Here is a 57,671-nt window from a genome sequence, read left to right on the forward strand (position 1 = left end):
TGAGCCATGATCAAACTCTTCAGTTAAAATCATTTTGAAGTTTTAATCTAAACTTCCAAATCTGGCTCATCAATTTTCTGACTTAAATTTCGCTCAAATAAACTTCGAGTAATTTAAACCAATCAATCAATGAAATATCTTCGATTAATCAATCAGTAAAAATCCACACAAGTTGTTCTTCATAATCTCTTAATGATCTTCTCGATGCTTCGTCAGCATCAAGCTAGGTCGACTATATTACGCTTTATTTCTAAAGTGTCAACTGGTAATTTAAATTATTTTAAACTTTCTTTCTAAAACCCAACTCAATCATTCTTAACCAAGTCATTGTTTTATCAGAATTTTTAATCTTCATCACCGCCGATGGATGTGCATTATAGGGCAAATATTTCGCCATGCAACCCCTCTTTTTAAGTTTTATCAGTTTTTTAATCCAAACGGTTAATTATTCAGCAAAATACTTCACTTTTCCACAAAATACTGTTTATTTCTTTTTCTTGATCATAAAAGGTTCAGGATTCATAACTACATCTGGCATTTTTTCTGGCTGATCATGTTCCTGCCATTTCAGTGCGCGGCAGTCGATATATTCACAATAGCCTCCTTCTCCTTGTTGTTGATCTCCATTTATAGCCAACTGATATTGAAAACTTCCGACATAACCTGCTGCAGCCCCAAATTTAAAATCACCACGACTCTGCGCCTGTAAATGAATTGAGGTGCCATCTTCATCTTGATAACGCCATTCAAACTCACGTGGCAAATACATACACTGACCTGTTGGCGTTTTTACTTTTGGATAAACCCGTTGAATATTAAATTGTACTTGCCCATCAAATACCCGAGTTTGCTCCGTGTTCGCATTTCGCAGATAGATTCGAGATTGCAAAATTCGATTCAACACATCACGACTTTGTAGCAATATCATTTGTTGCTGATGATTCAGATTAATCACTTGATAGCAAAAAAATGCCACAGCGAAATAAGGAAACTGGATTGAGCGGGCAAACTCAAAACTACCCAATTGCTCAATCTGAAAATGCTGATCTTTATAGCGTACACTTCCCTGACACTGACACAGCAAAGACCAATGTTCTGCCAAATTCATTCGCAATTTAGTGAAATATGAAATTGTAGAGCTTGTGGTGATCTTTAAATCAAAGCTAAGTTCGCTATCTTCACGTTGAATATGAAATTGCGGAAAGTGTCCAGTAATGCGCTCTTTATTGGCAAACTGAAAATACTCTGCAGTAAATACGCAATCATGTTGTATTGAATAATGATTGGACTGCCCCACCATGTGTGGGCTGCTACTACAAAGAATACTGGCTGTGTCTAAAGCTGAGGTTGTAATCACATTTTCAGGGCGCAGCATTGCGGTATTTAGGCTGCCCAATAAACCAATAAAGTTGAGATAATGTAAGGGTGCAGGCAAATTAGGAAGAATTAAGCCCTGATAGATAAATTTATAATGATGTTTTGGGGCGTGATAAGGCAGTTTGGCGGTTGCCGCAGGAGTTTGATTGAGTTGTTTGGAACGATCGAGAAAATCTTGAAACAGCTGCATATCAAACTCCTTGTGAGTTGATGCTTTTATGAAAGCTTAATTAACTCACTGCATTTTTTCTTGCCATAAAAGTGGTCACAAAACCTGAAAGTGCATAAATGATTGAAATGACCAAAATACCTACTGGAATGTTATAAGTCATGGCGGCCAAAATAAAGACGGCTATAGGCAAAACAAAAAATGGAACACGTTTACGGTCAAAGGTTTTAAATGAATAATATTTGATGTTAGAAATCATCAATAAGCCTACTGCAATAATAATCACAGCATTCAAGATTTGTAGCCCAAACTCACGAATATCATACAGTTCAGGGAAATCACGCCCCACCCAAACCAGCGACACGATAATCAGCGCAGCCAAAGGACTTGCAACACCAATAAAGTAGCGTTTATCGACCACACCAATTTGCACATTAAAACGCGCCAAACGGAATGCGGCACAAGCCGTATAAACAAAGCAAGCCGCCAAGCCGATACGACCTAAATCATGCAAACTCCAGCTATACATCAAAATCGCAGGTGCAACACCAAAGGCGAGCATATCGGATAATGAATCAAACTGTTCGCCAAATGGACTTTGCGCACCAATCGCACGTGCCACACGACCATCTAAACCATCAAACAATGCTGCTAGAAAAATGGCATAAATCGCTTGGCTAAATTCGCCATTCATACTGGCAATAATGGAGTAAAAACCCGACAGCAAGGCTGCCGTGGTAATCAGGTTTGGCCACAGATAGATACCACGACGTTTCACCTTTTGCCCTTCACGGGTATGTTCTTCTTCCACCACTTCAAATGTAATTCCGTCATGCTCAAGATCACGGGAACTATATTCTCCTTCGGGTTTGGATGTGTTTGTCATTATTTTGTGTCCTAACTGTAACCTGAACGTCTATTTAAATTTTTTATTCGCCAACTAACCAACGCACTGCAGCATGTCCACCATGTTCTTGCATACGCAAGTGCGGGAACAACCATTGCAGGGCTTCATCTGCATCTTCAGAGAATTTCCATGGTGGATTAATCACCAATAAACCACAACCGTTTAAGCCCACAGGAGTATCGTCAGGCCACACACAAATTTCACAAATGAGTTGACGGCGAATCCCTGTTTTAAACATTTTCTTTTCAAAACGTTCAATCATGGCGCGGTCTTTAATTGGATACCACACCGCAAATACGCCTGTTGGCCATTTTTTATGTGCAGCTGCCAATAATTCAACCAACTGAGGGAAATCTTTACGTTCCAATTCATACGGTGGATCAATCATCACCAAACCGCGTTTTTCTTTTGGTGGAATGACGCCCAATAAACCTTCGTAAGCATCACGCTCATGTAAACCTGCGCGTTTGTCACGAATGTTATGACGCAATTGCTGGAATACATCGCGCTGCATTTCAAAAATAGTTGCTTTGTCGATGTCACGCATACCTTGTAAAGCAAACCATGGCGAACCGGGATATGCACCTTGCCCATCCGTTTCACGCATTGCTTCAACCAGTTTTAAATACTGCTGTACGCCTTCTGGTGCCTGACGTTTGATTGAATCATCTAGTTTCACTAAACGATGAATACCATTTAAAAATTCGCCCGATTTTTGTGCAGGTGCTAAAGATAAGTCATATTTACCCGCACCGCCATGTGTATCGACATAGCGATAAGGTTTATCTTTGGCATTTAAACGTGTCAGAATTTGCAGCAATAAAACATGCTTCATGACATCGGCAAAGTTGCCCGCATGGAAATGGTGACGATAATTCATGTTTGGTTCATTCCTAAAATCAACCGACATTTTAGCATGAAAAAAAGTTTCATTCAGGAGCTTGTATTCCTCTAAAATAATCAGCTTGTCTTGCATTTTGTCTGAGTATCTATTTTATGGACGCCACACTGCTTCCAAAATCTTGGAATATTGATCAAATTCTTGAAGATTTAGATTTGCATGGTTTTGCCATGTTGGATGATGCCTATTCACCTGAATATCAACAACAAGTTCTCGCAGAGTGTAGTCAAAATTTAGATCAATTTCGTGAAGCAGCCATTCAAAATGGTGTGGTCAGCAAAATTCGCAGTGATCATATTTTATGGATTCACGAAAATTTAAGCATTGCACAACAACATACCCAAACCCTTTTGACTTTGGCCGAACAATTCAATCAGGCATTTTATTTAGGGATTCGTGAGGTCGAAGCGCATTTTGCCAGCTACCAAGCAGGTTCTTTTTATGCCTTGCACCGCGATAACCCTCAACAGAAAAATGATCGGGTGATTTCTGCCGTTTATTATTTGCACAGTGAATGGCAGCCTGACTGGGGTGGTCAGCTCCGCCTGCAAGATAAACACGACCAATGGCATATTATTGAACCATCACCGAACCGTTTAGCCATTTTTCAAAGTGATTTATTGCATGAGGTTTTGCCTGCCAAGCAACAACGCTTGTCTATCACAGCGTGGTTACGCAGTGGCAATGCGCTTTGGTAAATTTGCTAGAAATGCTTGCAGTTTTTCCAGTGCTTTGGCTTTAAAAGCTCAAATCTGCCCCGATGTATAGCCCATATTGCAACAAGGAATTCACCAATGCGCCATTCGACTCAACAACTTATTCAACGTATTGGTGAAACCGACCAACTTTTTTTACAAGGCAATACGCCTGAATTGGCATTAGAACGTGCCGATTTACGCTTACAATTGGTGAGTTTGAGCGAGTTACGCCAAGAACAGATTTACTTTTTGCAAGAAGCCATTGTGCTGTTGGAACAAGGTCGGATTGAATTTGAAGAAATGCCAGTGACGTTATATATCAATTTGTCTTTGCATTTGGCCAAAGCCTATATGATGTATTTTGAGCTGACCCGCGATGCAAAATACGCCTTAATTACCCAACAAATTTTAAAAGCCATGACTCATTATGCACATGGAGATATTTTCTTTTTCTTGGCTTATGCCAGCGCCAGTAAAAATGAAAGTGCACTGTGTCGCCACTGGTTAGGCAAGTACAGTAAAACTGCCGAATTTGATTTGGAACTCTTACAAATTCACCCTGCCTTTAACGCCTATCAAACCGAAGTCTGGTTTAAACAAATTCTCAAAAGCAGAATGCATTAAAAAAACGCCTCGTTCTGAGGCGTTTTTAATGAAAACATATTAAATATGACGATGACTTAAACCTAAACAGCTTGTAAACGATAAGCATCTAAATGCAATTGTTGATTGAGTTCATCAATCCAAATGGCCCAATCATCGTCTTGTACCAAATGACTGATTAAAAATTCACGTTGTGATTTATTCCAAAACGGCGCTTCATGTAAATTAATATGTGCAGGTAATTGATGCGTACGTACATACAGTTCAATGGCTGCAGGGCTGCTGGCTAAACCGAGTTGGCTGAATAACATGGCTAATGATGGAGTATTTTGCATGAGCACCTTGCCCCCTTTTATTAGTTTCGTTGTAATTCCTTATTCAACCAACTTATAACACTTTGTATAAAAAACCCAGTCTTCCGACTGGGTTTGTTGTATCTTTTTGTGAGCACGCAGTTTACTGGCGCTTTTTAGATGAAAAGTATTTGATTTAACTTAAAAACTTTTAACTTAAATACCGATTAAACACTCGGATGTTGATCACTATGTAATTGCTCATTTAAGGTTTCAATCACAATGGCCCAATCATCATCTTTTTTCCAATGGCTTTGCAAAAATTGGCGCTGCCCTTCCGTCCAAAACTCGGCACAGTGTAATTTGGTTTCTGCAGGTAATTGATGCTCACGAATAAATTGATCAATTGCTGCATCGTCAGCATCTAGACCCAATTGTTGAAATAACAGTTCTAAAGTCGGTTGTTGGTCAAACATGGCATCCTCCTTTGATTCGTCTTGTACTTTTAATGACCTTAACCTGCTTCGAGCCGCAATTCAGCAGCAGCCGAGTTGCAGCATGTTATTTTTTGTACGATGCGATATACCTAAAGCATCCCACTCAATATTCTTAATACGATGACAGGCAACAAAAAAGCCAGTCAATGTAAACCGACTGGCTTTCATCTACTTAAATTAAAAGTTAGCAACCTGTTAGTTTTTCAGGCTGTGGCTTTTCATTTGGAAAGAAGATTGGGCGCAATTTCACACCAATGGCATTCCCCATAAATGCAAATACTAGCCATAACCAACCATGCACACTGCCCGAAGCAATTCCGCTAAAGTATGCGCCAATGTTACAACCGTAGGCCAAACGTGCACCATAACCAAGTAATAAGCCACCTATAACAGCCGCAACCAGTGAACGGCGTGGAATATTAAAGTTCGGGGCAAATTTTCCAGCCAAACTTGCAGCAAGCAATGCACCCAACATAATGCCAAAATTCATCATAGAGGTGATGTCATGCCACAATGAATTTGCCAATGCTTTAGCATTGCCTGACTGCTGCCAATAATCCCAAGAGCTTACATCTACACCCGCAAAAACAGCAACTTTTGCAGCCCAAACTGCAAGCGCAGAAGTCACGCCCCACGGACGACCAGCCAATACCAAGGTAGCAAAATTCAGCAGCGTTAAAATAAGCCCACCCCAAATTAACGGCCAAGGACCTTTGAGGAAACGCTTCCAACCATGGTACTGACTTTGCGGCTCGACTTCTAAACTGCCATGACGTTTCTTTTCAAAAAACACGGTTGCGGCAGCAATCACAGCAAAAATAACAAAGCTTAGAATAAGTGCAGGAATCACCCCAAAACTTTCGACAATCGAGATTGGCGCCAAATGCGGCAGATTAAACCACCAATCTAAATGCGAAGTGGCAATCAGTGAACCTAAGCAGAAGAAAAATAGCGTAACCAACATACGCGCACTGCCACCGCCTACCGTGTATAGCGTACCCGATGCACAGCCACCCCCCAACTGCATGCCAATACCAAAAATAAAAGCACCAATCATGACCGACATCGACACAGGATTGACATTGCCCTTGACGGGATTGCCAAACAACTCACCTGCACCTAAAGCAGGAAAGAACAACAACACCGCCAAGCCCAGCATAATCATTTGAGCCCGCAAACCACGACCACGACGTTCTTTAATAAACACACGCCAGCTAGAAGTAAAACCAAAAGAGGCGTGATACAACGTCATCCCCAAAGCACCACCAATTAAAAATAACAGTGCTTGATTTAGACCCACGATTTGATAGGCGCCGATAGTACCGACAACAAGTAAGATAAAAGCCACCCAAACCGAAACATTCGATCTATGGGCACTTGCAACAATAACTGACATGACAAAGAGAAGATTTGAAAAAGGAAACCCGCGTATTCTAAGCAATTTCCCCTACCGTGCAGGTCAATCGACCTATTTTATAGTCGCTTATCCATTCTGATATTTGATAAGCAATATGAGCTTAGCTGATGATAGGCTTTTAATTGCAAAGATAAAATCAAGCGCAAAAAAATGCCAGTCAACTTTTAGGTTGACTGGCATCACTCCCGAAGGAGTTTTAACTTAATCTAGCAGATTAAATTATTTAATCATGTCAGCAATTGCTGCGCGTTCTTCTTCAAGTTCGTTTAACGTGAAGTTGATACGCTCACGGCTGAACTCGTCGATTTCAAGACCTTGAACGATTTTGTATTCGCCATTTTCGCAAGTTACAGGGAAACCGAACATTACGCCTTCAGGAATACCGTAAGAACCGTCAGAAGGAATACCCATAGTTACCCATTCGCCGTTTGTGCCAAGCGCCCAATCACGCATGTGGTCAATTGCAGCGTTTGCAGCAGATGCAGCAGAAGATAAACCACGTGCTTCGATGATCGCAGCGCCACGCTTACCAACTGTAGGAAGGAATACGTCTTTGTTCCATTCAGCATCGTTGATTTTGTCTTTTAAGCTTTCTCCATTTGCAGTTGCAAAACGGTAATCAGCATACATTGTTGGAGAGTGGTTACCCCAAACTGTCATTGTTTTGATGTCAGAAACAGCAACGCCAGCTTTTTGAGCAAGTTGAGTTAACGCGCGGTTGTGGTCAAGACGTAACATTGCTGTGAAGTTTTTCGCTGGAAGATCTGGAGCAGATTTCATTGCGATGTAAGCATTCGTGTTCGCTGGGTTACCAACAACTAGAACTTTAACATCACGGCTAGCAACTTCGTTAAGTGCTTGACCTTGACCAATAAAGATTTCACCGTTTACTTTAAGAAGGTCAGCACGCTCCATACCAGGACCACGTGGACGAGAACCAACCAATAACGCGTAGTCAGCATCTTTAAATGCCACTTTAGGATCATCAGTACCGATCATGCCAGCCAATAATGGGAAAGCACAGTCGTCAAGTTCCATCATTACGCCTTTAAGCGCAGCTTGAGCTTTCTCAAAAGGAACTTCTAATAATTGAAGGATAACTGGTTGGTCTTTACCCAACATTTCACCGCTAGCGATACGGAATAATAGGCTGTAACCAATTTGACCAGCAGCGCCAGTAACGGCAACGCGAACAGGTTGCTTCATGTAATTATCTCCAATTGAGAGGATAGTCAATGCGATTAAATAGCTGTTCTATCTAATCTTAATAATCATAAACGCGAAAGATTGTACTCCAATCATTCAGCGGATGCATGCAAAAGCGCATCAAATTCCACAAAAGTCTGATAGAAAATATGAATAAAATTTCTCAAAAAGCTTAAAATTCAGAAATTACAGTCACCTAGCAAACTAGTAAGAACCTTTAATGACAAACTGATTCGGGCAATTTGATTCAATCGCTGCACCGCACTGCTTATAGCGTCCTGCGGTGTTATAACAAATTTTGATTTCAGTTAAATAACTTTTACCTTGATGGTTAGAGCACTGAAAATGCACGCTTTTTGATGACATACCTGAATTGGACTTGAGAAACAAACTCCGTAGTTGTGACAATTGCACCGTCTGCGTGTCTTGGCCTGTCAATACCGAAGGCACGTTCATCCGATCTGCATTATTAATAATCATGCGAAAATACTGACTGGCATTCATGGGCACACAGCCGCCAATACCTTGCCACAATTGTATCCGTGCAGCTTCATCAGGCATGACTCGCGCCACTACCTTCGCTTGTAGCGGCGGTAACTTTGCCGATGACTGAGTGCTGCACTCACGCGCAGCAACTTCAGGATATAAGCCTTCAATATTCAGTGAGTAGCCTTCTAAACATTTACGCTTTTTGCTTTTGCTCGAATCGATTAAACACACGGCGGGCGTCATTTGCACGGACATCACATAGCCTTGCACGGGGGCAGAAAATGTATTTTGCGTACACAAAACCAAAGCTGTACCACTCAAACCGAGCAATGTAACTTGAATTGGCTGTAAAACTGTACTCATCCACATTTTCAATGCTTCAGCCCCCTAAATTCTTATACACCCAATGACTCACGCATCTATATATCAACACGCATGATCATCTAACTGTATCACTTGTAACATTTTCCTAAGGTGTATTCCGAGATGGAATATGTTGCATACGGCTACTCATTGATTGTCCACCCTGCCCCAACAGCACACCATAGTGCGTGGCATTGGTCATGACATGCTTGACATAGTCACGTGTTTCCAACAAAGGAATGCTTTCAGTATATTGGTCTGCCGCAATTTGCTGAAACTCGGGCTGCCAACGGCGTGCACGGTTCGGGCCTGCGTTATAACCCGCTGTAGCGAGTACTGGACTATTGCTTAATTGTCTGTGAATGGTCGACAAATAAAATGTGCCATAACGAATATTGGTATTCATATCACTTAACGCGGCAGGATTATAAGTTTCACCCATTTGTCGTGCAACCAGACGCGCTGTATCGGGCATGATTTGCATGAGCCCACCTGCGCCGACATGCGAACGCGCAGTGGTATTAAAACGGCTTTCCTGACGCATCAGTCCATAAGCCCAAGCAGGATCGATACCTGCATTTTGACTGTGGCTCACCACATAATTACGATGTGGCATAGCATAACGGTAACTATAGTTGTGCTTATTCACAGTACGATCTGCTGCATAAATGGCACGATCATACCAACCCATATCGGTCGCACGCTTAGCCGCTGCTAAAATCAAACCATCATCCTGTCTTAAATACGCCTGACGTACCGCCCAGTTCCATTCACGGTTGATATAATTGGCAGGTGCATTAATTTCACGCAAGGCAAAGGCACGGTTAAAGTGAATATCCTGATTTAAACGCTGTAAATCATTGGTTGTCGGCTGGCTATTTACTGGAATGGCATTGTAACGCTGCCCAAGACGATCTTTTGCTAATAAGTTGTGATAATCATCGCCCTGTGCCAACTGTTTATAAATATTTTGCGCGCTGCGTTTCGATGCTGCATCACCACGTTGTTCTGAGGCACGAGCCAACCAGTATTGCCAACGGTCTTCTTGTTTCTGAGTCACACTCATGCTGTCTACTGCACGAATCACACTTTCCCATGCACCAAAGCGGATGGCCTGTCGGGCATAGATTTCTGCTTCTTCGGGGCTAAATGGCAAGCCATAACTGGCATCTAAGGCGCTTAACACTTCACGGTTGAAATTATTTTTCATCACCGTGGTGCCACCAATATAGCCTACTGCACGGTGCAACGATTTTTGTACGGCATCGGGTGTACCCTCTGCGCTCCGTTTTAGTGAAGACAAGGCCGAATCCAGATCACTGTCAGCCAAACGACCTATGGCATAAATTAAATAAGCGTGATCTTCATTGCTGGCTTTTGGGGCCGACCATAAATAATTCAGTGGATTGGCCTGAATACTGTTCAGTTGTGCCAAACTCAGATTCATACCTAAACTTTGCGCAGTCGCCAAAGCTTGCCCGGACTGCCCTGCACGCAGTTGTCCCCACAAACGCTGCTGCTTGTCTTGCTGAGTCATAATTGGACTAGAGAGCATCATTCGACCTAGACCTGTACAAGATTCAGGTTGTGAGTTCGTGGTCAACCAAACATCTTTAAATTCCGCGACCACCAAAGGATCACCCGAACGGGTACGAACTTGTGCCATGGCACAGCTTTCGGCCTGATCAGCATTACTCACATAGGCAAGCACAGGTTGTGCACTGCTAAAATCGGCCTGTTTCACTTTTTCTTCGATGTAATCGGCTGCGAGTTTTTCTGCCATCGCTGATTGTGGATGGCGCTGTGCAAACTGAACAATTGCACTGGCAGGTTGCATGCCCAAATTGGTGTTCAATGCCCAGTATTCAGGATAGTAGCCCAAAACATCATTTTGCATGGCATATTGATACTGCTGCAATAAATCGACATCACCTGAATTGGCGGCACGTAACGCATCATTGAACTGTTCATTTGCCGCATGCGTATTTGCCATGACTGCAAACGAAACAAGGCTCAAAGCAAGCTTTTTAGCTAAATTATTATTTTGTTTCATCATTTGCAGCATTCGCTTGCTTTCGGTCATTTACTTCCGCCTCGAGGTCCGCATCTCATCTTTAGGTTTAGTTTAATTAGTCTAGAACCGCAGTTGTGTTCTGTTATGTAACCTTCTGATTAGACACTATTAATCTTAGAACTCATGTTCAAACAAATTTCTTCATATTTCAATCAGCTGTTGTGCTGATTTAAGGCTGTCAGTTTAGCGTGAATTCCTGCTAAAATATGCGCCTTTCTTTTGTCTAATGACGTTTATTTTTTTAAACGATTTAGTGAACTATCTCTTAGGAGCCTACATGACGGTTCAAACCTTCATCCCCAATGGTGCCCAAGCTGCCTCAGAAAACACTGTTACCCAGCCACAGCACACCCCAGCCGACGGTTCAGTTAAAAAACTGTATATCGAAACGCAAGGGTGTCAGATGAATGAGTATGACAGTCACCGTATGGCAGACCTTTTGGGCGACTCGCACGGCTATGTGCTGACCAGCAACCCTGCCGATGCCGATATTTTGCTCATGAACACCTGTTCAATTCGTGAAAAAGCCCAAGAAAAAGTATTTTCTGAATTAGGACGTTGGCGCAAGCTTAAAGAAAAAAATCCTGATTTGGTCATTGGTGTAGGCGGTTGCGTGGCTTCTCAAGAAGGCGACAACATTCAAAAACGCGCACCGTATGTGGATATGATTTTTGGCCCACAAACCTTGCACCGTTTGCCACAAATGCTTGATCAGCACCACGATCAAGTTGAAAAACCAAAGAAAGAAAAAATCAAACTGGTGGATATTTCTTTCCCAGACATCGAAAAATTCGACTTTTTACCTGAACCGCGTGTTGAAGGGTTTAAAGCTTTTGTGTCGATTATGGAAGGCTGTTCAAAATACTGTTCTTTCTGCGTAGTGCCTTACACGCGCGGTGAAGAAGTTTCACGTCCTTTAGATGATGTCTTAGCTGAAATTGCGACTTTGGCCGAAAAAGGCGTGCGTGAAATTAGCTTGCTCGGTCAAAACGTAAATGGCTATCGCGGTGAAACTTTTGACGGTAAAATTTGTACTTTTTCCGATTTACTGCGTTTGGTTGCCGAAGTACCTGGCATTGGACGAATTCGCTACACCACATCACACCCGCTTGAATTTAATGATGATTTGATTCAATGCTACCGTGATTTACCGCAAATGGTGTCGCATTTACACTTGCCTGTGCAAAGTGGTTCGAATGATGTGTTACAAGCCATGAAACGTAACCACACCATTGATGTGTATATCGACAAGATTGCCAAGTTACGTAAAGTACGCCCAGACATGCACTTATCTAGCGACTTTATTATTGGCTTCCCGGGTGAAACCGATCAAAACTTTGAAGAAACTTATCAGTTTATTCAAGATATGGATTTTGACCATTCTTATAGTTTTATCTACTCAAAACGTCCGGGAACACCTGCATCGGAACTCGAAGACACCACCCCTGAAGATGTTAAAAAAGAGCGTTTGGCCAAAGTTCAGCAATGGATCAAACAATCTAGTATTGATAAGACCGATGCCATGCTTGGGACGGTACAACGTGTCCTAATTGAAAATGTTTCCGACAAAGACCCGAACATTTTAGTGGGTACGGCCGACAATACACGTTTAGTAACATTTATTGGTGACCCTGCTTGGGTCGGACGCTTTGCGGAGATTGAGATTACCGAGATTAAAACTTTGAATTTAGTTTACGGTGAACTCTTGAATCTTGAGCCTGACGTGGCGTAATGTAGGAGCTAAAGTCCAATAACAGATTAAGGAATTCTCTTGACTGCAGCGATTCGACGTACAGTAACTTTTCCTGGCATTTCAATGGAACGTCTAAAAAGCATGCTCGGTGCTTATAACGGACATTTGAAACAAATCGAACAACGTCTAGACGTCCAAATTTCTCATCGTGGTGACGCCTTTTTTATAGATGGGGAAATTGATGCAGTTGAACGAGCCGAAACGCTCTTGCAACGCCTGCATGAAGAAGCGGAAAGCTCTGCACAAATTAGTGCAGACACGCTCCACATGATGATTCAGGGCAGTCAGACTGACCGTGAATTACAATCGGATGATGGGCAAGAGCATACTGGATTGGATGCTGTTTGGTTGCAAACCCGCAAAGGGCGCATTAATCCACGCGGTGCCAACCAAAAGCGTTATGTGCAACGTATTTTGCAAAGTGATATTTCATTTGGTATTGGCCCTGCAGGTACGGGTAAAACCTATTTGGCTGTTGCCGCTGCCGTAGATATGTTGGAACGCAATGAAATCCAGCGGATTCTATTGGTGCGCCCTGCGGTTGAAGCGGGTGAAAAACTGGGCTTCTTACCGGGTGATTTAACCCAGAAAATTGACCCGTATTTGCGTCCCCTTTATGATGCCCTGTATGAAATGCTCGGCTTTGAAAAAGTTGCTAAGCTGATTGAACGTCAAGTGATTGAAGTTGCACCACTGGCGTATATGCGTGGTCGTACCCTCAACCACTCTTTTGTGATTTTGGATGAAGCCCAGAACACCACGCCTGAACAGATGAAGATGTTCCTGACCCGTTTAGGGTTTGGTTCACGTGCAGTGATTACCGGTGATGTGACTCAGGTGGATTTACCACGTGGTCAGCAGTCTGGTCTGGCACATGCCTTACGTGTGATTGATAAAATCCCTGAAATTCATATTACTCGTTTCCATTCTCGTGATGTCGTGCGTCACCAGCTGGTTCAGAAAATTGTTGAAGCCTATGAAGGCTGGGACAGTGAGCAACAGCGTTTAAGTGCCGAAGCGCGTGCAGAACGTAAAGCGCGCCAGGAAGCATTAATTGCGGAAAATGATGCCGCAGCAGATGCACAGCACTAATCGCTGTGCGCTCTGCAACCTACTGAAGTATTAAGGATTCATTTTGAAATTAAGTCTCAGCCTGCAACAGGACATTCAAGCGCCTGAGCTGGTGTTAAAACGTGCCTATCTGAAAAAAGTAGTCGAAACCACTTTAAGACATATAGACACCCAAAGTGATTGTGAAATTGGAATTGCCTGTGTCGATCATGCCGAAAGTCACAAGCTCAATCTGGAATATCGCAAAAAAGACAAATCTACCAACGTCTTGTCTTTCCCAAGCGATTTACCCGATGAAATGGCACAAGTTTTGCCGAGCTTCCCTATTGGGGATTTGGTAATTTGTATTCCTGTGGTTTTACAGGAAGCTGCAGAACAAGCCAAAACACCATTAGCGCATTTCACTCACATGCTAGTACATGGCACGCTGCACCTTATGGGCTATGATCATGAAACCTCAGATGAGGATGCCGAAGAAATGGAAGCTTTAGAAGTTGAGATTCTTGCCAAGTTGGGTTTGGATAATCCATACATGGAAAGAGATTGAATTTTAAGTTTTAGAAAATCATAAAAATAGCGGGCTAAGGCTCGCTTTTTTGTTTAAAACTACTCCCTCCCAATGGGAGGGAGAACATTCATTAGAGTCCCATGATTGCTAAATACCAGAAGAACATTGCTGCGTAAAGCAGAGAGTAGATTCTTGTTACTTGTCCACAAAGTCCTCTCTCCCTTTGGGAGAGAGCCAGAGAGAGGGAAAAACTAGCGCACCTCAAACTCAGCTTCAGCAGGGTCAAAACGCCACGTCCGTACAATCCGCAATTCAGAAATATCTTTCATTTTGGCATCAAATGCACCAAAAGGTGCGGCTTTACGCACCGAAGCTTTGGCTGCTTCATCTAGCATGGCATGTCCTGAACTTTCAATTAAACGAATGGCACGAATCCCACCATTGTTGTTCAAAATCACCATTAAACGTACTTCGCCTGCCAAATTCTGTGCTTTGGCTTGTTCTGGATAATAACGGTTACCATAAAATTCGACTTTTTGACGGAATTTTTCCATATAACCAGCGGTGTTGTCTTGCTTGGCCTGAATCCCATCGATGGTTTTAATTTTTTGCTGACGGCTAAAATTTTGTTGGCGTTGTAAATATTGCGCTTCAATACTGGCGACCATGGCAGCCTTAGCTTGGAATTGGCTATTCAACTCCTGCATGGCTTTTTTGCGCTGATTTTCTGCAGCCTGTTTTTGCCAACTGAGCGTGGTCATCAATACTTTTTCTTCAAAGTTTAATTCACGCTGTTGCTGCATACGCTCTAAACTTTCCAATTGCTGCTCCCCTGCACTTTGTTCAGTCATGGGTGCAGGCATATCACTCGACATGCGATGTTCTTCACGGAACGTACCTGAACCTTGCTGATCGGCTTGGGCTAAGAAATCTGCATCTTCAACTTTTGCATCGCTCATGCGTACCGATACCGCAATCTCTTTGACCGCAGCATCGCTTTGTTGCGGTGCAGCAAACTGCACGGCCAAAATTAATGCGTGCAATACAGCAGCCACCAGCAACGCTGCAGCAAAAATAGGATCTTTCCACCAATCTTGCGTAGAAGGCATCAATTGAATTTTTTTTAGCATCACATTAATCCGACAAAACGTCTGATTCCCCAAGCCGCCAAATGCGGTATAAACTAAAGAGCATATTACTTTGCTCAGTTTTTGCTTTTCTGCAAAACTGCGAAGTTCATCAAAAAGCTGACTACTGAGCCTTAAAATCTTAAAAATGGTGCAACTTATTTTGCTAAACTGCAAGCTTCTATGCCTGTATTTTTAATACAATTCGACAAAATATTTGTATCTGTAAAGAATGAATGAACGACTTGGACGGCCGTATGCAAACCCTGATCACCAATATCTCTCAACGTATCCGTCAAGTGTACCAAAAAGCGGAAGGATTTATTGAGGATGAACGTGAATTTCCATTATCTCAGGTCTTCTTAAATGCGACTTTTCAGCGCTTTGTGACCGATAATGTGAAAATGTTGCAAGATCTGCACGCAGACTTACACGACGACTGGTTACGTCTTTATGCAACCCTAGATTACAACGGCTTGAACATCACTCTGTCTGTCGATTTAAAATTAGTACAGATGGAATTGAATAAAGATACTCAGCTGATTGTGTTTGAACAAATTAGTGACACACAGGTGATTGAAGCAAGTTATCCAAGTTTTTTGCATAAAATCGCTGTGAAGTGCGCTTTATTTTACTATCAAAAAATACGCAATGATGACCCTTTAGGCATGATTTTAGAAAAACTCAAAGTCATTAAAGTCAAAGATGATTTGCTGCATTTAGATTTAAATCGCTGGTTGGGCAAAAGCCGCTCTATCATTGACACACTCAGCAAAGTTCATGTGAATCATGCGGTATTACGTGAAGCGGAATTGGTGCTCACTGGCAACGTCAATTTAACGGCGTTGTTCCGCAAAATGTCTGAAGAAAGACTAGAAGATGTGGAAGAATCTCTTGCAGATACGCAAGTCACACCGCTGAAACAAAAATAAAGCTAAGCTGAAACTTTAGAAGAGAATACATACAGGAAAACTACACAAGCCGCATAATTCCTAATTTTCTCTTCATATTCAACGCGTATAATGGCAACAAGCAAGCAAATTGCATCTCCCTACATACAGAGGAAATATCTCAGCAATGGCAAATCATGTATTGAAAAAAATGGGTATGGCAGCCGGTGTGTCTACAGCACTGTTTTTGGCTGGTTTCTCTAGCCAAACATTTGCCATGAGTCCTTTCCAAGCCAGTTATCAATTTAACTACAATGGTAAAAACTTAGGTTCTGCAACACGTACTTTAAGCCAAACAGGTAACCAATGGAGTTATGTGTTTGCTGCCAAAGCAGGCGTGATTGCCTCTGCTACAGAAACTAGCCGTTTTAGTTTTAATAATGGCAAAATTGGCTCATCTAGCTTTAGCCGCAGCAGTAAGATTTTGGTGCATAACAACACCATGAGTATTAACTTCAATCCTTCGGCGAAAACCATTAACACCAAAAAGGACAGCGACACCCGTTCTTTTGCGTGGAAAGCGGGTGTGTTGGATGAGTTGAATGCGGAACTGCAAATCCGTGAAGACTTAAAAAGTGGCGGTTTAAAATCGAGCTACTATATTGCCGATAATAAAGAGGTGGAATCACGTCGCTTTATTAAGCAAGGTTCAGAAAAAATCAAAACCAGTTATGGTACTTTTGATACCATTAAAGTGGTGCTGAAACACAACAAACCAAACCGTGATACGATTTTCTGGTTGGCACCAAAACTTGACTACTTGCCTGTCAAAGTTACCCACCAAGACAAAGACAAGTCTTATGGATTATTACTCACAGGCTATAAAGGCCCGACCAACTAATTTAGAATATAACTACTGAGCAAAGCTTGGCAGTTATTCACCATTTGGTAAATTGTTCTTGCATTTTTTCAGGTGCTTTTTAAAATACGCTTTTGCTTTGAAAAGCACCTGCTCTTGAGGATTCTCCCGTGCATGCACTAGAACAGAAAATTTTAGCCGAAGGTATCGTTCTATCTGAAGCGGTTCTAAAAGTCGACTCTTTCTTAAACCATCAAATTGACCCTGTGATGATGCAGCAAATTGGTCAAGAATTTGCGCGTTTGTTTAAAGATGCAGGCATCACCAAAATTATTACCATCGAAGCTTCTGGCATTGCACCAGCTGTGATGGCAGGTTTAGAGCTTGGCGTACCTGTAATTTTTGCACGTAAATATCAATCTTTAACCTTAAAAGATGATTTATACCGCTCTAAAGTATTTTCATTTACCAAGCAAACTGAAAGCACGATTGCCATTTCAAACAAACATATCAGCGCGAGCGACAAAGTCTTGGTGATTGATGACTTTTTGGCAAATGGTCAAGCTGCACTTGGTTTGGCAGATTTAATCCATCAAGCGAATGCAGAAGTCGTGGGTATTGGGATTGTGATTGAAAAATCATTCCAACCGGGTCGTGAATTATTGCTTGAAAAAGGCTATCGTGTTGAATCATTGGCACGGGTAAAGTCTTTGGCAAACGGTACAGTTGAATTTGTACGCGATTAAGGTCGATGAAAACTGATGTTGTTTCATCATTTTGTCCTGTGATCAAAGAGTGCTGAGGCGCTCTTTTTTATGCTTTTTTTAAACTTAAACAACTCATTTACATATATTTTATTTACAAAATAGCCGCGCTACGCCATTCTGCACTTGAAATAACAGTGATTCAGCAGTCTAGTTTTTCTGATTGCAGCTCTAGACAGCACTTTTTTAGATCGTCTGCGTGCATTGATGCATGCGGCATGAGCATAAGGCAATTTACAGTCATGACACAAGACAATCCGTTGATGGACCACAGTATAGTCTGTCCGAAATGTGGTTCAACTCAAGTTGAAAAACGCAACCATGAACAAAACTTACAAAAAATTGGTGGCGTGTTATTAGGCTCTGCAGGAACGGCAGCAGGTACAGTAGGCGGCGCAGCTTCAGGAGCTTCTATTGGTGCGGCAATCGGTACTGCCGCAGGACCATTGGGCGTAATTATGGGCGGAACGATTGGCACGTTTGTCGGAGCAATTAGTGTGGGAATCACAGGCGGTTTTCTTGGGCATCGCTTTGGTAAAAAAGCAGGTGTAATTGTCGATCAGAATATTTTTCTAGATTTTCAATGCCTCAAGTGCAAACACCGCTTTAAAGAAAAAGTTGAAACAGCCAAGCAGCTCTAAATAGCCCTAAATCAATTTCAAAAAAAGTGCTGCACATGGCAGCACTTTTTTGATTACATCTTTTTTTATTTTGCAGTACTGCTTGCAGAAGTCATCACAGGCTTTTGTGCCGCTAAATACTGTGCTTCCGCAGGTTGTTTTTCAATATGTTGTTCTTCTGGAAAGCTCAGACTATGCACAATTTCAGTCGCTGCAACACTCGACAATGAATATCCTAAACTCAATAGACTTAACCCAATCAGCATCCACTTATTCATTTTCACTTTTCCTCAATCTCTCATTTTTACAGCAGTCCATTGTGCTCAATACATTAGGGTCTGTTGACAATTCGTCTATGTTTGCGGCATGAGAGATATATCTCGCAAGGTTTTTTAGCTGATATAAGGCATGGGACAGGAAATTTAGTCATTCTAAATGACTGGCACATAACGCAATAGCAGCAAAAAATATGCTCGCCCCGAAAGGCTGTGGCTAAAACTTTCTCAGATTGCGTTATGAAACTTAGCAATAATCTCGCTATTCCTTGCGTTTCATGCCTGATCTGCTCAGTTTTAGCCTACAGCGCAAGCCATTTATGAAATGTCAACAGACCCTAGCCTGCAAAAAAAATGCTGCGTGAACCGTGACAGAAAACTCTGCTTTTAAAGCGGTTATTAGACGTGAAAAGAGAAAAACTGAATATCACTGCAAATGGTGATTTTAGGTGAAAAGTGAACTTATTTTTTAGCACGCTCAATGCTACATAAGCCAATCGAATTCAAGTACAAAAGATAAAAGCGTAAAACGATATCCACATTTTACGCTTCATCTTAATTAAAGAAAGAATCTCACATGCCCTGTAATTTTTTTACCATTTCACCTAGGCGTTGTCCTTGCGCTTCACAAAGGATTTTTTCATCCTGACTCAAAGCCTGATCGTGGCGCGGGCCGCTCACATGCGTTGCACCATACGGCGTACCGCCCGTTTTGGTATTTGATAAAGCAGGATGCGCATTATGCAATCCCATAATCATCATTCCGTGGTGAAACAATGGCGGCAACATGGTCAATAAGGTACTTTCCTGTCCACCATGCATCGAACCCGATGAGGTAAAAACGCAGGCAGGTTTATTGTGCAATGCGCCATTCAGCCACAGACTAGTGGTTTGATCCCAGAAATATTTCATTTCAGATGCCATATTGCCAAAACGTGTAGGTGAACCTAAAGCCAAACCTGCACAATTGGCCAAGTCATCCAAAGTACAATAAATATCACCTTCGGCAGGAATACTTGGCTCGGCTTGTTGCACCACGGTCGAGATATTTGGCACAGTTCTAATTTTAACGGGCATGCCACTAGCCTCTACCCCGTTGGCAATTAAATGTGCCATTTCTTTGGTAGAACCATATTTACTAAAGTACAAAACCAGAATATATGCTTGCATCATGCTAAGAAATCAGACTAAAAATGAAAACTATACGGTATTTTGCTGCTTTTTTGGTTAAGCTTAACCATGAAAACAGATAAAGATGATTAAAAAAGTTGAGACAGCCACTGTATGATCGTTGAGTATTTAAAGAAACTGCCTTTTTATGACAAACAATGGTTTCAATTTGTCTTATTTGTGCTGCGTCGCTTTGAAGCAGATCGCTGCCGTGAACAAGCAGGCTCTTTAACCTACACTACCCTGTTTGCCGTTGTACCTATGCTCACCGTATTTTTGGTGATCATCTCATCCATTAAGGCACTCGAACCTGCACGGCAACAATTACAACAACTGATTTACAGCAACTTTTTACCTAAAACCACCATCGCCTTTGATAAAGCCTTAAATGCCTTTACCGACAAATCTAGCAACTTAACCGTCATCGGGATTTTGTTTTTATTCGTGACCACGGTGATGATGCTGACCAGTATTGAAACTGTGTTTAACCGAATTTGGCGGGTTAAGGAAACCCGTGGCGGCATTATGGGTTTTATGCGTTACTGGACCATTATCTCATTAGGCCCTATTTTACTGGGCAGTGCTTTTGTCATTTCCTCAACTTTGGCATCTATGAATGTGCTGAGTAATAACTTTGCAGGTTATGAACTCAATGGCGCATTTATTTTATGGCTGATTTCATTTGCCCTAACCATTTTAGGTTTTTTTATTCTGAATTGGACCATTCCCAACCGCAGTGTACCTATTAAAGCCGCATTAATTGCGGGGGTTTTCAGTGCTGTTGTATTTGAATTTTTGAAAAACCTGTTTGGTTTTATTATGTCCAACTTCACCAGTTATGAAATTATTTATGGTGCTTTTGCTGCCGTACCTATTTTCTTACTGTGGATTTTCCTGTCTTGGAATATTGTGCTGTTAGGTGTTGAAATTAGTTATGCCTTGACCGCTTTTGAAGCCAGTCGCGAAAAAAAATGCCATCCGCTGCTCATGCTATTGGACTTACTGGAATTGTTTTACAAAAAACAAATGCGCGGAGAAAGTGTCACTGAAGCTGAAGCCTTAGATGTATTGGGACGTAATGAAATTGGGCGCTGGCCGTCTTATGTGCTGATGCTAGAACAACAAAATTTAATTAAACGTACTGAAAATGATGAATTTGTTTTGGTGCGCAATTTATCTCAGGTAGATTTTTGGAGTTTTTATTCACAGCTACCGTATTCATTGCCACGTCGTCAGGACTTGGCCAATGTCTATCCTGATGATGAATGGATGCAAAAACTTGGCCCCGTACTCAGTGAAACCGATGACTATTTGGCTGCCAAATTGTCGATTCCGCTCTCTAAGATTTTTGAAGAAAAATAATCTTGTACGCGCTCGCTAGATTTTAAATATCACCCATCTTCAAATTTAAACCCGTATTGAGCTACTAGGTTATTTGAAGGTGATTTTTACATGACAACATTGCTGATGTTGAGTCTTGCTCAAGTTCATGGAAAAGCTGCAAATACTTATTTTCTTTTTAGTACTTGGGTTTTATGTTTAAACCAACATTGAGCATTCACCATCAACACCCCCAGCATGACCAAAACAGCCCCAATCATAAAACTTTGGCTCAAGCTTTCATTCAACAACCATACACCAAACAATACGCCAAATAATGGCGTTAAAAATGAAAACACGCCTAAACTGGATGCTAAATATTGTTTCAGCAACCAAAACCAAGCGAGATAGCTAATAAACGAAATCAATACCGCATGAAAAATCAAACTGCCTATGGCTAAGGCTGTCCAATGAATTTCAGCCTGTCCCATCCACCATGCCATCGGCAGTAAAATCAAAAAACCACCCATCAATTGGTAAAACAAAGTTTGTGTTGCAGGGGCTTCCGATAAACGACTTAGACGTACCGCAACAGTTGTGGCTGCCCAAAGTATGCCTGCACTCAGCGCAAGTAAATCGCCAAAAAGCATCTGGCTGAAGTTTTGGTGGCTCTCTTGTTGCACAGTATCACGCCATAAAAAAGTCACCGCTATGCCAGCAAAAGACAACAGAATCCCGCCCCATTGCAAGCGAGATAAACGCTCTGCAGGTAGTTTCCAATGCAACGCTAAAGCCACAAAAATAGGAGCGGTATATAGTAAAACCACCACATGCGACGCAGAAGTATATTGAATCGCCTGCCCTAACATAAAAAATTCTGCGGCAAATAAAATACCCACCAATATGCCTGCAGGCAGATATTCAGTCGAAGCCCATTGTGTATTTCTTGCAAGCAATAACAAAGGCAACACCATCACAGCAGACAAGCCTGAACGCAGTGCCAATTGCATCAAGGGTGAAATATCTGCCGCAGCAACTTTTAGCACCACTTGTTGCAAACCCCAAAAAACACACAAAATTAGCATCATACTGCTGGCTTTTGCATCAAGTGCTTGGCGTGAACTCATGGCTGAACCTGATCTGAGATAAAAAATAGACTTTAAAGTAAGCAGCGGACTCAACCTAAATCTTTTGGATATTCAACATCATTGAGTACTTGAGGAGTTTTGGCATTATGCGCGACTTTGCATAAAAAAAGCGACCTAAATAGATCGCTAATTTTTAAGGATTAACTTAATCATCTGTTGCGAAAGCAATATCACTGAGTCCGGCTTCACTCGCACGTGACATCACTTGCGCCACAGTATCATAACGCGCATCTTTATCTGCTCTTAACACCACGGTTGGCTGTTGAGCTTGCTGACTAGCATCATTAAAGCGGGTTTGCAACTCATCTAAACTAATGATTTGATCATCCCACGCCACTTCACCATTGGCATTGATACTGACCTGAATTTGCTCAGGCGGTAAATCAACAATTTCTGCGCTGGTTTGCGGTAAGGTTAATGGTATAGATGGGTTGGCAACGGTCGCTGTCACCAAAAAGATGATCATCAATACCAACATAATGTCGATTAGGGGAATAAGGTTCATCTCATTCATGCCTGAATCGTTGTCTTCACCCAATTGAAAAGCCATTAAACCTGACCTCCCACTAAACTTTGTTGTGTTGCATTCACTTCAGTTCTTTGAACAGAAGAATCTTGTTGCAACATGGTGTCAATCAACAAACTATGTGCATGATCTTGCAAATTTGTAGATAAGGTACGGTTCACACGCGAACAAATGTTGTAAGCAATCACGGCAGGAATCGCCACCGCCAAACCGAAGCCCGTCATAATCAACGCTTCACCAACAGGCGTTGCCACTTGAGCCAATCCCGCCTGACCGCTTTTTCCAACCGCAACGAGTGCATGGAAAATACCCCAAACTGTACCAAACAAACCCACAAACGGTGCTAATGACGCAATTGTACCCAGTACCGATACGCCTTTTTCTGCCGATGCTTTTTCTACCGAAATTTGACGCAATAAGGCTTGCTCAGCAACCGCTTTACGCTGCTCAAAATTTAAGGGCACCAGTTTTGCTTTAAGCTGATTTAAAGCCTGTGACAGTTGAGCATAAGCTTGTTGCTTCAATTGGCGCGTGCCTATCAAACGTAATGCGAAGATGGTCCATGTCGCAATCGACATCGCCAATAACACGAAATACAGCGTTTTGCTGACTGCATCTGCGTGTTGCCAATAGACGGAAAAGTTCATACTCGAACTCCTGTTGAAGGTTAGCCGTTAGGGTTCAATGTCAATTCAAAAGGCTGCTCAGCACGAATTGGATAAGCCACGCCATTTTCTTTGTACGGTTTGAATTTTGCACTACGCACTGCGCGTAAAATCTTTTGATCTAAAGCAGGTACACCACTAGAACGCGTAATTTGAGCATCGGTGATCACGCCTTTTTCATTGGCTTCAATCCGAACCACCACGTTACGGGTTTCTCCCTGTAAATCACGATTGGTATAAGAAGGTTTTGGAGAACGACTCCATTGCACGCCTGAGCCGCCAATCGACACTGTTTTTGGAGCAGAAGGTGCGACAGGAGCAGGTGCTGGCGCAACAGGTGCAACTGTCGGTTTCGGTGCAGGCTGTACCACTTTAGTTTCAGTCACCGTTGCTACAGGTGCAGGTTGCACCACACGTTCGACTGGTTTTTCTACGGGCTTCGCCACGGGTTTAGGGGCTTCTGCTTTTTTAACTTGCTGTACTTTTTCTACTTTTTTCGGTGGCGGTGGCAACGGTTTTTCTACCACAGGCACTTCTTTTACAGGCTGAGGCTTGGGTTTTTCAGGCTGTGGTTCAGCCTTAGGTTGCGGTGGCAACGGTTTAGGCTGTTCTTGAATTTTTACAAAGCGTACTTTTAAAGGTTCTTTTTCTATGGGCTTTAAGGTCGGAGTTTGCATTTGCCCCAATGCCCACAACACACCGACATGACCTAATGCAACCACAGCTAAAGCCGTCACAACTTTCTTTTTCATGGCATTGGGCATTTGTAGCATAGCGTTGGGAGATTGGTTCATTAAAGTCAGCGACCTTCAAAAGCAATTGCCAAACCATCACAATTCCGAACGATCAAACTGATCGGTTAGCACAATTAAAGTAACGCAATAATAAATGAGAAGTGTTTTCATTTGCAACTATTTTTTAATAACAAACGTGAATCATCCAATAAATTTGCTATTTTAAAAACAGTTTAAATAAATGTTATAACATTACAATTTTAGCATAAAAAAACATGCCATGTCGGCATGTTTTAATTCGATTTTTAGATAGCTTTTGCCCTATTGAAATACAACAGTTTTGTTGCCATCTACAATAATACGGTCTTCCAAATGCCATTTAACTGCACGTGCCAGTACATTACGTTCCACATCCTGACCCAATTCACGCAGTTGATCTACCGTAAAGTCGTGGTTTACACGCTCTACATCTTGCTCAATGATCGGACCTTGATCTAGGTCTGCTGTTACATAGTGTGCAGTTGCACCAATCAGTTTTACGCCTTTTTCATAAGCTTGTTTATATGGATTTGCGCCCACGAAAGCAGGCAGGAATGAATGGTGAATATTGATCACTTTCATTTCCCACTTAGAGACAAACTCTTCATCCAAAATTTGCATATAACGCGCCAATACCAACAAATCATTGCCTTGCATCAATTCATCAATTTTAGCGTAAGCTTCACGTTTATTTTCTTTATTAACAGGCACTACTTCAAACGGAATACCAAAGTTTTCTACCGCTTCACGCAAGGTGTCATGGTTCGACACCACTTTGGTAATTTCACATGGTAAACCACCACGTGAATGACGCCATAATAGTTCGAGCAAAGCATGATCAACTTTAGACACCAAAATGCCGACTTTTTTCACATCGCTGACCAAAGCCAAACGCCATTGCATTTCATAACGCTCTGCCACGTTAGAAGCAAAGGTTTGCAATAAGCTTTCTTTACGGCTTTGCAAGTGATCCAGTTCAAACTCAACCCGCATGAAATAACGCCCGCCCTGAGCTTCTGTTGCGTATTGATCAAGCGCGGTAATGTTGGCTCCTTGATGATACAAAAAGCTCGATACAGCCTGCACAATACCTGGCTTATCTTCACAGGTAATCAGTAAACGTGCAGTATTCGCAGTCGTCATATTCATGTTGTTTTTAGTCACTACTTGGTTAAATTGAAAAACAAGCCGAGTATTCTAGCGCGTTTCTCAGACATTCTAAATAGCCATTCTCAGTCTCTTAGTCGGCTTGAGTATTTTTACTGGATGATAAACTCTCAAACAGTTCAGATGTGCCTAGTGTTTCTAGTAAACGCTCATAGGTTGCACGACTTTCACCCCGTAAATATGCCCCTTCAAGGAACAGCATTTGACGTAAAGCCTGCCAAATCCATTTTTCTTCCAAATGGTTTGAATCGGTAATGTGACCCGACATATATAAGAAGTTCGTCCAGTTGGTCAGCACAATCCAAATATTGATAATCAAGGCTTCAATTTCTGACTCAGTCATTTGCATCAGACCCGCATCCACAAAGGCCTGATAAATTTTTTGTCCCTGCTGCATGACCTGTCCTGCAAAACGTGGATACATTTTGCGGAAATCTTCATTGGTTTCGACCAAATGATAGACATCACGATGCAAAAAACGATAAGCCCACAGCTGACTACTGAGAACCTGAAAATAACGAATTTTGTCATTGGCATCTAAGCCACGATTTTCAGGCAAAGCCAGCATTTCTAAAGTTTCTTGCTGATATTGTTCCATCAGCTCTTTAATAATTTCGTTCTTATTGCGGAAGTGGTAATACAAGTTTCCTGGGCTCATGCCCAGTTCTGCCGCAATATGATTGGTTGTTACCGAACGCTCACCACGCTCGTTAAACAATTGCAAACTCAATTGCAAAATACGTTCTTTGGTTTTCAACGTTTTGGTTTGAGACATCCTAAAAACAACCATTCTTTAAAATTTGGGGGGCATGAAAACATAAAGTCACTTGACTGATTAGAGTAAATACTCTAAAAATTAACTTATATTGCTTTTATTGAATGGTAACATGCCATGAACAGTCAAACAAAAACAACTTCAATGACCCCACATTCACCCGATTTACAACGTCTGGATGATATTTTGGCATTGCAGAAATATGCCTATCAGCGTCATCCTGTCCCAAGTGCCAAAGAACGCATTGAACGCTTAGCCCGCTTAAAACGTGTGATTGTGAAATATCAGGATCAATTTGCCGAAGCCATTAACCGTGACTATGGCAACCGCGCCATTGCAGAAACCAAAATTGGTGAATTACTTACCTGCTTGGAACATATCAAATATTACAGCAAAAACCTGACCGACTGGATGAAGCCATCTAAACGTCAGGTTGGTATTATCCACCAACCTGCAAAAGCATGGGTACAGTATCAACCTTTAGGGGTAATTGGCATTATTGCACCTTGGAACTATCCGCTGCTGTTGTCTTTAGGCCCACTGATCTGTGCTTTGGCTGCAGGCAACCATGCCATGATCAAAATTTCCAGTGCTTCTGCGCATTTTGGTAAAGTACTGGAAAATGCCATGAGCGAAGCATTTCCGCAGGAATTAGTTGCGGTAATTAATGGCGGCGGTATTATTTCCGATGCATTCTGTCATTTGCCTTTTGACAAAATTATTTTCACAGGCTCTACCGAAGTCGGCAAAACTGTAATGGCTGCCGCGTCACAAAACCTTGTGCCTGTCATTTTAGAACTAGGTGGCAAATCCCCTGTTTTGGTGCATCCATCTAGTGATATGGTCGATGTAGCACAGCGTATTGCGGTAGGTAAACTCTGGAATGCTGGACAAACCTGTGTTGCACCCGACTATATGTTCTTGCCTAAAGGCAAAACTGCCGAATTTATGGAGCATTTCGAGCAATTTGTGACCGAAATGTATCCGCATATTCGTGATAACCAAGACTACACTTCTATTATTAATGACAAACAATATCGTCGCTTACAGGGCTATTTAGAAGATGCACGTGAGCGAGGTGCAAATATTATTGAAATTAATCCGCAAAGTGAAAATGTGGCTGCAACCCGTAAAATGGCACCAACGGTACTGACCAATGTCAGTCCAGACATGCAAATTATGCAAAATGAGATCTTTGGTCCAGTCCTGCCAATCTTAGAATATGAACAAATTGATGATGTAATCGAGTTTATTAATAGCCGACCGCGTCCTCTTGCTTTATACTATTTCGACTTTGATCAGGCGCGTGCCGACTATGTCGCACAGCGAACCCATTCAGGGCATTTCGGACTCAATACTGTATTGACCCACGTTGCACAAGATGACTTACCATTTGGTGGTGTTGGTGCATCGGGCATGGGGAAATATCACGGTCCAGAAGGTTTTTTCAGCTTGTCACATGAACGGTCGGTAATGTCTAATCCGAAGCTTTACAGCTTGAAGTTCATTCTCCCCCCATTTGATAAGCCGATTCATCGATTGATTTCGAAGACGCTTCTTCGTTAACTGATCAAGGCATGAGCTATCAAACACGCTCATGCTGTTTTTGAAGAAAATCGCTTGTCTTTTAAGCGTATTTTTGATATAAAACGCCCCTTGAATGAATTCATCCGTTTATTTTTGACTGGCCATACAGATTTGCTGTTGGCTAAATCAATGGAGTTACACCATGTCTAAGGTTTGCCAAGTTACCGGCAAGCGTCCAGTCGTTGGTAACAACGTCTCACACGCCAACAACAAAACTAAGCGCCGGTTCGAGCCGAACCTGCACAACCACCGTTTCTGGTTAGAAAGCGAAAAACGTTTCGTACGTCTTCGTTTAACCACTAAAGGTATGCGTATTATCGACAAATTGGGCATTGAAAAGGTTGTTGCTGACCTTCGTGCTCAAGGTCAAAAGATCTAAGTAAGGAGTCAGGACAATGCGTGATAAGATTCGCTTAGTTTCTACAGCTGGTACAGGTTATTTCTATACCACTACTAAAAACAAACGTACTATGCCGGAAAAAATGGAAATCAAAAAATTTGATCCAAAAATCCGTCAACACGTAGTTTTCAAAGAAGCTAAAATCAAATAATTTTAGCTTTTTTAAAAAACGACCTTATTCAGGTCGTTTTTTTTTGCACTTTTTTTGCCTCACTTGTTAAAATTTCCTCGTTTTCTTTTTTGGCACTATTTGTGCTTGTCTTATTTCAGTCTTTTGACCGCACCCTCACCATGGCTTAGGAGTTTCTCGTGCCTCATGATGTAGAACTCATCATCTTACTTGCCGTTGGTTTTAGCTTGGCACTGGTATTTGGCTATATCGCTGCGCGCTTACGCCTTCCACCGCTTATGGGCTATCTGATTGCAGGTGTCATCATTAGTCCCAACACACCGGGCATTGTGGCAGATATTCATCTTGCCAACCAATTGGCAGAACTTGGGGTCATGTTCCTCATGTTCGGTGTTGGCATGCATTTCTCGCTAAATGATTTAATGCAGGTACGACGCATTGCTTTGCCTGGTGCAGTATTGCAGATCGCCGTGGCGACCCTGCTCGGTGTAGGCGTGTCGATGATGTGGGGTTGGAGTTTTGGTTCTGCCTTAATTTTTGGCTTAAGTCTGTCTTGTGCCAGTACCGTTGTGCTCTTAAAAGCATTGGGTGATCGTGGCCTGCTCGACTCCGTGAACGGTAAAATTGCCGTAGGCTGGTTGTTAGTTGAAGACTTAGTGATGGTCTTAGCATTGGTGCTTTTGCCTGCCACAGCTGTATTACTGGGTGGACAAGCTATCGACAATGCCAGTGATGAAAATATTTGGCTAACACTCGGACTGACTTTATTAAAAGTTTCAGGCTTTATTGCCTTTATGCTGATTGTTGGCAAACGCCTTGTGCCCTTCATTATGCAAATTGTGGCTCGCTTAGGCTCGCGGGAACTGTTTACTCTAACGGTAGTCGCTGCTGCGGTATCAATTGCCTTTGGTGCTTATAAAATCTTTGGCGTGTCGATGGCACTTGGGGCGTTCTTTGCGGGGATGGTGGTCAAAGAATCTGATTTCAGTCATCGCGCCGAAGAAGAAACTTTACCCTTACGTGAAGTTTTCTCCATTCTATTTTTCGTTGCTGTGGGCATGCTGTTTGACCCGCGTATTCTGATAGAAGAACCACTGCACGTTTTAGCGGTCGTCGGCATTATCATGGTGGGTAAAACCATTGCAGCCATGGCATTGGTCTTGTTCTTCCGCTATCCACTCAATACAGCCTTGACCGTAGGCGCGAGCTTGGCACAAATTGGTGAGTTTTCCTTTATTTTGGCAACGCTAGGTGTATCTTTACAACTGCTGTCACTAGAAGGACAAAACCTGATTTTAGCAGGCGCACTCATTTCAATTACCCTCAATTCCTTTGTTTTTTCTGCGATTGAGCCTGTGCAAAACTGGATTCGGGAACGCTCTTATTTGGCGCGTTTGCTTGAACGCAGCAATGACCCTTTAGCCATGCTGCCCGATGAAGTTTCTCAAGATTATTTACGTGATCAGGTGGTGATTGTTGGACATGGTGAAGTCGGACGCCGCATTACTCAAAATTTAATGGCTGAGAATATTAAGGTCGTGATTGCGGAAGAAAACCGTGAAATTGTCGAAGACTTACGCGAAAAAGGCATTGCTGCAGTCAGCGGCATTGCCACAGAAGCGGGTGTACTGATTCAGGCACATATTCAACATGCACGACTACTCGTTCTCTCGCCTATGGACATTTTGGATATTCATAAAATTGTGGATATTGCCAAAACCCTAAACCCTGAAATTCAGGTTTTGGTGTGTGCAGAAAGCAAAGCCGAAGCGGAAGTAATTCGTAAAGACAACATTGGTGAAGTGTATTTTGCCAAAGAAGAAATGGCGAAAAATATGAGCAATTATATTTTAAATCAAATTGAAATTGCCCATCATCAGCCACCAACGCATTGAGCATCATTCATCTAAAACCCATAGCCAAAATCACAAAAAGCGCACCGTTTAAGCTGCGCTTTTTTGTTGACGTATAGATTGGCTTTCACTGTGTTGATGAAAAACTATCTAATACTGTCCATGATTTTAACCAAAGCAGATAGACAATCTATTCATTAAAGATAGCTCATCACCGAAAGACCTTTTCGGATTAACTCATAAATTGCGGCTGTTCATCCACAATTTCGGCATGCCATTCATTGACCTGCTTTTCCAACAAGCCAAATAATGCCGCCTGAATCATGTGCTGTGCCACAACAGCCGTCTGATCGCCCAATATGGCTTTGACTTCGTCATTGAACTGGATTTTGACCAATGGCTCTTTCTCTGAGCCTGCATTACGCAATGCCAACTCGCCACCTTCAAGCTGAACCAGCTCTAAAATTGCTTCCTGATTACCAAATAATTCTTTCAATTGCTCTATAGACATATATCCTCCATGCTCGACATGGCGGCAAAGGCGCTTGCACTTTGCATCGTTCAGAATATTTATATCGGGCTGATCAGATTTTTTTCAAGGGCGTTTGGTCGGCTTAAAATTCCACCATTTCATTACGAAAACCATCAATCAACTGGGTTAAGTCACGATGCCATTCACGCAAAATTTTCGTATCTGGTAGCCATGCTTGCGGAGATTGCGTGACTTTAATAATCAAATTGGATGACGTTTCCTGTTCAGGTTCTGGTGCACTTGGCTCGGGCGTGTACTGACATAAACGATAAGCGCGCTTTAACTCTGCAATAAAACCCGATTTGCTCAGTTGCTCCAAAATTGCCACTTCAGGGGAAATCTGCCCTTTGGCTGCCATCAATTCTTCAATTGATTTAAGGGTTGGATTACTGTCATTTAAACGATAATACCGCACCAATTCCTGCAAAAAAGCCAGCACCGCGCCATTTAAATGAAACACCGCAGCTTCACGATGTGCCTGCGCTTGCTGAACATGCTCGGTTTGCTCGGCCTGCTGACATGAAAGACGGGCGAAATATAATTTCTGATTGGTACGATCTGCATGAAAACGAGCAACACGGGACATGAGCATTTCCTCAATTTAGCGTTCTAAGAAGCTTAGATTAAACCGATTTTCCTGCAACACCCAATAAAAAATACACTATTTTTACTGCGATAAAATCGCGCACCAATGCAGTGCCAATCTCGTATTTTTACTAAAAATCACGCATAAAAAAGGAGCATTTTTTGCTCCCTTTGAACTATTTTGATGCAGGCTTATCTTCTGCTGCTTTGACGCGTATTCCATGACCATGCAGACGCAAAGTGTTCAGTGCTTTAATGGCTTTTACTGCCTCACGTGCATGTGGCATTTCTACAAATGCAAAACCTTTAGATTTTCCTGTTGCAGCATCCAACACCAAATTACAAGATTCTACAGTGCCATATTCCTGAAAAAGTTTTAACAATTCTTCTTCAGTCACTGTGCGCTCTAAACTACGAACTAAAATTTTCATCTTACAACCTTAAAATAGGCAAAAAACATCAAAAAGCACTCGCCTACTCTACTTTTTGCAGGAAACCTTGTGGCATAGTTTAATCGAGATCAATGCCAAAATCTAAATTAATCGCTTGGCGTTCCACCAAGGCACTTTTCACAGTTTGCTGACGGGTACGGTGATGAGTTTCCATCGCACACAACTGCCGTGTCAGATCATTCAAAAAATAACTGTCCAGTTTGCGCCCTTGTTCATCTACCGTATCACGCGCCCATAAATTAAAATTTTGCTTGGTTAAAATCAGTTCATTTTGGGCACGGGTCAAAGCCACGTACAGCACTCGACGTTCTTCTTCAATATCATCAAAACTGCCCTGCGCCCGTGCATGCGGGTACTGCCCTGCAGTCACATTCGCCACATAACAGACTTTTTGCTCCGTACCTTTGGCAGAGTGAATGGTGATTAAAGTGACCACATCGGTATCAGACTGGCGTTCAATTTCAGAAATAGACACAGGATCGAGCACATATTCTTCTAAAAACTCACTTAACTGCGCATGCTTACCCGCCAGTTGTTGCACCAACTGAAAATCACCCTGACGACGATTCCAGTCTTTTTTATAGTTATCTGCCAATTGTTCCTGAATAGCTTCAATGCCTAAACCGACGCAAGCTGCAACTTCATGTCGTAAGACATCCATTTGCTTCATGATCAATAAAGTTTTTTCTGGCAAGCGTCCAAATTTTTCCAGCTTTTCAATCACCTGATCCATTGTCGGTTCAAGCAACAATTGCTGTGCCAACTTACTCGCACCGACATCGCCCACGCCATTCCATAAAGTGAGAAAACGCATCCATGCAATATCATCTAAAGGATTGGCAATAACGCGCAATAAACTAAGTAAGTCTTTCACATGCGCAGTTTCCAAGAGCTTCATGCCGCCAATAAAACGATACGGCACACTTGCCGCAATACACGCGGCTTCAATATGTCGCGCTGCAAAACTCGAACGCACCAAGACCATGTGATCTGACCACGGCGCGCCTTGCAAGAAATGTCGCTCTTTAATATCAATCGCAATCCATTTGGCTTCATCAAATTCATTCGGGAAAATATGCATTTTGGGTTTGATGCCATCACCACGATGCGCCTGCAACCGTTTGTTATAGCGAATCTCACTTTGATCTAACAACCAATTGGACAGGTCTAAAATTTCCTGCGTAGAACGGTAATTTTGCTCTAATTTGAAAATTTGAGCATTGAGTACGCGCTCTGTGAAATGATGAATATTTTCAAAATCTGCACCACGGAAACCATAAATCGATTGTGCATCATCGCCCACACAAAACAAACTGACCCGATCTTTTAAAGGCTCAAGCAAAGCCCATTGCAAAGGATTGGTGTCCTGCATTTCATCGACCAGAAGATGCTGACAAATTGACGCGACATAATCGACCAGACCTTCCGACTGCGCCAATGCCGATGCCACCACAGCCAAAATATCGTCATAATCGAGAAAGCCACGTGCACGTTTACGGCTTTCGTATTCCTGCATAATTTCAGCAATTTGATCTTTTAATGCCAAATATTCAGGCTGTTGCTTTTCTAAAGCCACACTCAGTTTTTGACGGGTATTCCGCGCAAAAGAATACAAATCACATAATTCTTGAGGCTTGGGCAACTGACTTGGATTTTTCTTATCATCTTTTCCGCGAATGAGGCGAAACATCATCAACTGATCATCACGATCAATAATTGAAAACTGCTCTAAGCCAAAAGCTTTAGGAATACGTCGTAACAAGTACATACAAAAAGTATGAAAGGTCGAAGCACGTAAGCCTTTGGCTTGCTCGCCCAGTGCCAACTCCACCCGTGCGACAATTTCACTCGCCGCACGGCGGGTAAAGGTCAAAACTTGAATTTGATTGGCTGGAATACCCTGATCAATCAAGTACGCTGCACGTGCCACAATGGTTTTGGTTTTGCCACAGCCTGCGCCAGCCAAGACCAGACTATGTTGATGTGCTGTCGTGGCTGCTTGTTTTTGCTGGGGATTCAATTCATCAATTAGGCTGGCTAAACTCATAGTGACTCATCGTAGTGGGTGGATGAATAGTTTAACAGATCGGTTTAGGAATAAACCCATGAATATAAATGGCTCAATTCATACTCAAGTCATGCTCAAGCACATACTTTTACACAGGTTATATTGTGGAGATGTGGATAAGTGCATGCTTATCCACATTATTTCCAACCCAATTCTATGGCAGTAATTTCGTTAATACGCGTCTGCTGTAACGATTCAGGCATCTTACTTTTGCTTTGCGAAAGTGGCACATAACCCGCCATCAGTTCAGCCTGTCGTTGTGGGTACAATGGTTGCTGATTTGGGTCTGCATAACCAATAGGATAAATCGGTTGACCTGTGCTCAAATCATATTTATCTGTGGCACCAAAGGTATGCAGTAATTCATGCACCATCACCATGGTATTGCGCTCACTGTGTGCAGCAGAAGCAAATAAATTCACCGAGCCAATTTTACCTTTTTGTAAAGCGGTGGAATGTTTCAAAATTTGAGTTTGACTCGGATCATAATAATTCAGGTACAGCGTCACGGTTGCCGTACCATCACTGCTTTGTCGTTGCTGCCAAGCGTAAAAACGGAACTTTAAACTCCAAAGTACAGTATTAAGTAGTGATGCCTGCTCAGGCACTTTTGGTGGCAACTCCTTTAATTCTCGCCCCTGTTTGAAATAAAGCGCAATGGGTTGCCCACGATACTGCAAAGAAGCTTGTTTTAGATAGTCTTGAGCAGAATTTAAATTATTGATATTTAACGTATTGATATAGTTTTGGGTATTTGATCGTCCATCGGCATTGATTGGATGTAACAATACGATGATGGGCTTATTCCAGTCTTGGTTCTGATCACGCCAAGCATTGACTGCGACGACCAGCAAAACCAGCAATAAGCATAAAATTCGGATTTTTTTCCACATACTTTAAATATCTTTAGGCAATCACTTTACCGAGTTTAATCTTATTATCTTTAAACTCGACCCCCACATCGGATTAAGATTCACAAAACCTCTCTGTTTTTTATTTTTCACATTTCAAATTATATGATTTAAAAAAATGCTGACCGAAGCCAGCATTTTGTAATTTGGATAATTAAGCCTCAACCCATTTACCATCTTGGTAAACCAATGACCATTTGGTTTGTTTGCCTTCAGGCGTTTCCGAACCAATATATTGCGCTTGATTCTTACGGCTGAATTTCACCAATGTTGGATTACCCTCTGGGTCTGCATCGGGTGCTTGCAAAATAAATTGATATTTTGGATCAAGCTGTTCTGCAACAGTACGCAATTCCGCGACTTTCGGCGCACGGGTTTCACGTACTTTCGGGAACTTACTGGCTGCCAAAAACAAGCCTGCTGCACCATCACGCAACACAAAGAAATCATCGTGTTTGGTTGAGCGTAAATGTTCCATTTTAATTGGATCAACACGCGGTGGCGCAGGCTGACCATTCTTGAGTACTTTACGTGTGTTTTCACAACTGGTGCAGGCAAAATAAGGGCCAAAGCGACCTGTTTTCAACTGCATTTCGCCATCACACTTGTCGCACGGAATGGTTGGGCCATCATAGCCTTTAATTTTGAACTCGCCTTCTTCTAGCTCGAAACCTGCACAGTCTGGGTTATTCCCGCAAATATGCAGTTTACGACCGCCATCAATTACATAACTGTCCATGGCTGTTTCACAAATTGGACAGCGCTTTTTAGACATCAAATCTGCGGTTTCAGCGGCATCATCATCGGATAAGGCGGCAAGTGATTCTACAGGTGTCAGGTTCAGCGTTCCCTTACAACGCTCTTTTGGCGGCAAGTTATAGCCTGAGCAGCCTAAGAATACGCCTGTCGTACCTGTACGAATCTGCATTGGTCGTGAGCATTCTTTACAATGTACTGCATCGACCTCTACAGGCAAGTTACGGCGCATGCCTTGTTCGCCCTGTGCATTGGTTAAACGCTGTTTGAAATCGCCATAAAAACTGTTAAGCAAATCTTTCCAGTTACGTTCACCATCTGCAACTTTATCCAGCTGACCTTCCAAGTCTGCTGTAAAATCGTAGTTCATCAGGTTATTAAAACTTTCATCCAGACGATCTGTAACAATCTCACCCATTTTTTCGGCAAACAGACGACGGTTTTCCAGTTTGACATAACCACGGTCTTGAATAGTTGAAATAATCGCAGCATAGGTCGATGGACGTCCAATACCTTTTTTCTCAAGCTCTTTCACCAAAGAGGCTTCGGTAAAACGCGCAGGCGGTTTGGTAAAGTGTTGTGATGGATCAAGCTTCTCTAATTTAAGAATTTCACCGACTTTAACTGCAGGCAGTAACACATCATCATCCGATTTGTTTTGCCCACGCACTTTGGTAAAGCCATCAAAAACTAGCGTACGACCTTTGGCTTTTAACTCGACACCATTGGCATCAACCAAAATGGTCGATGATAAATATTCGGCTGGTGTCATTTGGCAAGCGACGAACTGACGCCAAATCAGATCATATAAACGCTGTGCATCGCGCTCTACACCCACCAAACTGTCGCCTTTAAGCGCAACATTAGATGGACGAATCGCTTCGTGCGCTTCTTGTGCGCCTGCTTTATTGCCATAACGATTTGGTTTAGCAGGCAGATATTTTTGACCAAACTCCGCTTCAATATGCGTACGCACCATATTGACCGCGTCATCACTCAGGAAGGTCGAGTCTGTACGCATATAGGTGATAAAACCTGCCTCATACAAACGCTGTGCTAGCATCATGGTTTTCTTGACTGAAAAACCAAGACGGGTACTCGCAGCCTGTTGCAGCGTTGACGTGATATACGGCGCACTTGGGTTGACTTTGGTCGGCTTATCTTCACGTGCAGATACGGTGTATTGCGCATCTTTAATCAAGTTCAGTAAAGCATCGGTTTCAGCTTTGTTGCGTAACTTGAGGGTTTTACCCGCTTGCTTAACCGCTTCTAGACGAATGTCATCTTTTTCAGATTTAGTATCTGCAAAGACTTGCCAATATTCTTCGGGTACAAAGGCGCGAATTTCACGCTCGCGCTCCACAACCAGCTTCACCGCAACTGACTGCACTCGTCCTGCCGATAAACCACGGGCAATTTTTTCCCAGAGCAGTGGCGAAATCATAAAACCCACCACGCGATCTAAGAAACGACGTGCCTGTTGGGCATTGACTTTGTTGGTATCTAAACGCGCAGGATGCTTAAAGGCTTCTTGAATCGCATTTTTGGTAATTTCGTTAAACACGACACGTTGATAACGTGAGTCATCTCCACCAATGACTTCTTTTAAGTGCCACGCAATCGCTTCCCCTTCACGGTCCAAGTCCGTTGCGAGATAGACTTCATCGACCTGCGATGCCAGTTTTTTTAATTCAGCGACTACATTTTCTTTGCCTGGCAGCACTTCATAGTGTGCTTTCCAGTCATGTTCAGGATCAACCCCCATACGGTTGACTAATGCTTGTTGAGCTTTTTCAGCTTTCTGAGCCTCGGTCAGTTTGGTTCGGGTGGTGGTTTTCTTTTCTGTGGTTTTTGCGCCACCACTGGTTGGCAAATCACGCACGTGACCGACCGAAGACTTCACAATGTAGTCCGAACCAAGATATTTATTGATTGTTTTCGCTTTTGCAGGCGACTCCACAATCACTAAGGCACGTTTGTGACCAGCTTCAGATTTGGCTGCAGTGCTTTTGGATGTGGACCGAGGAGCGTTCGCCATAAGTAACCGTATTTCCTATTTAATGGTTTAAAAATTAACGTTCAGCCAAGCTATGTAAAAAGGCTTTCATCTCATCTAATTGAGTTGCGCGAAGATCGGCTTCTTCATCCCAATAGATTCCTACACAGTTTGCCTGCATATCAATAGCATAAATGCCCTTTAATGCAATGGGTAAGCCTTGGAATTTCTCATCGCCATGCAACAGTTCTAGCTTTTGGTCTGTCACTAAAGCACGCATTAACGGTAAACGTGCATCGGCAATGAGTACACTGTAATACGCCACCATACTGGCACGTGATTCCGTGGCTTTCGGGATTTTTGTCCAGTCAGGCGCAACCACCAAACGAGGGTGTAGTCCCATTTTTCGGGCTTTTTCACGCATCAATCCTAAAGCTTTTTCTCTTGGGCTGACACGCAGACCAAAAATAGAGCCCATCACAAATATAATGATGGCAACGGCAACCCAAATTCCAGTATTTTCCATAGTACAACCTTTCTATTCTTATATTAGAGTTGCATAAGCACAATATAAAACGCAAGATTAAAATAAGCTGTGATTTATTTATTTCAAGTGTTTTAGTCTATCTGCCTACAAACAGCTTAAAATCGTCTTACGTGAAAAGGCATCATTTTCAAAACTTTAAATGGTTGATAAATGATGACTTAAATCAGTCGTATCGATAAAAAACTATCTTGCAGATGGGTTTTAAATCGACTCATGCCATTAATCGAAAAATTCTAAAACTTAGCTTAAAAACATCTCATGACTATATAGCACTTCATGTCCATTCCAATAAATATAGCCTTTTTCAATCAGTTCTTTGAGCAATAAACGAATATCAGATTTTGGAAATAACCGTTCCAGCAAATCACGCAATTCATAAATATCTTTTGGTTTTTCACCTTTTAGCTCACGTAACTTTTTGGCAACTTCCCATTGCACAGGGTCAATTTGGCTAAAGTTTTTAAATAAACTGTGCTGAGGATGTGGCTCTACGGCTTCAGTTTGCGCCACGATTGTAGAAGTGACTGTCGCCTCTTGCGTAGATTCTTCCACGACATCTAAGTCAAGTTGTACCCACTGCTTCAGTACTTTTTTACGAAAGCTAATTTGCTCATCCACTCGCTTTACAATTTTCAGGTTCATCAACATGCCAACCACATGCTGCACTTTGTCTGCCTCAAGTTGCAAAATATTGGCAATCGAGTTTTTTAAAGCCTCTACGTTGGTTGGCTTGCCTGACATTTTTGCCAACGCATCACAATACTTTTTTACCAACAGCAATTCAGGTTTGTTGCGAATTGCCATTGGGCTTGGTAAACGATTTTTGCTTTTCCCAGACTGCGTTTCAGGCTGAATATGAATCAGGTGACAGGCAATTTCAGATGCTTGCAACATTTCCATTAAAATCTGAATACTATCAGCCGCAGAAATCACTTCAACTTGTGTTTCTGGCTCTAGCAGTGCCATCAGTTGCCCCACCACCACCGCATATTCAAACTCTTTAAACTCTGCGCGCGGGCTGTCTAAAATCATAAGCTGACCGGTACTGATCCAGCCAGCCAACTCAGTTAAATCCTGCAAGTTATATTCAAATTTTCCTGCACAATTAAACAGATACACACTCGGATGATGCTCAATAATTTCTCGCAACAAAGTCGCGGTAGGCTGGTTGTTTTCAAGGTCAAGTAACACAACTTTAAAGGACACAATAGGGTTTAAAAGATTCAGGCACAGCAGCCGAGCATTACAGCGGGAAGTACAGCAAAGGTCAAATTAAAATCAGCACGGAAACCAATACCGTTGATTAAGTACGATTGATTAATAGTGTGGTGGGCGATTGGTCATCGGGTCAAATGGTGCAATCCCATCCGACAAATCTGCCGACTCTACCCGCTGATATAACAACTGCATTTGTTTCTTTAAATCAGCAATTTCCAGACTTTGATGAACCACTTGTTCATTCAATTGCTCAACTAAATCGTCCAAAAATGCAATTCGCACTTGCAAATCTTCAATGGGTGCGGAAAATGACGCCTGATCATCACTTTGTTTAGTCATTTCAAATCCTCATTTGAGATTTTTTAGGAAACACTATGGCCTATATTACTTTAAGGGATGTCCAACTCGCATTTGGTGGACCTGCCTTGCTCGACGGCGCGAATTTTAACCTAGAACGTGGCGAACGAGTGTGTTTGATTGGCCGTAATGGAGAAGGTAAGTCTACTCTACTTAAACTGATTGAAGGAAGTTTACTGCCCGATGCAGGTGAAGTGTCTATTCAAAATGGCATCACCATTGCCATGTTGGCGCAAGATGTGCCCATGGATTCAGGCAAAGTCGCTGATATTGTGGCCGATGGTGCAGGTGAAGCTGCTGCAGTATTAAAAGCCTATCACGAAGCCAGCGATGCCTGTGTATTGGGCGATATGGATGCCTGTGACCGTATGGGGAACCTGCAACACAAGCTAGATCAGCTAGATGGCTGGGCACTGGAAAATAAGGTCAATGCCATTTTAAGCAAAATGGGACTTGACCCAAATGCCGACTTAGCCGATTTATCCGGGGGACGTAAACGTCGTGTATTGTTGGCACGTGCCCTGCTCACCCAACCTGACGTATTGTTGCTAGATGAGCCGACCAACCACTTAGATGTGGAAAGTATTGAATGGCTAGAAAAATTTTTACTCGATCAAAATAATTTAACTCTACTGTTTATTTCGCATGACCGTGCTTTTGTCGATAGTATCGCCACCCGCATTGTCGAGTTAGATCGTGGTGTATTACGCAGCTACGAAGGCAACTATTCGCGTTATTTAGATTTAAAAGCGCAGCAACTTGAAGCTGAAGAAAAACAAAATGCGCTGTTTGATAAAAAACTGGCCGAAGAAGAAGCATGGATTCGTCAAGGCATTAAAGCACGTCGTACCCGCAACGAAGGACGTGTGCGTGCTTTAAAAGCCTTACGTGAAGAATCCAAAGCACGTCGCTTCCAACAAGGCAAAGTCAATATGGCAGCGCAGGAAGCCAATCGCTCAGGTAAACTGGTCTTTGATATTGAACATTTACAAGTGGCCTTTGGCAATCAAGCTCCAATTATCAAAGACTTTTCAACATTGGTATTACGTGGCGACCGTATTGGTTTAGTTGGTGATAACGGTGTCGGTAAAACCACTCTGATTAAAGCCATTTTAGGTGAAATTGAGCATGGCGGCTCTGTCAAAACAGGCACACAACTGGAAATTGCCTATTTTGACCAATTGCGTAACGTCTTGGATTTGGAAAAGTCGGTCAAAGATAACGTGTCTGAAGGTTCAGATTTTGTTGATGTGAACGGACAACGTCGTCATATCTATAGTTATTTACAAGACTTTTTATTCTCACCAGAACGTGCGCGCACGCCTGTTAAAGCCTTGTCTGGCGGTGAACGCAACCGTATTTTACTGGCAAAATTATTACTCAAACCATCTAACCTGATAGTGATGGATGAGCCGACCAACGACTTGGATATGGTCACTTTAGAATTGCTTGAGGAAATGCTCAGCGACTATAAAGGCACCTTATTGCTGATTTCACACGACCGTGCCTTTATGGACAACGTGGTGACTTCAACTTGGGTATTTGATGGCAAAGGCAATATTGATGAATATATTGGCGGCTATCAGGACTATTTGCAGCAACGCCCAGACCAAACTGTGGTTGATCAAAAAAGTGATGTTAAAAAAGCCGTTGCCAAAGCCGAAGCGGCTGCAGCAGCACCAACGGCTAAAAAAGTAAAATTGAGCTACAAAGATCAACGTGCTTTAGAGCAGTTGCCAGGTGAAATTGAAGCACTGGAACAGGAACAAACCGAATTGGCTGAAAAACTGGCGGATGGTTCTTGGTTTGTAACAGATGCCAATGCAGCCACCAAAGCCTCACAGCGTTTGGCTGAAATTGATGAAGAACTGCTGGAAAAACTGGAGCGTTGGGACGAACTGGAAAACTTGGCGAATGGTAACTAGGGTCTATTGACACTTCGTCTACGCTTGTCCTGAAAGACTTCGCAAAACCGTTTTAAGCATCTTTCCCATTGGACGGATGCTTTTAAATTTTAAAATCGGTTCGTGCTAAACTGCAACGATACAACACTTTACACGGTCATTATGAGTCAACACACTGAATATCAACCAGGCGAATTTCAATGGTCTTTCCTGTTGCCAAAATATTGGGGCATCTGGATTGGCATTGTCTGCCTGATGATTTTAGCCATTTTGCCGTGGGCGATTCAGTATCGTTTGGCGCAGCTTTTAGGCAATCTTGCCTTTAACAGCATGAAGTCACGTCGCGTAACTACGTTACGCAATTTGGAAGTGTGTTTTCCTGAATGGAGCGAGGCTGAAGTACATGAAAATGCTCGCCAAGTCTTTGTTGATCAAATGCTGGGCGTATTTGAAACCTTAAATGCGTGGTACTGTCCACAGTGGTTTAAAGGACGTACTCAGGTTGAAGGTTTAGAACATATTCAGCAAGCCCAAGCAGATGGTCGCGGGGTTTTATTGTTAGGTACACATTCTACTCTGCTAGATGCAGGCGGCTATGTCTGTGCGCAATATTTTGACCCCGATGTGGTCTATCGTCCACAAAACAATCCATTACTGGACATGCTGATTTACCGTTGTCGCGCCACCATTTACGGTCATCAAATTGACCACGATGACATGCGTGGTTTAATCCGTCACTTAAAAAATGGTCGTGCCATTTGGTATAGCCCAGATCAGGACTTTGGTTTAAAACAAGGTGTTATGGCACCGTTTTTTGGCGTACCTGCAGCGACAGTTACAGCGCATCGTCGTTTACTTAAAATGACCAAAGCCGCAGCAATTCCGTTATATTTTTACCGTACAGGCAAGCTTTCCAACCCTCAATATAAAGTCTTGATTGAACCTGAACTGCTGGATTTCCCAAGCGCAGATGAAGTTGCAGATGCAACGCGCACCAATTTCATTATTGAGCAGCAATTACGGATCGCTCCTACCCAATATATGTGGTTTCATCGTCGGTTTAAGAGCCGCCCCGAAGGTTATGACAGTATTTACTAATCTGTACGGCAGAAGGAAAGATTCATGAAAGTCATGCAGTTATTACCCGAATTAAACAGTGGCGGTGTAGAACGCGGTACGCTCGAAATCGCCCGAGCCTTGGTCGCTCAAGGACATACGTCATTGGTGGTGTCGAATGGCGGACGGATGGTTAACCAACTCGAAGCTGAAGGTTCCACTCATTTAAAGTTAGCCATCCACAAAAAATCATTATCAAGCTTGTGGCAAATCCGTCCTTTACGCCAACTGATTATGCAACATCAACCTGATATTGTGCATGTACGTTCCCGCGTACCTGCATGGCTAACTCATTTTTCCCTAAAAGGTATTCCAGCCGAAAAACGTCCACACTTAATTTCAACTGTACATGGTTTTTATTCAGTTAACCGTTACAGCCAAATTATGACCCAAGCGGAAAAAGTGATCGCAGTTTCTGACAGTGTAGTCAAATACATTCGTGATCATTATCAAAACTGTCCACCTGAAGATATTGTCCGTATTTATCGTGGAATTGACCCTGCTGCATTTCCGCACGGGTATCAACCTTCGGCACAATGGATGCAACAAACCTATCAAGATTTCCCCGAACTTGAACATAAGTTTTTAATTTGTTTGCCGGGACGTATCACCCGCTTAAAAGGTCATGAAACATTGATTGATCTAATTGCGAAATTAAAAACCCAGTATCCACAGATTCATGCTGTTGTTGTAGGCGGTGCAGATGTTAAAAAAGCAGCTTATTTACAGGAACTGGAACGCAATATTCGGGATAAACATCTGACCGAAGCGATAACCTTTGTTGGACACCGTTCTGACATTCGCGAGTGGCTTGCGTTTAGCGATATTGTACTTTCACTTTCCAATCAGGCGGAAACCTTTGGACGCACTGCACTTGAGGCTTTATCTGTAGGAACACCTGTGATTGGCTGGAACCGTGGTGGTGTGGCTGAAATTTTGTCACAACTGTATCCGCAAGGGCTCATCGCAGCAGATGACCAAGTGGCTTTATTCAATGCAGTGCAATTGCATCTGGAAATACCGCAAAGTGTCACCCCTGTTGAATTGTTCAGCTTGGCAGATATGTGTCATCAAACCTTAGATTTATATCAGCAAGTTTTGCAGTCAAAACACACCTAAAGCCTTAAAACTGAATCGAGCTGATTGAAATTTAATTTGTTTAAAACAATGAGAATGAAAAAATAAGCCCTAAAAAATCATCGCCCGAGTTCTACATCCTGTAAAACTCGGGCTCATGAGGTTGTGCTTTCAAAACTTATTGTTATTTTATTGTATGGCGTTCCTTACCTACATCATATCCTTGATGTTTATCCGTCAGCGTCGTCTTCCTTAATGGGATATTCCGTTCCCGAGTCCTTGTGCTGATGAATTAATCTTAACCAGATCAGTCAGAATAAACCATGCGTCATGTGCCTAAATCCGTGTAAGCCATTTCGTACACTTTTCGTTTAATTTCTAAACCGATTTATCCTGTGCTTTATACGGTTGTGCAATTTCATCGGTCACCAGTTTTTCTTCTCGCTCTGCTTTTTCAATCCCCTCCTGAATCGCCTGTTGAGCTTCTTGCTCATCGGCATCGGTTTGAGGTAATTCATCTTGAATTCGATCAAACACCCGTCCAGTTTGTAATACCGCATACACAGGAAAATGGTCTGAACCGATATGCGATAAACGCTGCATATCCACCAATGCAAAATCAGTACTATGAAAAACGTGGTCTAATGACCAACGCAATAAAGGATAATCGGCATGAAAGGTATTGATATAGTGCCGTCCAACGCGCGGGTCGAGCAAACCACTGATCCGCTGAAACAAGCGTGTAGTCCGCGACCATGCCACATCGTTTAAATCCCCCATCACGATACAACTTTCATCTAGATCTTTGATTTGATCGCCTACAATCAACAATTCGGCATCTCTTAAAACTGAATCTTTGGCTTCAGTCGGACTCGGAGGTTTGGGATGCAAACAATACAACTGTACTGGTTGCCCCGAAGGCAAAATCACACTGGTATGAATAGATGGAATTTCATCACTCAGAATAAATTTGATCTCACTGTTTTGTAACGGCAAACGGCTATATAAATGCATGCCATATAAATTATCTAAAGGCACAGCGACCCGATAAGGATAGTCGACTTCAATCACAGACAAGGCTTGCTGCCATGCCAAGTCAGATTCTAAGGTCAACACTAAATCTGGTTTTAAAGCTTGAATATGTTCAATCAACAGATGATATTTCTGATTCGGTGTCAGAACATTGGACACGATTAATGAAATTTGTTTTTCAGGATTTAGCTGTTCTGGACGAACTTGTTTGACCTGTTTTTTCCACAGCAAGGTGTAGGGCAAGACCATTTTGAGCTGATAAGCCAAAGCCGCAATCAGTCCAATTAAAATCACTTGGCTAGACACATCCCACGTCTGCTCCCAAATCAGTAGCAAAACAAAGGCAATGATGCCTAAAACCAAGATCTGTAAACGTGGAAAATCTGCGCCCCGAATCCACCATTCATCACGTGGAATCAGTGACCAAAAACTTAACCAAATGACTAATATTGCAAGCCCTTTTACCCAAATCATCTTGCTTTACTCTTTTGTATTTTTTGTCGTTTTTACATGAAAACCAAAGTTATCAATTTTGTATGTAACACAAACAAGAGATTTCACTCAATAATACTCATGTTTTGTTCATGTAATGCTTGCAGTTGCGTCCCCTTTTGATAGACTTATATTCCTTTATTGTTTTTTAACGCACCGAGGCAAAGTGACATGAAAGTAGGTCTGGTCGGTTGGCGCGGGATGGTGGGTTCCGTCCTTATGCAACGTATGGTTGAAGAAAATGATTTTGCTCATTTTGAGCCATTCTATTTCTCTACCAGTAATGCTGGCGGTGAAGCACCAGCGTTTGGTGGTAAGACTGCCCCAGCACTTATGGATGCAACAGATATTGAAAGTCTGAAGCAAATGGATGTCATTATTACCTGTCAAGGTGGTGATTACACTTCCGCCGTTTTCCCGAAGCTTAAAGCTGAAGAATGGAATGGTTACTGGATTGATGCTGCATCTACCCTACGTATGGATGATGAAGCGATTATCGTACTTGATCCAGTCAACATGAATGTCATTAAAGATGGCTTGGTGAATGGCACCAAAACATTTGTGGGCGGTAACTGTACTGTTTCACTCATGTTGATGGGCTTGGGTTCATTATTCCAAAACAATTTGGTGGAATGGGCAACCTCAATGACCTATCAAGCAGCTTCTGGTGCAGGTGCGCAAAACATGCGTGAGCTGATCACAGGCATGGGCTACTTGTATAACAACACCAAAGACTTGTTGGATGACCCACGTTCACCAATTTTAGACATCGACTCTAAAATTGCCGAATTACAACGTGGCGAAGGTTTCCCATCGGCAAACTTTGGTGTGCCTTTAGCGGGTTCTCTCATTCCATATATCGACAAACAGCTTGAAAGCGGTCAGTCAAAAGAAGAATGGAAAGGTCAGGTTGAAACCAACAAAATTTTAGGCAATCAGCAGATTGTTCCTATTGATGGTCACTGTGTACGTATTGGTGCAATGCGTTGTCACTCTCAGGCAATCACATTGAAGCTGAAAAAAGACGTTCCATTGAACGAAATTGAAGATATGATTCGTCAATCAAGCCAATGGGCAAAAGTGGTACCAAATACACGCGAAGCATCAATGACCGATCTTACCCCAGTTGCAGTTACAGGGACTTTAACAGTACCTGTTGGTCGTTTACGCAAAATGAACATGGGTAAAGAGTACCTTGGTGCATTCACTGTAGGTGACCAATTACTTTGGGGTGCAGCAGAGCCATTACGTCGCATGTTACGCATCTTAATTGATTACAAAAATGCTTAAGCCTCGTCTTGAGCACTGAATCATTTTGGATTCTGTGATCAAACTCAACAAGCCAGTCAAATTTGACTGGCTTTTTTATGTAATCAACGTGTTAATATTTTACAATCGACATACAACTCGCTACTCTATCCTTTTCGCCTTGCGATAAATGACCGAGCTAACAATTAAGATGACTGTATATAACAAATTAAAGATCGCCATTTTATCTATTTTGGCTTCACAGCAAATGTATGCAATGAATGTTGACCCGATTCAAATTCAGTCAACAACTGGGGAATTGCTCTATGCCGAAATCAACTTTCGTCAATCGAATGTGAATGAAGCGATTGATGTCAGTTTAGCTACGGCAGAAGATCTGATGTCGATTGGTGCGAGTCACCGTCCGCCTGGTCATCTTAACTTTTTTACACGTCGTAACAGCAATGGTACAGGGGTTATCACCATTACCTCATCTCGACCGTTAACCGAGTCTGAGTTGAATATTGTGGTCAAAATTAAAGAAGGCAATGCAACCCGCCTGCAACATATTCGCACCCCATTAAAACGCAGTGCACCTGCGCCATTGGCCGCTATGCAACGTAGCAATGAACAAGCTTTAATGCCTGTTATGATTGTCAATGAGCAAGATATTGCTTTAAATTTACCTGTAAGTACGGCCTATCAGGTTGAAACACCCAAAGCAATTGAACAACAGGCTTTTGAAGCACCGCTAACCATTAAACGCAATACACCGCCTGCGTTAAACCATCAAGCAGTAACAGTGATTCAAACTGCGCCAAGCCGTAGCGCAGCGAGTGAAAATACGACTGTTGCTGCTCCAAAAGCAGCGCCAGCAAAAACAAATAACAACCCAACACCGACAGCATCTACAGCGACTACGTCAGTCACTGCACAACAATCGGCTGATCCATTGGTACAAAAATTTGCTGAACAGCAACGCACGAAGCAACTGGCACAAACTCAGCCTGCTGCTGCCGTGAAAAAGCCTGCACAAACAGCGGCTGCACAGGCTAAACCAAGCCCTGCCACAGCCATGCCTGCAGTCAATACCCAACACGTGGTGCAATCGAATGAATCATTATGGGCCATTGCCTCACGCATTGCGGGCGAAAACAATCGCCCTGTTGCCGAAGTGATGCAACAAATTAAAGCCAATAATGAGCATGCTTTTATTCAAGGCGATGCCAATCGTTTACGTCGTGGTGCGACCTTAAATTTACATGCACAAGCTAACTCTAAAACAGAGAAAAAAGCCGCAATTCCAAAACCAGAAACGGCCAGTACACCACAATCAGGCAAAGCCAAATATCGTTTAAATCAAGCAGAAATGAGCCTCGTGGCAGAGAATCAACAGGACTCCACCCACGGTTCTGCCAAGAAGAACACACAATCCACACAAACTTCGGGTGACTTGTCATTAAAAGTTATGACATCCCGTGAGAAAACCGTTAAATTACAGAGAAACGTAACAGAATTAGAATTGGCATTACGTCAGAAGGATCACAGAATTCAATTACTCAACGCGCGCCTTGCTGAACTGCAACAACAATTGCAAAAACAACAAGCCGCAAATAAGCCAAAACACTAAATGTTACACACAATGATTTTTTTGGGATAAGGTCAAACAGGGACCACATCCTCAAGGGGTATAAACATGCTGATTTATGTGATTCCGTTTATTTTATTACTGGTGATCGCAATTTTCTTGAAAAAGCGTGAAGCAAGTAAAGAAGCCGAACCAAGCAACAAGAAAACAGCAGCGCCAGCCAAAACCAGTGCCAAGAAAACCACAACTACCAAAAAAGTTGCCCAGAAATCGGTGGTGGTTGAAGAGGTTGTTCCAACACCACAACACTCTACCCCTGTTCCTGTAAAAATCCAAACCAACATTGAAAACCTGATCAAAGAACGTAATTTCTTTGCTGCAGAAGCACAAATTAACCAAGCATTAAAACGTGATAACTCATTGCATGGTTTGTATTTGTTATTGCTTGATATTCATTTACAACAAAAAGATGAATTTGCAATTGATCAATTGCTGAATCATTTACGTTCTTTAGAGCTTGACGATATTCTGTCACAAGCTGAAGCGAAAAAAGCCAGTCATGCACATGAAGATATTGCTGAAAAATCAGCAAATGAAGCGCTGACAGCAGCTCCAAGCAGCTTAGATTTTACTGCACCTGTGAGTACGCCAAATCAAACGGCTTCTTTTGACCAGTTACAGCACGAACTGACCTCAAATAAAACTGCAGAACCTGAAGCAGCTTTAGAATTTGACACCTCATCGTTAAATTTCAGCCCTGCAGCTACACCTGTTGTAGAAAAAGCAGCCGAACCTGAAGTCAAAGCAGAACCTGCTGCACTGGATTTTAATTTCTCACTCGATTCCACAGCAGCAGAAGCAAAAACTGAAGCGCCTGCAATTACAGCTGAACCAAGTGTAAGCCCTGCAGAGGAAGTTAAACCGCTCGACTTCACGTTTGATTTAACACCAAGTCCAGCTGAAACAACAGCCCCAGAATCAACAGTCAATGAAGCTTCTTCAGTCAAAGCCCCAAGTCTAGACTTCAATTTTTCTACACCAGAAAGCGCATCTGCGGTTGAAGCAAAAGCTGAACCTGCAACGCCTGATTTTAATTTCACATTTGACAGTGCGCCTGCTGAGGAAACCAACCTTCAGCCTGCAATTGAACCTGAAGTCATTGCTGCACCAAGTATTGCACTTGAACCTGCTGCAACCGTTGTCAGCACAGATGTTGATCTAAATGATCCATTGGTGAAATCATTCCCAGACTTATCTCAAGTAGATGAAATTCAGTTGAATTTAGACTTGGCGAGCCAATATGTGGAATTGGGCGCTTATGATGCTGCGAAAGCTTTACTTAGCGAACAAGGCGCAAATTATTCTGCTGAACAACGCCAACGTGCCGATCAGTTACTGAATCAAATCGCTTCTTAATTCAAATCAGATTAAGATAAAGCAGTCATTCTTGGCTGCTTTTTTTATGATGAAAAAAATTGCGTTAATCTATATGGGCGGCACTTTTGGCTGTGTCGGTGAACCACTAAGCCCAATGCCTGCGGAGCAATTTCTGCCACGCTTGGCACAGGTCTTACCCCTAAATTTAGAGATTGAATGCTTTGTTGCCCCTGTCATTAAAGACAGTAGTGCCTGCACAGCCGCAGACTGGTTACAGCTCATTCAATATATTCAAAAATTACAACACGATGATTTTCAACATTTCGTTATTTTACATGGCACCGACACCCTCAGCTATGCCAGCGCAGTCTTGGCACGTTTTTTAGCGCAAAGTACCCATGTCATTCTCACGGGTAGCCAATATCCCTTACTCAATGCACAAGGCACAGATACCCGTGAATTTAGTGATGCCTTGGACAACCTAAATTTTGCTTTACAACAGATTCATCAAGTGACTCAGGGAGTATATCTGGCCTTCCATCAGCAACTGATTCATGCCGCAACGGCACTGAAACAACACACCACCGAGTTAAATGCATTTACAGGTCAGTCTGCTTTGGTTTACACGGAGAACAAATCGCAGAATGAGCCAGCATTCAACATTAGCACTCAACATATTGAAAAAGCCCAGCACTTTAACTGCCTGAACTGGATGTTACAGCCAATTGCCATTTCCGCTTTGGTCGATAATTTAAAAGCCTTACAGCAACAGCCACCACACTGCCTCATTTTACAGAGTTATGGTACAGGCAATATGGCCGTCAATGCCGAAGTGATTGAGTTAATTCAGGCCTTACAAGCTCAACAATGTGCCGTGATTCTCACCACCCAAGTCACTTTTGGTGGCATGCAACAACGCTATGCGATCAGCCAGTGGTTACAGGACAGTAAAATTTTAATCAGTGATTGCCAAAGTCACGCAGATCTTTATGCCAAAGCCTTAAAAATGTATTTACAATACGACAGCCTTGCACAGTGGTATGCGCATTGGCAGTCTTCAGTGTGATTTGAGGTGATTATGCAGCGTTTTGCAATCGGAATTGAGTTTTGTGGCATTCGGTATCGGGGTTGGCAAACCCAGCAAGCAGGCGTACCTAGTGTGCAGGAAACCATTGAAAAAGTTCTGAGCAAAATTGCCGATGAACCCATTATTTTACATGGTGCAGGACGTACCGATGCAGGCGTGCATGCAACCAATATGGTGGCACATTTTGATACGCATGCCATTCGCCCTGAACGCGGTTGGTTGATGGGTGCCAACAGCCAACTACCCAAAGACATTGCAATTCAATGGATTAAAACGATGGATATGGACTTCCATGCTCGTTTTAAGGCTCAGGCACGGCGTTATCGCTATGTCGTGTATAACAATCCACAACGCCCTGCCTTGCTGCACAAACAAGTCACTCACGCTTATTATCCCTTAGATGTCGATAAAATGATTGCGGCTGCGCAGAAATTTGAAGGGACACATAATTTTGAAAGCTTTCGTGCCGCAGCGTGTCAGTCCAATCAGCCTGTCCGTCATGTCAGCCATTGCCGCTTAATTCGTCACGGCAATTATTTAGTGTTAGATATTCAAGCCGATGGTTTTTTGCATCACATGGTTCGCAATATCATGGGTTGTCTATTGGAGATCGGGCAAGGTTTGTATGACATTGCACATATTGACCAAATTTTTGCAGCTCAAGACCGTAAAGCAGCAGGAATTACTGCCCCGCCAGATGGCTTGTATTTTATTCAGGCACATTATCCTGAACAGTATGATTTACCGAAAGTTCCTTTAGGGCCACATTGGTTAAACATGCCGGAATAATTTAATCCCTCCCTACCTCCCTTTTCCAAAGAGAGGAGCTCCATTTCGAGGCGTTAAAAACGAAAGTCCCCCCCTTTGAAAAAGGGGGATTTAGGGAGGATTCTGTTTAGGAAAGGTTTTAAATTTTCAAACTTAACGCTGTTTACGTTTTCTATATTCCACTGGAGTTTCATTGGTCCAGCGTTTAAAAGCACGATAAAAAGTACTTGGCTCTGAAAAACCCGTTAAGTACACAATCCGCTCCACGCTTTCATTGGTATTCGATAATAATCGTTTAGCCAAACGACATCGATAATCGGACAGAATTTGCTGAAAACTGGTATTGGCTTCGCTCAATTGGGTACGCAAACGGCGTGGCGTGATATTCAATTGCGCCGCTACTGTTTCCAATGTCGTTTCACCGCTTTCTAAAGTTGAACCAATGGCACGGCGTACTTCACCAACCAAGTCATAACGCGCCAGCTCCTGCAGCTTTTCCAATGCCAACTGTTCGTGTAATTGCAATAACTCAGGTTCTGCCTGCCATAGTGGATAATCCAAAATACTCGGATCAAAATACAAACGCGTTTCTTTCTGCCCCAAACTCACAGGACATTCAAAGACCCGAAAATATTCATCATCTGCAGCGCCATCACTGAAGTTAAAGTCGATATAAATAGGCTGAAAACGACCTTCAGTAATAAATTTAAAGAAGCGTAAAACACCCGACATGGCACATTCAGAAAAATGACGATTGACGATATTTTCCGACCACGGCTGCACGCCATTGGTTAAATAGCAGCGTCCATCTTCCACCACCAATTTGGCATCAAAAGCATCACTAATCAGGCGTTGATAAGCCAAAGCGCGTTTTAGGCCTTCACCAAAGTTTTCTGAAGAAATAAACAAATGTTCAATCACCTGCCCGCGATAAAGTGGCAAATGTTCCCCCAGATGTAAACCAATATCAGGGTCTTTACTGACTTCCTCAGCCGCAACCCAAAACGCATATTGTGCATTTAAAGGCGTACGTTCATTGGCTTCGACCTGATTTAAGGCCACACCTGCTTTTGTTAAAATATCTTCGGTTGGCAACCCCGCACGACGAATCGCTTGGTAGCCTAAACGCAATACAACCGATGCATCAGTTAGCTGACCCACGCAAAAACCTTCCTTGTATGTACTTCATTTATACTTAAAAAGATTGAAATTAGATTAACTGCGATTGACCGAACTGACAACCTACCCAAGCCCATTTTTACAGAAAAAGTATAAACCGATGATTCGCTTATTTTACTAACAGATGCGCTGTGTATAGGGTAAAGCATCTTGTTTTTTTCAGAAAAATTGCCTATAATTTGCGCCTTTCCAATTTGATACTCAGGTAGGCTATGGCCAATAAAGAGGAACTCATCGAGTTCGAAGGCGTTGTCACCGAAACGCTTCCTAATACTATGTTTCGTGTACGTTTAGAAAACGGTCATGAAGTGATTGCTCACATTTCTGGTAAAATGCGTAAACACTATATTCGTATTTTAACAGGCGACAGTGTGAAAGTTGAAATGACACCTTACGACTTAACCAAGGGTCGCATCACTTACCGCGCACGCTAAGTTTTAGAGTAAGCTAAAGCCACTTTCGGAGTGGCTTTTTTACGTTCACTTAAAAAAATTCTGTTTAGCCTTTAATTCGTCCCCGCCGCTTATCGAATCACCACATTCTTTTCTTGCATTGCCTTCTACAATAAAGTTTTGAGCAAGGGAGAAAAAGCATGTTATTTCGATCCTGCGTTGCTTGTATAACAGGTCTTTTTGCGCTCAGTTTAGTGGCGTGTAGTAGTAATCCACCGCATTCCACTTTAAACCGCGATGCGTATTTACAGCAATTTATTGGTCAATCTAGCCAATATATCCTGACCCATTTGCAATTAAGCCAAATTGGCTATCAACAGCTTGGTACAGCTCAAGCTACCCCTCAATTGCTACATTACCGTATCATTCGTCCTGTACGTGTTCCGATCCCTATGGCGCAGCATCCCACTACAGGTATTGGTGCTGTTCCGTTAAATATCGGTATCCCGAGTCATGAAAGTTACGATGTTGCACTGACTTGTGATTTGTATTTTCGCCTACAGCAGGGTATTGCTACCGCAGTGTATGTTTCGGGACAACGCTGTTAAGTCTCCTAGCTAAAACACTCTGAAAGTACAAAACCAATAAAAAAACGCAGCCCGAAGACTGCGTTTAATGATTTGATTTTGAGCTGTAAGCGATAGGTTAAATCGCTTAAATTTTTAGTTGAGTGCCGTAACGACTGCTTGACCCATTTCAACAGTACCAACTTTATTCATGCCTTCAGACATAATATCGGCAGTACGTAAACCTTGATCTAATACATTGCCTACTGCATCTTCAATGGCTTTTGCTGCCGCTTCTTCGCGGAAGGTGTAACGTAACATCATTGCCACAGAAAGAATGGTTGCCAATGGGTTTGCCAAGTTTTGACCTGCGATATCTGGCGCTGAACCATGGCAAGGCTCATACATACCTTTGCCATTTTCGTCTAAAGATGCAGATGGCAACATACCAATAGAACCTGTCAACATCGCCGCTTCATCAGACAAGATGTCACCAAACAAGTTACCTGTCACCAATACGTCAAATTGTTTTGGCGCGCGTACCAATTGCATCGCTGCGTTATCGACATACATGTGCGACAAGTTGATTTCTGGGTACTGTTCTGCATGTAACTGAGTCACGGTTTGCTTCCACAATTCAGTCACTTCCAGTACGTTGGCTTTATCCACCGAACATACTTTACCGCCACGCAATTTCGCCATTTCAAACGCTACTTTTGCAATGCGTTTGATTTCTGACTCAGCATATACGTCGGTATTAAAACCTTGTTTTTCACCATTTTCTAATTCACGGATACCACGTGGCTGACCGAAATAGATACCACCTGTCAATTCACGCACGATTAAGATATCTAAGCCTGATACGATTTCAGGTTTTAAGCTTGAAGCATCTGCCAATTGTGGATACAAAATTGCAGGACGTAAGTTAGCAAATAAATTGAGTTCTGAACGCAATTTTAATAAGCCACGCTCTGGACGGATTGAACGCTCAATGTTGTCCCATTTTGGACCACCAACTGCACCCAATAAAATTGCATCGGCTTTTTTCGCTTGCTCAGATGTCACTGCTGGGTACGGTTCGCCATGTGCATCAATTGCAGAACCACCCAATAAACCTTGTTCCCAAGTCAAACCCAAATTGAATTTTTCATTGACACGTGTCAGCACTTGTTCAGCAGCTTTCACAATTTCTGGACCAATGCCGTCACCAGCTAAAATCAAAATATGTTTTGACATGAGAGTTTCCATTGTTCATGACAGTCAAAGACTGTGGGATTAAATTTTTTGTTCTACAAACTCACCCAAGCCATTTAAGACATTGTAGGGTTTGCAAAAACGTCGAATGGTTTTGTTGTTTTGCACCAAATCTACACATAAAGGATCTGGCGCAGACACATTTAATAAGCTGCCTTTAGTACGACTTCGATCACGATACATTCTAAAGGTATATTTTTGCTTGGCATTAAACTTATGAATTACATGCAGTTTTTCTGCACGATCTTTAGAAATGGGATAAAAGCGAATCACCAATTCATGTTGTTTAGGCGGTACAGATAAATACAAGGCATTGGATTTATTTAAGGATGATTCCTGTAAACGCACTAAACCCTCCTGAATGGCAGCACGTGTAACACGATGTTTTTCTGCATCGACAATTGTGACCGTATTTAAACGCTCAAACTCACATTCATCTGTACCCGCACAGTAAATCAATGCATTGGATTTGCTTTGTTCAGTTTCTTTCACCTGTTTAATGCGTGCTGTATTCCACGTTTGGCATGCGCTTAGCGTGGTGATACATAATCCAATGACAGCAAGCCGACCGAAAATTTTAGTCATTGTTCGCCCCTAACCTCACCTGTTAGATACAAAATATAAAAATTATTATGTGCCGATGTTAGCAAGAGTTAGGCAGCGATGCTATGACAAATTTCAGAGAATTTATGCCTGAATTTCGGCAAAAACCCACGGACGCGACTGCTTAGTTTTCTCTTCATAAGCACGAATGTCATCGGCTGCTTGTAATGTTAAACCAATATCATCTAAACCATTCAATAAACAGTGTTTACGGAATGGATCTACTTCAAATTTAAATGCCGTACCGCTTGGTGTGCGTACTTCTTGTGCGTCCAAGTCGATGGTTAATTGATAACCTTCAGTCGCCGCACATTCTTTAAATAATTGCTCAACCTGCTCTTCAGACAAGATCACAGGCAACATGCCGTTTTTAAAGCAGTTATTGAAGAAAATGTCGGCAAAACTTGGTGCAATAACGGTACGAAAACCATATTCATTCAATGCCCAAGGTGCGTGCTCACGGCTTGAACCACAACCAAAGTTGGCACGTGAAATTAAGATTGAAGCACCCTGATAACGCGGCTGATTCAATACAAACTCAGTATTAATCGGACGTTTTGAGTTGTCCTGACCCGGATAACCTTCATCTAAATAACGCAATTCATCAAATAAGTTATCGCCAAAACCTGTACGTTTGATAGATTTCAAAAACTGTTTTGGAATGATTAAGTCTGTATCGACATTGGCACGGTCTAATGGTGCAACGATACCTTGTTCAACGGTATATTTTTTCATGTTTAATTCTCACTGAATCCGTAATCTCTCCCTTGCCCTCTGCTATAGCGAGAGGGAACGCCATCTCTCTGAGAGAAGGCTGGGATGAAGGCATAACTTAGAATGAACGTACGTCTACAAAATGACCTGCGATTGCTGCCGCAGCTGCCATTGCTGGACTCACCAAATGGGTACGACCACCGTTACCTTGACGACCTTCAAAGTTACGGTTTGAAGTCGATGCACAGTGTTCACCCGGTTGCAATTTGTCTGCGTTCATTGCCAAGCACATTGAACAACCTGGTTCACGCCATTCAAAGCCTGCTTCTACAAACACTTTGTCTAAGCCTTCTTGTTCCGCTTGTTGCTTAACTAAACCAGAACCTGGAACCACCATCGCCTGTTTAATACTTGCTGCAACTTTACGACCTTTAATCACTTCAGCGGCTGCACGAATATCTTCAATACGCGAGTTGGTGCATGAGCCAATAAATACGCGGTCTAATTGAATATCTGCCAAAGACTGACCTGCAGTTAAGCCCATATATTGATAAGCACGCGTCCAGTCATTGCGCTGTACATCATCTTTCGCCTGCTCTAAAGTTGGTACGGCTTGTGATACTGGAATGACCATTTCAGGTGAAGTTCCCCAAGACACTTGCGGCTCAATTTCTTCGCCTTGTAATACCACTACGGTGTCAAAGTGCGCGCCTTCATCTGAGTGTAAAGTATTCCAGTAAGCAACTGCTGCATCCCATTGCTCGCCTTTTGGTGCATAGTTACGACCTTTCACGTATTCAATGGTTTTGTCATCCACAGCGACCATACCTACGCGCGCGCCTGCTTCAATCGCCATATTACATACTGTCATACGTCCTTCAATCGACATATCACGGAATACTTGACCACCAAACTCAATCGCGTGACCTGTACCGCCTGCAGTACCAATTTTACCAATGATCGCTAAAACGACATCTTTCGGTGTAACACCTTGACCTAATTTGCCATCTACACGCACTAGCATGTTTTTCATTTTCTTTTGAACTAAGCATTGGGTTGCTAATACGTGTTCAACTTCAGAGGTCCCAATACCATGCGCTAAACACCCAAATGCACCGTGAGTCGCTGTATGTGAGTCACCACAAACTACGGTCATACCTGGCAAAGTTAAGCCCTGCTCAGGCCCAACCACGTGCGCAATCCCCTGACGGATGTCGTTGATGTCAAACTGCACCACGTTAAAGGTTTTACAGTTGTCATCTAAAGTTTGTACCTGAATACGTGAGGTATCATCTTCAATACCTGCAATACCGTCTGCACGTTCTTTCTTAGACGTTGGTACGTTATGGTCAGGCGTTGCCACGTTGGCACTTAAACGCCACGGCTTACGTCCTGCAAGTTGCAAACCTTCAAAGGCTTGTGGAGAAGTCACTTCATGCAATAAATGACGGTCGATATACAATAAAGCCGAGCCATC

General features: G+C 42.5%; 57 protein-coding genes (1 of these 57 running past the window's edge). 24 read left to right on the plus strand and 33 right to left on the minus strand.

The window, feature by feature from the left end:
* Positions 1-484 precede the first annotated feature (484 nt).
* Genes FTT70_RS03375 through FTT70_RS03385 form a run of 3 tightly spaced genes read right to left on the minus strand, consistent with a single transcriptional unit; the run spans position 485 to position 3,333 of the window.
* Complete coding sequence (locus tag FTT70_RS03375; protein WP_104853049.1) at positions 485-1,567, minus strand: DUF6670 family protein; 1,083 nt, start codon at positions 1,565-1,567, stop codon at positions 485-487.
* A 40-nt stretch (positions 1,568-1,607) separates the two neighbouring features.
* Positions 1,608-2,432: a CDP-diacylglycerol--serine O-phosphatidyltransferase gene (gene pssA / locus FTT70_RS03380; protein ID WP_168418544.1), complete on the minus strand. Its 825-nt coding sequence runs from the start codon at positions 2,430-2,432 to the stop codon at positions 1,608-1,610.
* 43 nt (positions 2,433-2,475) lie between these two features.
* The gene (locus tag FTT70_RS03385; RefSeq protein WP_026438537.1) at positions 2,476-3,333 is read right to left on the minus strand and encodes a 23S rRNA (adenine(2030)-N(6))-methyltransferase RlmJ; all 858 of its coding nucleotides are present in this window, start codon (positions 3,331-3,333) and stop codon (positions 2,476-2,478) included.
* Positions 3,334-3,449: 116 nt separating this feature from the next.
* On the opposite strand from FTT70_RS03385, the gene FTT70_RS03390 reads away from it, so the two are divergent.
* On the plus strand, positions 3,450-4,052 hold the full coding sequence (locus FTT70_RS03390) for a 2OG-Fe(II) oxygenase (protein ID WP_180168290.1): 603 nt from the start codon (positions 3,450-3,452) through the stop codon (positions 4,050-4,052).
* Positions 4,053-4,148: 96 nt separating this feature from the next.
* Entirely contained in the window at positions 4,149-4,676 is a 528-nt protein-coding gene (locus tag FTT70_RS03395; RefSeq protein ID WP_131261019.1) for a hypothetical protein, read from the plus strand.
* Between the two features lie 62 nt (positions 4,677-4,738).
* Here the strand turns inward: FTT70_RS03395 and FTT70_RS03400 are convergent, their stop codons facing one another.
* The 6 genes from FTT70_RS03400 to FTT70_RS03425 form a co-directional block, all read right to left on the minus strand.
* Positions 4,739-4,996, minus strand: coding sequence for a DUF2789 family protein (locus tag FTT70_RS03400; RefSeq protein WP_026438086.1), 258 nt, complete (start codon positions 4,994-4,996; stop codon positions 4,739-4,741).
* Between the two features lie 179 nt (positions 4,997-5,175).
* Positions 5,176-5,424 carry a DUF2789 family protein gene (locus FTT70_RS03405; protein WP_096901745.1) on the minus strand — a complete coding sequence of 83 codons (249 nt, stop codon included), beginning with the start codon at positions 5,422-5,424 and terminating at the stop codon, positions 5,176-5,178.
* A 205-nt stretch (positions 5,425-5,629) separates the two neighbouring features.
* Positions 5,630-6,841: a YeeE/YedE family protein gene (locus FTT70_RS03410; RefSeq protein WP_180168291.1), complete on the minus strand. Its 1,212-nt coding sequence runs from the start codon at positions 6,839-6,841 to the stop codon at positions 5,630-5,632.
* Between the two features lie 240 nt (positions 6,842-7,081).
* A complete protein-coding gene (locus FTT70_RS03415) occupies positions 7,082-8,068 on the minus strand; it encodes a malate dehydrogenase (RefSeq protein WP_019836931.1) in 987 nt (328 codons plus the stop codon).
* 204 nt (positions 8,069-8,272) lie between these two features.
* Entirely contained in the window at positions 8,273-8,920 is a 648-nt protein-coding gene (locus tag FTT70_RS03420) for a ribonuclease I (RefSeq protein WP_131261023.1), read from the minus strand.
* Positions 8,921-9,026: 106 nt separating this feature from the next.
* Positions 9,027-10,913, minus strand: a complete 1,887-nt coding sequence (locus FTT70_RS03425; protein WP_180168329.1) for a lytic transglycosylase domain-containing protein — start codon at positions 10,911-10,913, stop codon at positions 9,027-9,029.
* A 358-nt stretch (positions 10,914-11,271) separates the two neighbouring features.
* Between FTT70_RS03425 and miaB the strand changes: the two genes are divergently transcribed.
* Genes miaB through ybeY form a run of 3 tightly spaced genes read left to right on the plus strand, consistent with a single transcriptional unit; the run spans position 11,272 to position 14,365 of the window.
* Entirely contained in the window at positions 11,272-12,726 is a 1,455-nt protein-coding gene (gene miaB / locus FTT70_RS03430; RefSeq protein ID WP_180168292.1) for a tRNA (N6-isopentenyl adenosine(37)-C2)-methylthiotransferase MiaB, read from the plus strand.
* Between the two features lie 39 nt (positions 12,727-12,765).
* Positions 12,766-13,839 (plus strand): PhoH family protein, encoded by a 1,074-nt coding sequence (locus FTT70_RS03435; protein WP_004976193.1) that lies wholly within the window; start codon positions 12,766-12,768, stop codon positions 13,837-13,839.
* Between the two features lie 43 nt (positions 13,840-13,882).
* Complete coding sequence (gene ybeY, locus FTT70_RS03440) at positions 13,883-14,365, plus strand: rRNA maturation RNase YbeY (protein ID WP_004976192.1); 483 nt, start codon at positions 13,883-13,885, stop codon at positions 14,363-14,365.
* Between the two features lie 212 nt (positions 14,366-14,577).
* Here ybeY and FTT70_RS03445 read toward each other — a convergent pair whose 3' ends face one another.
* Positions 14,578-15,435 (minus strand): energy transducer TonB, encoded by an 858-nt coding sequence (locus FTT70_RS03445; RefSeq protein ID WP_171062604.1) that lies wholly within the window; start codon positions 15,433-15,435, stop codon positions 14,578-14,580.
* A 275-nt stretch (positions 15,436-15,710) separates the two neighbouring features.
* Here FTT70_RS03445 and FTT70_RS03450 point away from each other — a divergent pair, with 275 nt between their 5' ends.
* The 4 genes from FTT70_RS03450 (at position 15,711) to FTT70_RS03465 (ending at position 18,607) form a co-directional block, all read left to right on the plus strand.
* A complete protein-coding gene (locus FTT70_RS03450) occupies positions 15,711-16,385 on the plus strand; it encodes a hypothetical protein (protein ID WP_004976182.1) in 675 nt (224 codons plus the stop codon).
* Between the two features lie 145 nt (positions 16,386-16,530).
* Complete coding sequence (locus FTT70_RS03455) at positions 16,531-17,244, plus strand: DUF3108 domain-containing protein (protein WP_004976176.1); 714 nt, start codon at positions 16,531-16,533, stop codon at positions 17,242-17,244.
* A gap of 128 nt (positions 17,245-17,372) precedes the next feature.
* A complete protein-coding gene (locus FTT70_RS03460) occupies positions 17,373-17,948 on the plus strand; it encodes a xanthine phosphoribosyltransferase (RefSeq protein ID WP_004976172.1) in 576 nt (191 codons plus the stop codon).
* Between the two features lie 260 nt (positions 17,949-18,208).
* Positions 18,209-18,607 carry a hypothetical protein gene (locus FTT70_RS03465; protein WP_131261030.1) on the plus strand — a complete coding sequence of 133 codons (399 nt, stop codon included), beginning with the start codon at positions 18,209-18,211 and terminating at the stop codon, positions 18,605-18,607.
* Positions 18,608-18,672: 65 nt separating this feature from the next.
* Here the strand turns inward: FTT70_RS03465 and FTT70_RS03470 are convergent, their stop codons facing one another.
* Positions 18,673-18,864, minus strand: coding sequence for a hypothetical protein (locus tag FTT70_RS03470; protein ID WP_131261032.1), 192 nt, complete (start codon positions 18,862-18,864; stop codon positions 18,673-18,675).
* A gap of 570 nt (positions 18,865-19,434) precedes the next feature.
* Positions 19,435-20,031 carry an NAD(P)H:quinone oxidoreductase gene (gene wrbA / locus FTT70_RS03475; RefSeq protein WP_026438329.1) on the minus strand — a complete coding sequence of 199 codons (597 nt, stop codon included), beginning with the start codon at positions 20,029-20,031 and terminating at the stop codon, positions 19,435-19,437.
* 114 nt (positions 20,032-20,145) lie between these two features.
* On the opposite strand from wrbA, the gene FTT70_RS03480 reads away from it, so the two are divergent.
* Positions 20,146-21,393 carry a YihY family inner membrane protein gene (locus FTT70_RS03480; protein WP_131261034.1) on the plus strand — a complete coding sequence of 416 codons (1,248 nt, stop codon included), beginning with the start codon at positions 20,146-20,148 and terminating at the stop codon, positions 21,391-21,393.
* Positions 21,394-21,539: 146 nt separating this feature from the next.
* On the opposite strand, the gene FTT70_RS03485 is transcribed toward FTT70_RS03480, so the two are convergent.
* From FTT70_RS03485 to FTT70_RS03510, 6 genes are all read right to left on the minus strand, one after another.
* On the minus strand, positions 21,540-22,478 hold the full coding sequence (locus FTT70_RS03485; RefSeq protein ID WP_136144062.1) for a DMT family transporter: 939 nt from the start codon (positions 22,476-22,478) through the stop codon (positions 21,540-21,542).
* Positions 22,479-22,644: 166 nt separating this feature from the next.
* Positions 22,645-23,049, minus strand: a complete 405-nt coding sequence (locus FTT70_RS03490) for a biopolymer transporter ExbD (protein WP_004976158.1) — start codon at positions 23,047-23,049, stop codon at positions 22,645-22,647.
* Positions 23,049-23,672 carry a MotA/TolQ/ExbB proton channel family protein gene (locus tag FTT70_RS03495; protein ID WP_096901723.1) on the minus strand — a complete coding sequence of 208 codons (624 nt, stop codon included), beginning with the start codon at positions 23,670-23,672 and terminating at the stop codon, positions 23,049-23,051. The genes FTT70_RS03490 and FTT70_RS03495 overlap by 1 nt, the downstream gene beginning before the upstream one ends.
* Before the next feature lie 20 nt (positions 23,673-23,692).
* Positions 23,693-24,484 carry an energy transducer TonB gene (locus FTT70_RS03500; protein WP_104853035.1) on the minus strand — a complete coding sequence of 264 codons (792 nt, stop codon included), beginning with the start codon at positions 24,482-24,484 and terminating at the stop codon, positions 23,693-23,695.
* Between the two features lie 261 nt (positions 24,485-24,745).
* The gene (gene purU, locus FTT70_RS03505) at positions 24,746-25,612 is read right to left on the minus strand and encodes a formyltetrahydrofolate deformylase (RefSeq protein ID WP_004976151.1); all 867 of its coding nucleotides are present in this window, start codon (positions 25,610-25,612) and stop codon (positions 24,746-24,748) included.
* Positions 25,613-25,703: 91 nt separating this feature from the next.
* A complete protein-coding gene (locus FTT70_RS03510; protein ID WP_004976150.1) occupies positions 25,704-26,405 on the minus strand; it encodes a TetR/AcrR family transcriptional regulator in 702 nt (233 codons plus the stop codon).
* A gap of 117 nt (positions 26,406-26,522) precedes the next feature.
* On the opposite strand from FTT70_RS03510, the gene FTT70_RS03515 reads away from it, so the two are divergent.
* The 4 genes from FTT70_RS03515 to FTT70_RS03530 all read left to right on the plus strand — a co-directional run bounded on the left by FTT70_RS03515 (position 26,523) and on the right by FTT70_RS03530 (position 30,417).
* Positions 26,523-27,971, plus strand: a complete 1,449-nt coding sequence (locus FTT70_RS03515; protein ID WP_004976148.1) for a coniferyl aldehyde dehydrogenase — start codon at positions 26,523-26,525, stop codon at positions 27,969-27,971.
* Between the two features lie 163 nt (positions 27,972-28,134).
* Positions 28,135-28,371: a 50S ribosomal protein L28 gene (gene rpmB, locus FTT70_RS03520; RefSeq protein ID WP_004976147.1), complete on the plus strand. Its 237-nt coding sequence runs from the start codon at positions 28,135-28,137 to the stop codon at positions 28,369-28,371.
* Positions 28,372-28,387: 16 nt separating this feature from the next.
* Entirely contained in the window at positions 28,388-28,543 is a 156-nt protein-coding gene (rpmG, locus tag FTT70_RS03525) for a 50S ribosomal protein L33 (protein ID WP_004976146.1), read from the plus strand.
* 158 nt (positions 28,544-28,701) lie between these two features.
* Positions 28,702-30,417: a cation:proton antiporter gene (locus tag FTT70_RS03530; RefSeq protein ID WP_180168293.1), complete on the plus strand. Its 1,716-nt coding sequence runs from the start codon at positions 28,702-28,704 to the stop codon at positions 30,415-30,417.
* Between the two features lie 190 nt (positions 30,418-30,607).
* Here the strand turns inward: FTT70_RS03530 and FTT70_RS03535 are convergent, their stop codons facing one another.
* The 9 genes from FTT70_RS03535 to FTT70_RS03575 all read right to left on the minus strand — a co-directional run bounded on the left by FTT70_RS03535 (position 30,608) and on the right by FTT70_RS03575 (position 39,779).
* On the minus strand, positions 30,608-30,886 hold the full coding sequence (locus FTT70_RS03535) for a hypothetical protein (RefSeq protein ID WP_131261040.1): 279 nt from the start codon (positions 30,884-30,886) through the stop codon (positions 30,608-30,610).
* A gap of 103 nt (positions 30,887-30,989) precedes the next feature.
* The gene (locus tag FTT70_RS03540) at positions 30,990-31,493 is read right to left on the minus strand and encodes a DUF6586 family protein (protein ID WP_179988458.1); all 504 of its coding nucleotides are present in this window, start codon (positions 31,491-31,493) and stop codon (positions 30,990-30,992) included.
* A 175-nt stretch (positions 31,494-31,668) separates the two neighbouring features.
* Entirely contained in the window at positions 31,669-31,923 is a 255-nt protein-coding gene (locus tag FTT70_RS03545) for an RNA-binding protein (protein ID WP_004976139.1), read from the minus strand.
* Positions 31,924-32,002: 79 nt separating this feature from the next.
* On the minus strand, positions 32,003-33,991 hold the full coding sequence (locus tag FTT70_RS03550; protein WP_180168294.1) for an ATP-dependent helicase: 1,989 nt from the start codon (positions 33,989-33,991) through the stop codon (positions 32,003-32,005).
* A gap of 158 nt (positions 33,992-34,149) precedes the next feature.
* A complete protein-coding gene (locus tag FTT70_RS03555; protein WP_004976133.1) occupies positions 34,150-34,905 on the minus strand; it encodes a hypothetical protein in 756 nt (251 codons plus the stop codon).
* Positions 34,906-35,077: 172 nt separating this feature from the next.
* On the minus strand, positions 35,078-37,717 hold the full coding sequence (gene topA, locus FTT70_RS03560) for a type I DNA topoisomerase (protein WP_179991458.1): 2,640 nt from the start codon (positions 37,715-37,717) through the stop codon (positions 35,078-35,080).
* A 34-nt stretch (positions 37,718-37,751) separates the two neighbouring features.
* Complete coding sequence (locus FTT70_RS03565) at positions 37,752-38,201, minus strand: ammonium transporter (RefSeq protein ID WP_004976129.1); 450 nt, start codon at positions 38,199-38,201, stop codon at positions 37,752-37,754.
* A 261-nt stretch (positions 38,202-38,462) separates the two neighbouring features.
* Positions 38,463-39,428, minus strand: a complete 966-nt coding sequence (locus FTT70_RS03570; RefSeq protein WP_180096124.1) for a hypothetical protein — start codon at positions 39,426-39,428, stop codon at positions 38,463-38,465.
* A gap of 111 nt (positions 39,429-39,539) precedes the next feature.
* Complete coding sequence (locus FTT70_RS03575; protein ID WP_180168295.1) at positions 39,540-39,779, minus strand: SlyX family protein; 240 nt, start codon at positions 39,777-39,779, stop codon at positions 39,540-39,542.
* Between the two features lie 35 nt (positions 39,780-39,814).
* On the opposite strand from FTT70_RS03575, the gene FTT70_RS03580 reads away from it, so the two are divergent.
* The 3 genes from FTT70_RS03580 (at position 39,815) to FTT70_RS03590 (ending at position 43,936) form a co-directional block, all read left to right on the plus strand.
* Positions 39,815-41,722, plus strand: coding sequence for an ATP-binding cassette domain-containing protein (locus FTT70_RS03580; protein ID WP_004976119.1), 1,908 nt, complete (start codon positions 39,815-39,817; stop codon positions 41,720-41,722).
* A 141-nt stretch (positions 41,723-41,863) separates the two neighbouring features.
* A complete protein-coding gene (locus tag FTT70_RS03585) occupies positions 41,864-42,799 on the plus strand; it encodes a lauroyl acyltransferase (RefSeq protein WP_180168296.1) in 936 nt (311 codons plus the stop codon).
* 24 nt (positions 42,800-42,823) lie between these two features.
* Positions 42,824-43,936: a glycosyltransferase family 4 protein gene (locus tag FTT70_RS03590; RefSeq protein ID WP_004976117.1), complete on the plus strand. Its 1,113-nt coding sequence runs from the start codon at positions 42,824-42,826 to the stop codon at positions 43,934-43,936.
* A gap of 336 nt (positions 43,937-44,272) precedes the next feature.
* Here the strand turns inward: FTT70_RS03590 and FTT70_RS03595 are convergent, their stop codons facing one another.
* Entirely contained in the window at positions 44,273-45,400 is a 1,128-nt protein-coding gene (locus FTT70_RS03595) for an endonuclease/exonuclease/phosphatase family protein (protein WP_180168297.1), read from the minus strand.
* 189 nt (positions 45,401-45,589) lie between these two features.
* On the opposite strand from FTT70_RS03595, the gene asd reads away from it, so the two are divergent.
* The 5 genes from asd to truA all read left to right on the plus strand — a co-directional run bounded on the left by asd (position 45,590) and on the right by truA (position 51,507).
* Positions 45,590-46,708: an aspartate-semialdehyde dehydrogenase gene (gene asd / locus FTT70_RS03600; protein ID WP_180168298.1), complete on the plus strand. Its 1,119-nt coding sequence runs from the start codon at positions 45,590-45,592 to the stop codon at positions 46,706-46,708.
* Positions 46,709-46,877: 169 nt separating this feature from the next.
* Complete coding sequence (locus tag FTT70_RS03605) at positions 46,878-48,296, plus strand: FimV family protein (RefSeq protein WP_228153767.1); 1,419 nt, start codon at positions 46,878-46,880, stop codon at positions 48,294-48,296.
* 66 nt (positions 48,297-48,362) lie between these two features.
* A complete protein-coding gene (locus FTT70_RS03610; protein WP_180061988.1) occupies positions 48,363-49,670 on the plus strand; it encodes a fimbrial protein FimV in 1,308 nt (435 codons plus the stop codon).
* Between the two features lie 46 nt (positions 49,671-49,716).
* Positions 49,717-50,697, plus strand: a complete 981-nt coding sequence (locus FTT70_RS03615; protein WP_004976109.1) for an asparaginase — start codon at positions 49,717-49,719, stop codon at positions 50,695-50,697.
* A gap of 12 nt (positions 50,698-50,709) precedes the next feature.
* The gene (truA, locus tag FTT70_RS03620; RefSeq protein WP_154321070.1) at positions 50,710-51,507 is read left to right on the plus strand and encodes a tRNA pseudouridine(38-40) synthase TruA; all 798 of its coding nucleotides are present in this window, start codon (positions 50,710-50,712) and stop codon (positions 51,505-51,507) included.
* A gap of 132 nt (positions 51,508-51,639) precedes the next feature.
* Here truA and FTT70_RS03625 read toward each other — a convergent pair whose 3' ends face one another.
* Positions 51,640-52,647, minus strand: a complete 1,008-nt coding sequence (locus FTT70_RS03625; RefSeq protein WP_004976104.1) for an AraC family transcriptional regulator — start codon at positions 52,645-52,647, stop codon at positions 51,640-51,642.
* A gap of 230 nt (positions 52,648-52,877) precedes the next feature.
* Between FTT70_RS03625 and infA the strand changes: the two genes are divergently transcribed.
* Positions 52,878-53,099, plus strand: a complete 222-nt coding sequence (infA, locus tag FTT70_RS03630) for a translation initiation factor IF-1 (RefSeq protein ID WP_001284370.1) — start codon at positions 52,878-52,880, stop codon at positions 53,097-53,099.
* A gap of 158 nt (positions 53,100-53,257) precedes the next feature.
* Positions 53,258-53,665, plus strand: a complete 408-nt coding sequence (locus FTT70_RS03635) for a hypothetical protein (RefSeq protein ID WP_004976100.1) — start codon at positions 53,258-53,260, stop codon at positions 53,663-53,665.
* A 114-nt stretch (positions 53,666-53,779) separates the two neighbouring features.
* Here FTT70_RS03635 and leuB read toward each other — a convergent pair whose 3' ends face one another.
* The 4 genes from leuB to leuC all read right to left on the minus strand — a co-directional run.
* On the minus strand, positions 53,780-54,859 hold the full coding sequence (leuB, locus tag FTT70_RS03640) for a 3-isopropylmalate dehydrogenase (RefSeq protein WP_004976098.1): 1,080 nt from the start codon (positions 54,857-54,859) through the stop codon (positions 53,780-53,782).
* Positions 54,860-54,898: 39 nt separating this feature from the next.
* A complete protein-coding gene (locus FTT70_RS03645; RefSeq protein WP_179994958.1) occupies positions 54,899-55,462 on the minus strand; it encodes a hypothetical protein in 564 nt (187 codons plus the stop codon).
* Between the two features lie 102 nt (positions 55,463-55,564).
* Positions 55,565-56,215, minus strand: coding sequence for a 3-isopropylmalate dehydratase small subunit (gene leuD / locus FTT70_RS03650; RefSeq protein WP_004976094.1), 651 nt, complete (start codon positions 56,213-56,215; stop codon positions 55,565-55,567).
* 97 nt (positions 56,216-56,312) lie between these two features.
* On the minus strand, positions 56,313-57,671 hold the 3' portion of the coding sequence (gene leuC / locus FTT70_RS03655; RefSeq protein WP_004976092.1) for a 3-isopropylmalate dehydratase large subunit. The gene runs 90 nt beyond the window's last position; only the last 1,359 of its 1,449 coding nucleotides appear in the window; the start codon falls outside the window, past its right edge — the gene reads right to left on this strand; the stop codon is at positions 56,313-56,315.

The sequence above is a fragment of the Acinetobacter sp. YH01003 genome (genome assembly GCF_013420525.1).
In the GTDB taxonomy this organism is placed as follows: Bacteria; Pseudomonadota; Gammaproteobacteria; order Pseudomonadales; family Moraxellaceae; genus Acinetobacter; species Acinetobacter towneri.

Coding starts and splice junctions, on each gene's coding strand:
- FTT70_RS03555 (WP_004976133.1), bottom strand. CDS start 34,905: ATGTGGAAAAAAATCCGAATTTTATGCTTATTGCTGGTTTTGCTGGTC.
- FTT70_RS03545 (WP_004976139.1), bottom strand. CDS start 31,923: ATGAAAATTTTAGTTCGTAGTTTAGAGCGCACAGTGACTGAAGAAGAA.
- FTT70_RS03515 (WP_004976148.1), top strand. CDS start 26,523: ATGAACAGTCAAACAAAAACAACTTCAATGACCCCACATTCACCCGAT.
- FTT70_RS03385 (WP_026438537.1), bottom strand. CDS start 3,333: ATGAATTATCGTCACCATTTCCATGCGGGCAACTTTGCCGATGTCATG.
- leuD (WP_004976094.1), bottom strand. CDS start 56,215: ATGAAAAAATATACCGTTGAACAAGGTATCGTTGCACCATTAGACCGT.
- leuB (WP_004976098.1), bottom strand. CDS start 54,859: ATGTCAAAACATATTTTGATTTTAGCTGGTGACGGCATTGGTCCAGAA.
- FTT70_RS03510 (WP_004976150.1), bottom strand. CDS start 26,405: ATGTCTCAAACCAAAACGTTGAAAACCAAAGAACGTATTTTGCAATTG.
- rpmG (WP_004976146.1), top strand. CDS start 28,388: ATGCGTGATAAGATTCGCTTAGTTTCTACAGCTGGTACAGGTTATTTC.
- infA (WP_001284370.1), top strand. CDS start 52,878: ATGGCCAATAAAGAGGAACTCATCGAGTTCGAAGGCGTTGTCACCGAA.
- purU (WP_004976151.1), bottom strand. CDS start 25,612: ATGAATATGACGACTGCGAATACTGCACGTTTACTGATTACCTGTGAA.
- FTT70_RS03415 (WP_019836931.1), bottom strand. CDS start 8,068: ATGAAGCAACCTGTTCGCGTTGCCGTTACTGGCGCTGCTGGTCAAATT.
- asd (WP_180168298.1), top strand. CDS start 45,590: ATGAAAGTAGGTCTGGTCGGTTGGCGCGGGATGGTGGGTTCCGTCCTT.
- FTT70_RS03605 (WP_228153767.1), top strand. CDS start 46,878: ATGACTGTATATAACAAATTAAAGATCGCCATTTTATCTATTTTGGCT.
- FTT70_RS03635 (WP_004976100.1), top strand. CDS start 53,258: ATGTTATTTCGATCCTGCGTTGCTTGTATAACAGGTCTTTTTGCGCTC.
- FTT70_RS03375 (WP_104853049.1), bottom strand. CDS start 1,567: ATGCAGCTGTTTCAAGATTTTCTCGATCGTTCCAAACAACTCAATCAA.
- FTT70_RS03540 (WP_179988458.1), bottom strand. CDS start 31,493: ATGTCCCGTGTTGCTCGTTTTCATGCAGATCGTACCAATCAGAAATTA.
- FTT70_RS03420 (WP_131261023.1), bottom strand. CDS start 8,920: ATGAGTACAGTTTTACAGCCAATTCAAGTTACATTGCTCGGTTTGAGT.
- FTT70_RS03535 (WP_131261040.1), bottom strand. CDS start 30,886: ATGTCTATAGAGCAATTGAAAGAATTATTTGGTAATCAGGAAGCAATT.
- FTT70_RS03575 (WP_180168295.1), bottom strand. CDS start 39,779: ATGACTAAACAAAGTGATGATCAGGCGTCATTTTCCGCACCCATTGAA.
- FTT70_RS03485 (WP_136144062.1), bottom strand. CDS start 22,478: ATGAGTTCACGCCAAGCACTTGATGCAAAAGCCAGCAGTATGATGCTA.
- wrbA (WP_026438329.1), bottom strand. CDS start 20,031: ATGCAAGCATATATTCTGGTTTTGTACTTTAGTAAATATGGTTCTACC.
- FTT70_RS03410 (WP_180168291.1), bottom strand. CDS start 6,841: ATGTCAGTTATTGTTGCAAGTGCCCATAGATCGAATGTTTCGGTTTGG.
- FTT70_RS03455 (WP_004976176.1), top strand. CDS start 16,531: ATGGCAAATCATGTATTGAAAAAAATGGGTATGGCAGCCGGTGTGTCT.
- miaB (WP_180168292.1), top strand. CDS start 11,272: ATGACGGTTCAAACCTTCATCCCCAATGGTGCCCAAGCTGCCTCAGAA.
- truA (WP_154321070.1), top strand. CDS start 50,710: ATGCAGCGTTTTGCAATCGGAATTGAGTTTTGTGGCATTCGGTATCGG.
- FTT70_RS03565 (WP_004976129.1), bottom strand. CDS start 38,201: ATGGAAAATACTGGAATTTGGGTTGCCGTTGCCATCATTATATTTGTG.
- FTT70_RS03610 (WP_180061988.1), top strand. CDS start 48,363: ATGCTGATTTATGTGATTCCGTTTATTTTATTACTGGTGATCGCAATT.
- FTT70_RS03395 (WP_131261019.1), top strand. CDS start 4,149: ATGCGCCATTCGACTCAACAACTTATTCAACGTATTGGTGAAACCGAC.
- FTT70_RS03405 (WP_096901745.1), bottom strand. CDS start 5,424: ATGTTTGACCAACAACCGACTTTAGAACTGTTATTTCAACAATTGGGT.
- pssA (WP_168418544.1), bottom strand. CDS start 2,432: ATGACAAACACATCCAAACCCGAAGGAGAATATAGTTCCCGTGATCTT.
- FTT70_RS03615 (WP_004976109.1), top strand. CDS start 49,717: ATGATGAAAAAAATTGCGTTAATCTATATGGGCGGCACTTTTGGCTGT.
- FTT70_RS03465 (WP_131261030.1), top strand. CDS start 18,209: ATGACACAAGACAATCCGTTGATGGACCACAGTATAGTCTGTCCGAAA.
- FTT70_RS03590 (WP_004976117.1), top strand. CDS start 42,824: ATGAAAGTCATGCAGTTATTACCCGAATTAAACAGTGGCGGTGTAGAA.
- FTT70_RS03450 (WP_004976182.1), top strand. CDS start 15,711: ATGCAAACCCTGATCACCAATATCTCTCAACGTATCCGTCAAGTGTAC.
- FTT70_RS03495 (WP_096901723.1), bottom strand. CDS start 23,672: ATGAACTTTTCCGTCTATTGGCAACACGCAGATGCAGTCAGCAAAACG.
- FTT70_RS03595 (WP_180168297.1), bottom strand. CDS start 45,400: ATGATTTGGGTAAAAGGGCTTGCAATATTAGTCATTTGGTTAAGTTTT.
- FTT70_RS03645 (WP_179994958.1), bottom strand. CDS start 55,462: ATGACTAAAATTTTCGGTCGGCTTGCTGTCATTGGATTATGTATCACC.
- FTT70_RS03490 (WP_004976158.1), bottom strand. CDS start 23,049: ATGGCTTTTCAATTGGGTGAAGACAACGATTCAGGCATGAATGAGATG.
- topA (WP_179991458.1), bottom strand. CDS start 37,717: ATGGCGAACGCTCCTCGGTCCACATCCAAAAGCACTGCAGCCAAATCT.
- FTT70_RS03500 (WP_104853035.1), bottom strand. CDS start 24,484: ATGAACCAATCTCCCAACGCTATGCTACAAATGCCCAATGCCATGAAA.
- FTT70_RS03425 (WP_180168329.1), bottom strand. CDS start 10,913: ATGGCAAATACGCATGCGGCAAATGAACAGTTCAATGATGCGTTACGT.
- FTT70_RS03470 (WP_131261032.1), bottom strand. CDS start 18,864: ATGAATAAGTGGATGCTGATTGGGTTAAGTCTATTGAGTTTAGGATAT.
- FTT70_RS03390 (WP_180168290.1), top strand. CDS start 3,450: ATGGACGCCACACTGCTTCCAAAATCTTGGAATATTGATCAAATTCTT.
- FTT70_RS03550 (WP_180168294.1), bottom strand. CDS start 33,991: ATGAGTTTAGCCAGCCTAATTGATGAATTGAATCCCCAGCAAAAACAA.
- rpmB (WP_004976147.1), top strand. CDS start 28,135: ATGTCTAAGGTTTGCCAAGTTACCGGCAAGCGTCCAGTCGTTGGTAAC.
- FTT70_RS03585 (WP_180168296.1), top strand. CDS start 41,864: ATGAGTCAACACACTGAATATCAACCAGGCGAATTTCAATGGTCTTTC.
- FTT70_RS03580 (WP_004976119.1), top strand. CDS start 39,815: ATGGCCTATATTACTTTAAGGGATGTCCAACTCGCATTTGGTGGACCT.
- FTT70_RS03480 (WP_131261034.1), top strand. CDS start 20,146: ATGATCGTTGAGTATTTAAAGAAACTGCCTTTTTATGACAAACAATGG.
- FTT70_RS03445 (WP_171062604.1), bottom strand. CDS start 15,435: ATGCCTTCTACGCAAGATTGGTGGAAAGATCCTATTTTTGCTGCAGCG.